The following is a 57671-nucleotide window of genomic DNA, read 5'->3' on the forward strand; positions in this document are numbered from 1 at the left end:
CGTGCCTCCGGCTACCGGTACGGCCAGCGCACCTACCTGGTGCAGCTGCGCCGTGAGGGCGCGGGGACCGCACTCATCGACCCCGTGGCCCTGCCCGACCTCTCGGGCCTCTCCCGGGCGCTCGTCGGCGTCGAGTGGGTGCTGCACGCCGCCTCGCAGGACCTGCCGGGGCTCGCCGAGCAGGGCATGCACCCCTCTCGCGTGTTCGACACCGAGCTCGCCGCCCGGCTCCTCGGCATGGAGCGGGTGGGGCTCGCGGCGGTCGTCGCCGACACGCTCGGGCTCGGGCTCGCCAAGGAGCACTCGGCCGTCGACTGGTCCACCCGGCCGCTGCCGCGCGACTGGCTGCGGTACGCCGCGCTCGACGTCGAGCTGCTGGTGCCGGTGCGGGAGGTGCTGGCCGACCGGCTCGCCGAGGCCGGCAAGGCCGTCTGGGCCGCCGAGGAGTTCGAGGCCGAGCGCACCGCTCCGCCGGCCCCGGTCCGCGCCGAGCCCTGGCGGCGGGTGTCGGGGCTGCACGCGATCCACGACGCCCGGCGGCTTGCGGTGGTCAGGTCCCTCTGGGAGACCCGGGACCACAACGCGCGCCAGCGCGACATCGCGCCGGGCCGCGTGCTGCCGGACCGCGCGATCGTCGCGGCCGCCGAGGCGCTCCCCCGGTCCGTCCCGCAGCTCGTGGGCCTGCCCGCGTTCTCCGGCAAGGGCACGCGCCGCCGCGCCGCGCTGTGGCAGGCCGCGATCGACCGGGCCCTCGCGCTGCCGGACGCCGAGCTGCCGTCGGTGCGCGGACCTCGCACGGACGCCCCGCCCCCGATCCGTGCCTGGTCGGACCGCGACCCCCGTGCCGCCGCGCGGTTGACGGCGGCGCGCGCCGTCATGGTCGCGACCTCCGAGGCCTGGCAGACACCCGTCGAGAACCTCCTCCAGCCCGACCTGCTGCGCCGGCTGTGCTGGAGCCCGCCGCCCACGCTGGACGTCGACTCGGTCGCCGCCGCGCTGACTGCCGGCGGCGCCCGTCACTGGCAGGTCGGGCTGCTCGGCGAGCCGCTCACCCAGGCGCTGCGGGCCGCGACCGCGTGACGTAGCCTGCGGGAACGGCCGGCCGGGGGCCCCCGGCCGCACCGGACGACGACGTCTGGAGAGCCATGTCGCAGACCGCCTCCCACCGTCCCGAGCGCGTTGCCCGCGCGTCCCTGCGCGACGTCGCGCTGCCCGGCGGCGGCACCCTCGTGCTGGTCACCGTGGACAACGGCCTGGACGCGCCGACCACCCTCGGCCCGCAGGGGCTCGCCGAGGTCGCGTCCGCGTTCGCGACGGTCCGGCAACGGGCGCACGGCGGGCACGTGGCGGCGGTCGCGGTCACCGGCCGGCCGGGCATGTTCGTCGCGGGCGCCGACCTGGGCTACGTCGCGTCCGTGCACGCGCGCGCGGACGCCCTCGAGCTGGCCCGCGCCGGCCACGCCGCCTACGGGATGCTGGCGGACCTCGGCGTGCCGACGTTCGCCTTCCTCGGCGGCGCCGCGCTCGGTGGCGGGCTCGAGCTCGCGCTGGCCTGCCGGTACCGCACCGTCGCGGCCGACGTCACGGCCCTCGGGCTGCCGGAGACGTCGCTCGGCCTGGTGCCAGGCTGGGGCGGGGTCTACCGGCTGCCCCGGCTCGTCGGCATCGAGGCGGCGATCGACGTCGTCCTCGCCCGGCCGGCCGCGCACCGGAACCTCGCCGCGGCGGAGGCGGCGCGGATCGGGCTCGTCGACGCGGTGCTGCCGCCCGAGGGCTTCGTCGAGGCGTCGATCGCGTGGGCCGGCAGCGTGCTGGCGGGCGAGGTCTCCGTGGCGCGGCGACCGCTGGACGACGACGCCACCTGGTCGGGCGCCGTGGCCCGGGCCCGGCGGCGGCTGGAGGCGACCATCCATGCCTCCCGGCCGGCGCCCTACCGCGCGCTGGACCTGCTGGACGCGCTCCGGCCCGCCGCCACCGGCCCGGCCGTCGCCGTGGCCGGCGCGCCGACGGTGGAGGACCTCGTCGAGCCGGTGACGGCGGCCGCCGCCGAGGACGAGGCCCTCGCGGACCTGGCGACGACCGACGAGATGCGCAGCGCCGCCTACGCGTTCGGCCTCGTGACGGGCGCCAAGCGACCCGCCGGCGCGCCCGATGCCGCCCTGGCGAGGCCGGTCGGCAGGGTCGGTGTCGTCGGCGCCGGCCTCATGGCCACCCAGATCGCGCAGCTCGTCGCGCGCCGGCTCCGTGTCCCGGTGGTGCTCCGCGACGTGGACGACGAGCGGGTGACCGCCGGGCTCGCGGCGCTGCGGGCGTCGGTGCAGCGGCAGGTCGAGGGCGGGCGGCTCGCCGCCGCGGAAGGCGACCGCATCGTCGCCTCCGTGTCGGGATCGACGGACGTCGGGGTCTTCTCGGGGTGCGACCTGGTGATCGAGGCCGTCACCGAGGTCCTCGACGTCAAGCGGCAGGTGTTCGCCGAGCTGGAGGGTGTCGTCGGCCCCGGCACCGTGCTCGCGACGAACACCTCGGCGCTGTCGGTGACCGAGATGGCGGACGGCCTCGCCCACCCCGAACGCGTCGTCGGCCTGCACTTCTTCAACCCGGTCGCCGCGATGCCCCTCGTGGAGGTCGTGCGGGCGGAGCGGACGGACGACGCCGCGCTCGCGACGGCCTTCGACGTCGTGGCCCGGCTCGGCAAGAACGCGGTCGGCGTGCGCGACCGCCCGGGATTCGTCGTCAACCGCCTCCTGGTGCTGCTGCTCGGCGTCGTCCTGGGCGCGGTCGAGGAGGGCACGCCGGTGGAGGTCGCCGACCGCGCGCTCGACCCGCTGGGCCTGCCGATGCCACCGTTCGAGCTCCTCGACCTGGTGGGACCGGCGGTCGGCCTCCATGTGCTCACCTCGCTGCGCGCCGACCTGGGCGACCGGTTCCCGGCCTCGCCCGGGCTCGCCCGGCTGGTCGCCGACCGCACGCCGTTGGTGCTGCCCGCCGCCGAACCGGGGCTGCCACGGCGCGCCGACCCGGCGATCCAGGCGGCGTTCGGCGCCGCCGGCCGGGCGCACGACGAGGCGGGCGTCCGGGACGCGGTCCTGGCCGCCCTGGCCACCGAGATCGGCCTCATGCTCGACGAGGGCGTCGTCCCCGAGCCGCAGCAGATCGACCGCTGCATGATCCTGGGCGCGGGCTGGCCGTGGCACCTCGGCGGGATCAGCCCGTACCTCGACCGCTCCAGGTGGAGCGAGCGCGTCCTCGGCCACCGCCTCCTGCCGGACGGCACCGCGAACGTTCCGAAGCCCTGACGCGGTGGGGGCCGACGAGACGGCACCGATCTGCCCGCCGCGCCCGCGAGCTCAGGCCGCGGCCGTGACCGGAGTGCCGCGACGGGTGAGGAAGAGCCAGCCGCCTCCGGGTGAGGGGCGGATCTCGACGTGCAGCCGGTGGATCAGGTCGTGGTGGTACCAGCACAGCAAGATGCCGGCGTTGATGTCGGTCTCGCCGTGGTCGCGGACCCACTGGTCGATGTGGTGGATCTCCCCGAGCGCCGGTGGTGCGGTGCAGCCGGGGTAGCGGCAGTGCCCGTCGCGGGCGATCACCGCCTTGCGGCGCGGACCGGCGTAGGTGCGCTCGGCGCGGCCGACGTTGATGACCTGCGAGTCCGGCCCGAACACGATCCGTGACACCTCGCTGTCGCAGGCCAGCCGGGCCAGCACGCCGGCCGGGATCGGCCCGGCCCCGAGAACCTCGGCGACCGCGAAGCGTTCGACGTCGGCGACCGGCGCCAGGCGGAACAGGCAGCCACGCTCGGCCGCTGCTCGGAAGGCGGTGTCGAACGGGACCTCGACCAACGCGTCACCATCGGGGTTGCGGCTACCTGCTTGGTCACCGCTCGCGTCGTGGCCGTCATCCTCGCTGAGCCCCCGGCCGGCCCCGTCACCGCTGGCGTCGTGGCCCTGATCCGCCAGCCGCCCACGGTGCGCCCGCACCACAGCGGCGTCGGACGTGTGTGGGCCCTCGAGGACGCGGCGGAGAGTGTCGAAGTCGACGACGACAGACAGGTGGGGGCGCACGGCGGCGCCGGTGCCGACCAAGCCGTGGTCCAGCACCAGCCGTGAGAGGTCGACCAGCGCTTGGGCGCGCCGCTGCTGGGTGGTGCGCGCGTCACCGGCCGCCGGAGCGGTCATCACAGCGTCGAGCGCGCAACCGAGAGTTGCGCCGTGCTCGGTGGTCAGAAACCCGGCCAGGTGGAAGCCGCCGAGGGTCGGGGACAACGCGACGAACTCCCGGTCGCACGCGTCCTGGTAGCCGCGCTCGTCGCAGGCCGGATCCGCGGCCGCCGCCCAGCGGCGGGCCAACCGGCGGAAGCCGTCCGCACCGCTCTCCCGCGCGTGGCCGACGAGGAACTCCTCGCCGCAGTCCTCGGCCGGCGCAGCCAACGCCGCACACCGGGCCTCGCTGGTCGCGGCGACGATCGCCATGGTCTGCACCTGCTCGACGCTGACGTCACCGGCCAGGCCCGCCGCCAACGTGGCGGGCAGGTGGTCGCGCAACGCGCGCCCGGTGGCCACCACGGAGCGAGCCTTCACGTACGGCATCCCGGTCGCTGCCGCCAGCCAGTGCCCGAACGAGCGCGCACCGTCCAGCGCCCACAAGCCCTCGTCGTCCACCGCGGTGGACAGCCGGGCACCGGCCACCTGAAGACGGCCGGACTGGGCGAACACCGCCAGCAGCAGCTCGCGAGCCTCCTCCTGCGACAGCCCGACGGACTCCGCCGGTGACCCCTGCACCGCCCCGACCACGGCATCGACAACGCTCGCCAACGCGGCCACGAGCGGATGCACGCAACGCTCCACGACCGCCCCCCGACGTCGCCACAGACCCACAGTTATGGGGTCTGACCTGCATCGATGGTATCGGAGGCCACTGACAACCGATAGGCATTGTCGAACATCTGTGCGGATGTTCACCGTTGGCGAAGCCGTCCTGACTCCTCGCCAGGACGATCCTGTCCAGCTCCGAGTATCCCGTTGCCGCCCCAGGGCTCTGGATACTCCGTGAGGACCGACCGTGTCGGCCTCTGATCACGACGACCCCCCAGGAGGCGTTCATGACGATGCACGGAGGCGACCACGTGGCGGCGCTCGACGCCGCCGCCGAGCACGCCAGGGACTGGCTCGCGAGCGTCGGCGAGCGTGCGGTGCCGCCGCGCTCCGACATCGACGCCGTCCTCGCCGCGCTGGCCGGGCCGCTGCCGGAGCACGGGACGGCCCCGCGGGACGTGGTCGACGAGCTCGCGGCCGCCGTGGAGCCCGGCCTCATGGCGATCGGCTCGGGGCGCTTCTTCGGCTGGGTGATGGGCGGCACGCTCCCGGCCTCGCTCGGCGCCGACGTGCTCGTCAGCGCCTGGGACCAGAACGCCGGCATGCGGACCCCGACCCCCGGCGTGGTCGCGGTCGAGGAGACCGCCGCGCGGTGGCTGCTCGAGGCCCTCGGCCTTCCGGCGACGGCCGAGGTCGGCTTCCCCACCGGCGGGACCACCGCCAACCTCGTCGGGCTCGCCGCGGGCCGTCACGCCGTGCTCGCCCGCGCCGGATGGGACGTCAACGAGCGCGGCCTGATCGGCGCTCCCCCGCTGCACGTGCTCGCCGGCGAGGAGCGCCACGACTCCGTCGACCTGGCCCTGCGCTACCTCGGCCTCGGGCTGCCGCGCACGGTCGCTGTCGACGACCAGGGCAGGCTGCGCGCCGACGCGCTCGCCGCCGCGCTCGACGCGGTGCCGGACGGCGAGCCGGTCCTCGTCGTGCTGCAGGCGGGCAACCTGCACTCGGGCGCGTTCGACCCGTTCGGCCCGGCCATCGCCGCCGCCCACGCGCACCGGGCGTGGGTGCACGTCGACGGTGCGTTCGGGCTGTGGGCGGCGGCCAGCCCGGAGCTCGCGCACCTGGCGGACGGCATGTCCGGAGCCGACTCGTGGGCGACCGACGCCCACAAGACCCTCAACGTGCCGTACGACTGCGGCATCGCGATCGTCCGGGACCCGCTGGCGGTCCGGGCGGCGTTCGGCGCCCACGCGGCGGCGTACCTCTTCGACGCCCCCGGCGCCGCCAACCCCTACGAGAAGGTCCCCGAGATGTCCCGGCGGGCGCGAGGCGTGCCCGTGTGGGCCGCCTTGCGGCAGCTGGGCCGTGCCGGTGTGGCCGGCCTCGTCGACGGCCTGGCGGCGAACGCCCGCGCGATCGCCGCCGGCCTGGCGACGATCGACGGGGTCGAGGTGCTCAACGACGTCGTCTACACGCAGGTCGTGCTCGCCCTGGGCGACGACGACCGCACCCGCGCCGTCGGCGCCGCGATCCTCGCCGACGGCGACACCTGGATCTCCGGCTCCGTCTGGCACGGACGCGCGGTGCTGCGCGTCTCGGTGAGCAACTGGTCCACGGACGCCGACGACGTCGCCCGCACGCTGGCCGCCGTGCGCCGAGCCGTCGAGGCCACGCCGTGACGCGCGGTAGCACCCGGTCAGGCGTCGGCCCCCGGATGGAGTGCCATCCGGGGGCCGACTGGGTGCTGCCGCCGCGGGAACGCTCACCAACCGCGGTGACGTACGGCCGGGCGCCGGGCGCGCCCGACCGTCCGTGCTGATCAGGCCGACTCGTGGAACGTGCGGCTCAGGACGTCGAGCTGCTGCTCCTTGCTCAGCTTGACGAAGTTCACGGCGTAGCCGGAGACGCGGACCGTGAGGTTCGGGTACTTCTCCGGGTGGTCGATCGCGTCCTGCAGCGTCTCGCGGCTGAGCACGTTGATGTTCGCGTGGTACAGGCCCTCGCTCATGCCGGCGTCGAGGATGCCGACGAGGTTGGCGACCTGCTCGTCCTTCGTCCGGCCGAGGCCGGACGGCGTGATCGTGTTCGTCAGCGAGATGCCGTCGAGCGCGTCGTCGTAGTCGAGCTTCCCGACCGAGAGCATCGAGGCGACCATGCCGTGCGTGTCCATGCCGTTCTCCGGGTTGGCGCCCGGCGCGAACGGCGTGCCGGCCTTGTGCCCCGACGGGAACGCCCCGGTCGCCTTGCCGTAGACCACGTTGGACGTGATGGTGAGCACCGACTGCGTGGGCACCGCGTCGCGGTACATCGGCAGGTGGCGGATCTTGTCCATCACGGTCCTCACGACGAGGGCCGCGAGCTCGTCGGCCCGGTCGTCGTCGTTCCCGTACACCGGGAAGTCGCCCTCGGTGATGTAGTCCACCACCAGGCCGGTCTCGTCGCGCACCGGGTAGACCTTGGCGTACTTGATGGCCGCGAGGCTGTCCGCGACGATCGACAGGCCGGCGATGCCGCAGCCCATGGTCCGCACGATCTCGTCGTCGTGCAGCGCCATCTCGACGGCCTCGTAGGCGTACTTGTCGTGGCTGTAGTGGATGATGTTCAGCGCCTCGACGTAGGTCGCGGTGACCCACGAGAGCATCTCGTCGTACTTCGCCCAGACCTCGTCGAAGTCCAGCGCCTCGGAGCCCTTGACGCCCTCGTGGCCGCGCACGATGAGCTTGCCGGACACCTCGTCGCGGCCACCGTTGATCGCGTACAGCAGCGACTTGGCGGCGTTGACGCGCGCCCCGAAGAACTGCATCTGCTTGCCGATGGTCATCGGCGACACGCAGCAGGCGATCGCGGCGTCGTCGCCCCAGTGGCAACGGATCTGCTGGTCGGACTCGTACTGGATCGCCGACGTCTCGATGGAGATCGCGGCGCAGAACTCCTTGTAGCCCGCCGGGAGGTTCTCGTCCCAGAAGATCGTGATGTTCGGCTCGGGCGCCGGGCCGAGGTTGCGCAGCGTCTGCAGCAGCCGGAACGAGGTCTTCGTGACGAGTGGCCGGCCGTCCTCGCCGAAGCCCGCGTCGCTCCACGTGGCCCAGTAGGGGTCGCCGGAGAAGATCTGGTCGTAGTCGATGGTCCGCAGGAACCGCACGATCCGGAGCTTGAGGACCAGCGCGTCGATGATCTCCTGCGCCAGCTCCTCGGTGAGGGTCCCGGCGGCGAGGTCACGCTCGGCGTAGACGTCGAAGAAGGCCGAGAGGCGGCCGATGCTCATGGCCGCGCCGTCCTGGCTCTTCACCGACGCCAGGTAGCCGAAGTAGGTCCACTGGACGGCCTCCTGGAAGGTCCGCGCCGGTCGGCCCAGGTCGAAGCCGTAGCTCTCGCCGAGCCGCTTGAGCTTCTTGAGCGCCTTGACCTGCTCCGAGTGCTCCTCGCGGTAGCGGGCCCAGTGCTCGCTGAACGGCTGGTCGGCGACCGAGTCCTTGTCCGCGTTCTTCGCGGCGATGAGGGCGTCGACGCCGTAGAGCGCCACGCGCCGGTAGTCGCCGATGATGCGGCCGCGGCCGTAGGCGTCCGGCAGGCCGGTGATGATGTGCGAGCTGCGCGCGGCGCGGATGCGCGGCGTGTACATGTCGAAGACGGCCTCGTTGTGGGTCTTGCGGTACTGCGTGAAGATCCGCTTGACCTCGGGGTCGACCTCCTTGCCGGCCTCGTGGAGCGCGGTCTCGACCATGCGCCAGCCGCCGTTGGGCATCATCGCCCGCTTGAGCGGCGTGTCGGTCTGGATGCCGACGACGACGTCGTCGTCCGCGCTGATGTAGCCGGCGGGGAACGCGTCGATGTCGGCCGGGGTGTGCGTGTCGACGTCGTAGACGCGTCGCTCCCGCTCGACCGACAGGTACTCACGCTCGAGGGTGTCCCACGTGCGCAGCGTCTTCGCGGTGGGCCCCGCGAGGAACGCCGCGTCCCCGAGGTACGGCGTGTAGTTGCGCTGGATGAAGTCCCGGACGTCGATCGTCGCGGTCCAAGGGCCTTCGGTGAACCCGTCCCAGGCCGTCTCGTCTGTCGCGGCGGCGGGGATCTCGGTGATCGTCATGACGCTCCTCCTTGGGGACGTCATTCAGCCTAGGATTCAGACATGGGATGACTTGAGACAAAGGTCCCATGTGTAGCGAACCACCAGGTCACGTGCATGTGATCCGTGTCACAAGGGTGCGCGCACGGCGCCACAGGGCGCGACGACGACCCGGCTGTGGGCCGGTACGGGCGACCCCCGAGGGTCAGTGGACCTCGACGCCCCGGGCGCGGAACTGCCCGCGGACGCGCTCGACCAGCTCGGGCGTCGGCGGCCGGGTGTCCGCCAGCTCGTACCGCATGCCGAGGGCGTCCCACTTGTCGCGGCCCATCTGGTGGAAGGGCAGCACCTCGACGCGCGCCACGGTCGCCAGCGTGGCGACGTAGTCCGCCACCACCTCGACGTTGTCCCACGCGTCCGTGAGGTCGGGGACGAGGACGTACCGGATCCACATCGCCACGCCGTGGTCGGACAGCCGGCGCCCGAAGTCGAGCGTCGGCTGCAGCTCGCGCCCGGTGACCCGCGTGTACGTGTCCGGGATCCCGGACTTGACGTCGAGCAGCACCAGGTCGAGGTCGTCGAGCATCGCGTCCGTCGCGGCCGCCCCGAGGAAGCCCGACGTGTCGATGGTCGTGTGGACGCCCATCTCCTTCGCGCCGCGCAGGATGCGCCCGATGAAGGCCGGCTGCATCAGCGGCTCGCCGCCCGACAGCGTGAGGCCACCGCCGGTGGCCCGGAACACGCCGCGGTACCGCGACACCTTCTTCAGCAGCTCCTCGGCCGTGATGTCCGTGCCGCGCCGCATCTCGAGCGTGTCGGGGTTGTGGCAGTACAGGCAGCGCAGCGGGCAGCCGGCGAGGAACACCGTCAGGCGCGTGCCCGGCCCGTCGACGGCCGTGACCAGCTCCCACGAGTGGAGCGAGCCGAGCTGGCCGGTGCGCACCTGCGCCAGCCGCTCGGGCCGGTCGAAGTCGGCGTTCAGCAGGCCCTGGGTGCCCTGACCGGCGGTGCGGTGGGTCGAGCCGCCGACGAGGGGCGTCGAGAGGTCGACGACGGGCGCCCCGTCGTGGCTGCTGCTCATGATCGCTACACCGTCACATGGAACGTGCGGCTCAGCACGTCGAGCTGCTGCTCGCGCGAGAGCCGGACGAAGTTCACCGCGTAGCCCGACACCCGGATGGTGAGGTTGGGGTACCTGTCGGGGTTGTCCATCGCGTCGAGCAGGGTGCCCTTGTCGAGGACGTTGAGGTTGAGGTGGTAGCCGCTGGACAGCATGTAGGCGTCCAGCAGGCCGACGAGGTTGGCCACGCGCTCCTCGCGGGTGCGGCCGAGGCCGTCCGGCGTCACCGACGTCGTCAACGAGACGCCGTCCTGCGCGTCCGAGTACGGCAGCTTGGCCACCGAGAGCGCCGAGGCCAGCATGCCGTGGGTGTCGCGGCCGTTCATCGGGTTGGCGCCCGGGGCGAAGGGCTCCCCGGCCCGGCGGCCGTCGGGCGTCGAGCCGGTGACCCGCCCGTAGGAGACGTTCGACGTCACGGTGAGCACGTTCTGCGTGTGCAGGGCGTTGCGGTAGGTGGGCAGCCGGCGGATCTTCGTCATGAACGCGTGCAGCAGGCTCGCCGCGATCTCGTCGACCCGGTCGTCGTCGTTCCCGAAGCTCGGGAAGGCGCCCTCGACCGCGAACTCCGTCACCAGGCCGTCCGTGGTGCGCAGCGCGTGCACGGTGGCGTACTTGATCGCCGACAGCGAGTCGGCCACCACCGAGAGCCCGGCGACGCCGCACGAGAGCGTGCGCAGCACGGTGCGGTCGTGCAGCGCCATCGCCAGCCGCTCGTACGAGTACTTGTCGTGCATGAAGTGCACGCAGTTGAGCGCGTCGACGTAGGTCTCGGCGAGCCAGTCGAGCGTGCGGTCGAGCTTGGCCAGCACGTCGTCGTAGTCGAGCACCTCGCCCTCGACCGGGGCCGACAGCGGCGCCACCTGGCGACCGGTCACCTCGTCGCGCCCGCCGTTGATGGCGTAGAGCAGCGCCTTGGCCAGGTTCACCCGGCCGCCGACGAACTGCACCTGCTTGCCGATCCGCAGCGGCGAGACGGCGCACGCGATCGCGGCGTCGTCGCCCCACGCGGAACGGATGAGCTCGTCCGACTCGTACTGCACCGCCGAGGTGTCGAGCGAGACCTCCGCGCAGTAGTCCTTGAACCCCTGCGGCAGCCGGTCGCTCCACAGCACCGTGAGGTTCGGCTCGGGCGCCGGCCCCAGGTCGTTCAGGGTCGCGAGGAACCGGAACGAGCTCTTGGTGACGAGCGGGCGGCCGTCCTCCCCCGTCCCGCCGAGCGTCTCGGTGACCCACGTGGGCTCGCCGGCGCACAGCTCGTCGTACTCGGCGGTGCGCAGGAACCGGACGAGGCGCAGCTTGATGACGAGGTCGTCGACGAGCTCCTGCGCCTCCTCCTCCGTGATCCGACCGGTCACGAGGTCGCGCTGCAGGTAGACGTCGAGGAACGTCGAGGTGCGCCCCAGCGACATCGCGGCGCCGTTCTGCTCCTTGATGGCCGCGAGGTACGCGAAGTACAGCCACTGGACCGCCTCGCGAGCCGTCGTGGCCGGCCGCGAGATGTCGTAGCCGTACGAGAAGGCCATGGCCGCGAGGTCGGCCAGCGCCCGGATCTGCTCCGCCAGCTCCTCCCGGTCGCGGATGACGTCTTCGGTCGACCGCTCCATGTCGAGCGCCGCCTTCTCCAGCCGCTTCGCGGCGAGCAGCGCGTCGACCCCGTACAGCGGCACGCGCCGGTAGTCACCGACGATCTGGCCCCGGCCGAAGTCGTCCGGCAGGCCGGTGACGATCTGGGCGCTGCGCGCCGCCCGCACGTTCGGCGGGTACACGTCGAGCACGCCGTCGGCGAAGGTCTTGCGGTAGGTGGTGAACACCTCGTCGAGCAGGGCCGGCGCCTCGTACCCGTGCTCCTCGAGCGCCTGGCGCACGGCCGCCCAGCCGCCGTTCGGCATGATGGCGCGCTTCAGCGGCTCGTCGGTCTGCAGCCCGACGACGAGCTCGCGGTCCTTCTCGACGTAGCCGGGGGCATGCGACGTGATCCGGGACGGGGTCCGCACGTCGACGCGGTAGTCGCCCACGCGCTCGGCCGCCATGAGGCCCTCGACGGTCGCCCACAGCGCGCGCGTGCGCGCGGTCGGGCCGGCAAGGAAGCTCGCGTCGCCCGCGTAGGGCGTGTAGTTGCGCTGCAGGAAGTCACGCACGTCGATGTCGTCGACCCACGGCCCGCCGACGAAGCTCAGCCAGGCACCGGGGAGCGAGTCGACCGCATCGCGCGAGCGGGTGTCGCTGGGCATCGGGTCCCCCTCGGGTAGACGTCGCCGGGCGTCGACGCTGGTCACGACGGTATCCCGAAAATACATGGGATGTCTCGGGACCATCGTCCCCGGGCGGCGGCGCCCGAGCCCGCTGACCTCGGTGGTTGCCGGGCCGCCGTGGCCGCTAGCGCAGCTCGTCGAGCGCGGCCAACGTGTCGGCCGCGATGTCGTGCGGCCGCAGCCGCAGCACGTCGACGATCTCCTCGCGCGTGGCGTGCGGGAGGAACTGCCGTGGCACCCCGAACGCGCGGACCGGCGTGCCGATGCCCTGCTCACGGGCGCGCTGGCCGAGCATCGCGCCCGCTCCCCCGTCGACCAGCCCGTCCTCGATGCACACCGTGTGGTCGTGCTCGCCGACGAGCTTGACGAGTGACGTCGGCACCGGCAGCACCCAGCGCGGGTCGACGACCGTGACCGCCAGCCCGTGGGCCGCGAGCAACCGCCCGGTCTCGAGCGCGGTCGTGGCCATCGGGCCGACGCCGACGACGAGCACGCGCCGGGCGTCCGGCGTGGCGCCCTCGTGCCGGGCGAGCACGTCGACCCCGTCCCGGTCCTCGAGCGCCGCCAGCGGCTCGGGCACCGGTCCCTTCGGGTAGCGGATGACCGTCGGGGCGTCGTCGACGTCGACCGCGGCGCGCAGCGCCGCGCGCAGGGTGTCCTCGTCGCGCGGCGCCGCCAGGCGCAGCCCCGGCACGGCGGCGAGCATCGCCATGTCCCACATGCCGTTGTGGCTGGGCCCGTCGTCACCCGTGATGCCGGCGCGGTCGAGCACGAACGTCACGCCCGCGCGGTGGAGGGCGACGTCCATGAGCATCTGGTCGAACGCCCGGTTGAGGAACGTCGCGTAGACCGCGACCACGGGGTGCAGCCCCCCGAAGGCCATCCCGGCGGCGGAAGCGGCGGCGTGCTGCTCCGCGATGCCCACGTCGAACACGCGGCCCGGGAACTCGGCCGCGAACGGCGCGAGGCCCACCGGCTGGAGCATCGCGGCGGTGATGGCCACGACGTCCGGGCGGCGCCGCGCGATGCGCACGATCTCGTCGGCGAACACGCCCGTCCAGCCGAACCGCGACGGCGCCACCGGCAGCCCGGTCTCGGGGTGGATCTGGCCCACCGCGTGGAACCGGTCGGTGACGTCCTGCTCGGCGGGCGTGTAGCCGCGCCCCTTCTCGGTGATGACGTGCACGATCACCGGGCCGCCGTAGGCCTTGGCGTGCCGCAGCGCCTGCTCGACCGCCCGTTCGTCGTGCCCGTCGACCGGGCCGACGTACTTCAGCCCGAGGTCCTCGAAGAGGCCCTGCGGCGCGACGATGTCCTTGACGCCCTTCTTGAGCCCGTGCAGCGCCTCGTACGCGAGCCGGCCCGGCGCGCCCGAGCGCCGGAGGGTCGACTTGCCCCACGAGAGCACCGACTCGTACGAGCGCGCGGTGCGGAGCGCGTCGAGGTGGCGCGCCAGCCCGCCGATCGTCGGCGCGTAGGACCGGCCGTTGTCGTTGACGACGACCACCAGCCGGCGGTCCTGGCCGGCAGCGATGTTGTTGAGCGCCTCCCACGCCATGCCGCCGGTGAGGGCGCCGTCGCCGACCACCGCGACCACGTGCCGCTGCGGCTGGCCGCGCACCTCGTTGGCCTTGGCGATGCCGTCGGCCCAGCTCAGGGCCGCGGACGCGTGGGAGTTCTCGACGACGTCGTGCTCCGACTCGGCGCGGCTCGGGTAGCCGGACAGCCCTCCGGAGCGACGCAGCCGCGAGAAGTCGGAGCGCCCGGTGAGGAGCTTGTGCACGTACGCCTGGTGGCCGGTGTCGAAGACGATGGTGTCCCGCGGCGAGTCGAACACGCGGTGCAGGGCGATGGTCAGCTCGACGACCCCGAGGTTCGGACCGAGGTGGCCGCCCGTGCGGGAGACCTGCTCGACGAGGAAGCGCCGGATCTCGGCGGCCAGCGCCTCGACCTGCCGCGGCGTGAGGCGGCGCACGTCGGCCGGCGAACGGATGCCCTCCAGCAGGCCCACACCCACCTCCGTGCCTCCGGCGACGCTGCCCGCCGGTCCCGCGGGCGCTGGGCGCGGCACGCCCGGCCGTCCACTGTAAGACGTCAGCGCCGCTCCGGCGTACCGGAGAGCTCCACGCGGACCGGCGCGTCGGTGCCGACGTGGGCCGACCCGTCGCGGTCCAGCCGGACGTCGAGCCGCCGCCCGGCCAGGCGCAGGCCGCGCACGACGAGCGGGCGCGGCGTCGTCGCGGCGGGCGAGACGCGCAGCACGCCGCCGGGCACGTCGGGCGCCAGCCCGAGCGCCGACGTCAGCACCGTCACCACCGCCGCGGCCGACCACGCCTGCGGGCGGCACGCGGCCGGGTAGGGCACCGTGCGCGGCACGTCCTCGACCGAGTCGCCGCTCCACAGCTCCGGCAGGCGCCAGCCGAGGTCGACGGACGCCGCCAGCAGGCCGTCGGCGAGGGTCGCCGCCGCCTCGTCGTGCCCGGTGCGCGCCAGGCCGGCCACCGCGATCGCGGTGTCGTGCGGCCACACCGACCCGCCGTGGTAGCGCAGCGGCCAGTAGCCCGCCGACGACGAGCTCATGGTGCGCAGCCCGCGGCCCGACGAGAGGTCGGGGCTCACCAGCCGGGCCGCGACGACGTCCTCCTCCTCCCGGCTGAGCAGGCCGGTGCCGAGCAGGTGGCCCATGTTGCTCGTCACCGAGTCGACGAGCCGCTTGTCGCCGTCCAGCGCGATGCCCGGGTAGTCGCCGTCGGGCTCGTGCACCCAGAACTGTCGGCGGAAGCGCTCGGCGAGGCGCGCCGCCCACTCGCGCCAGCGGTCGGCGCCGGGCCGGCCGAAGGCCTCCAGCAGCGCAGCGCCGCCGATCGCCGCCTCGTGCGCGTACCCCTGCACCTCGGACAGCGCGATGGTGCCCTGCGCGAGCCGACCGTCCCGCCACTGCACCGAGTCGCCCGAGTCCTTCCAGCCCTGGTTGGCCAGGCCGTGCCCGGACTCGTCGACGTACTCCAGGAAGCCGTCGCCGTCGGCGTCCCCCGAGTCGGCCATCCAGGCGAGGGCCGCCTCGGCGGCGGGCAGCAGGGCCTCGACGTCGGCGGCGTCCATGCCCCACCGCCACGCGTCGTGCAGCAGGCACACCCACAGCGGGGTGGCGTCGATGGTGCCGTAGTACAGGGGCGGCAGCGTCACGCCGCCGCCGATCGCGAACGTCTGTCGTCGCAGCTCGTGGAGGATCTTGCCCGGCTGCTCGGCGGTCGCGGTGTCCCGCACCCGGCCCTGACGGGCGGCGAGGGTGCGCAGCGTGCCGCGGGCGAGGTCGGTGCCCAGCGGCAGCAGCATCCGGGCGGCCCACAGCGAGTCGCGGCCGAACAGCGTGAAGAACCACGGCGCCCCCGCCGCCAGGAACACCTCGTCGGGGGCGAACGTCGCGGACATCCGCAGCGCGGCGAGGTCGCCGAGCCCGCGCAGCAGCATCTGCGGCAGGCGCTTGTCGACCGCGGCCACCTCGGGCACGGACCACTCCACGTCGGGGCTGGCCGGCGCCGTGACGACCGGCGCGTGCTGCACGGCGCGCAGGTACCAGGCGGCCTCGGCCGGTTCGCCGGTGCGCGCCTCCAGGTCCCACTCGAGCAGCGCGTGGCTGGAGTCCTCCCCGGCGATCACCCGTGCGCCCGGCGCCCTGACGACGACGTCGACGGAGCCCGCGGTCCACCGCACGCCGTCCGGCTCGATCGCCACCGGGGGCGCCGATGTCGGCAGGCCGCGCTTGATCTGCTCGAGCGCCCCTTCGTCGGACCGGATCCGCACCGCCAGGCGCCCGACGACGGGCTCCGCGGTCGAGCACGAGAGCCGCAGCACCTCGTCGATCCCCTCGGGGTGTGCGGTGCGGATGCGGTCGAGCCGCGCCGTCGGGTCGGCCCCGGGCCCGTCGATCCCCCGGACCGCGGCGACGACGTGGACCTCCTGCCGGCCGGACGGCGCGGCCTGGATCGCCTCCGGCTCGGCGCCGCTCACCGTGAGCACGGCCTGCGACAGGACGCGCACGTCGCCGTGGTAGAAGCCCTCGGCACCGGCCCCGCGCACCTGTCCGTCGCGTGCCGACCACGCCTGCGACGGGGCCTGCACGGCCGCGAGGAGCACGTGGAGGAAGGGCTGCAGGTCCATCGTCGCTCCCTTGCGGGCGCCGGCGGACGGCGCCACCGACGTCCAACGTAGGCCGCGCCTCCCCATCCCGCCCGTCGGTCACGATCCGGTCACGGTCGCCGAGCGGACCCGCGGGAGGCGACTTAGCGTCATGAAAGCGGACGTCGCGCAGGGGCGGTGTCCGGACGTCGAAGGAGCGGCACATGCGCGCACATCTCATGGCGCGTCGCCTCGGTGGCCTCACCGCTGGCATCGCCGGCCTGATGGCTCTGGCAGCTTGCGGATCCGGGTTCTCCGGTGGTGGCACGTCCCCGACCGGCACGGCCGGCGGCACGGGTGGGGGGTCCGGCTCGTTGACCGTCCTCATCGGGTCCAGCGGCGACGCGGAGACCCAGGCCGTCACCCAGGCGGTCTCGTCCTGGTCCGCGACCTCGGGCACACCGGCGACGGTGCGTCCTGCCTCGAACCTCAACCAGGAGCTGGCACAAGGCTTCGCCTCCGGGCAGCCGCCGGACGTGTTCTACGTCAGCGCGGACTCGTTCCAGGGCTACGCCGCCAACGGCTCCCTGCTCGCGTACGGGGACAAGCTCGGCGCGGTGTCGGACTTCTACCCCTCGCTCGTGCAGCAGTTCACGTACAAGGGCAAGCTCTACTGCGCGCCGAAGGACTTCTCGACGCTCGCCCTCGTCATCAACACCGACGACTGGACCGCGGCGGGCCTGACCGACGCGGACATCCCCACCACGTGGGACCAGCTGGCGGCCGACGCCAAGAAGCTCACCGGCAACGGCCGGGTGGGGCTGGCCTTCAACGGTGAGTACGCCCGCATCGGGGTGTTCCTCGCGCAGGCCGGCGGCACCATGGTCAGCGCCGACGGCAAGACCGCCACCGTCGACAGCAGCGCCAACGTCGCGGCGCTGACCTACGTCCAGACGCACCTCAAGGACGGCACGTTCGCGTACGCGTCCACCGTCGGGGCGGGCTGGGGCGGCGAGGCGTTCGGGACCGGGAAGGCCGCGATGACCATCGAGGGCAACTGGATCACCGGCGCCATGACGTCGAACTACCCGAACGTCAAGTACAAAGTGGTCCCGCTGCCCGCGGGCCCGGGCGGCAAGGGCACGCTCCAGTTCACCAACTGCTGGGGCATCGCGGCCGACTCGAAGAACCAGGACAAGGCCATCGACCTCGTCAAGTACCTCACCGCGACCGACCGCCAGGTCGGCTTCGCCAAGGCGTTCGGCGTCATGCCGTCCGTGCAGTCCGCCGCAGCGGCCTACAAGTCGCAGTTCCCGGAGCTGACGGCGTTCATCGACTCGGCGTCGTTCGCGCAGAACACGGTCACGGCGAACGGTGCCGCGGCCGTCATCACCGACTTCAACTCCAAGCTCGAGGGCTTGGCCACGGGCGACCCGAAGGCGATCCTCTCGTCCGTCCAGACGAACCTGCAGGCCGTCCTCAACCAGAACCAGTAGGCGACGCGGGGTGACCGGGCACGTTCCGCCCGGCCACCCCGCGGCCGTCGCCTCGGGACGTGGGAGGCAAGGATGACTGCCGTCGCGGCCGGCCCGGTCCGGCGGAGGAAGTACCGCTCGGTCACGCGGCGCAACGGCGCCGGCTGGGTCTTCATCGCCCCGGCGGTCGTGCTGCTGGTCGTCTTCCTCGTGGTGCCCGTGCTCATGGCGCTGTGGGTGAGCTTCTCCGACTGGAGGGGCCGAGGCAGCCCCCTGGCCGCGGGCGTCAGCTTCGTCGGCTTCAAGAACTACTCGACGCTGCTCCTCGGCGGCGGCCTGACGACCGCGGACCTGGGGACGTCGCTGCGCAACAACTTCTACTACGTGCTCTTCGTCGTGCCCGTCCAGACGGTGCTCTCCCTGGTGCTCGCGTTCCTGGTCAACCGCAGGATGCTGCGCGGCAAGGGCTTCTTCCGCACGGCGTACTACTTCCCCTCGGTCACCAGCTCGGTCGCGATCACCGTGCTGTGGCTGTTCCTGTTCACGTCGACGGGCGCGATCAACGGCGTCCTCGGGTGGGTCGGCTGGCACGGACCGAACTGGTTCAGCGAGCCGAGCGGCCTCATCCACCTGCTGCTCGGCAAGCTCGGCGTGCAGCAGCCGCCCGGCCCGCTGGCGAACCACGGGTTCGTCGGCATCTCGTGGTGGGAGTGGCTGGCCGGCCCGTCGGTCGCCATGACGGCCTTCATCCTCATGGCGGTCTTCACCACGTCCGGCACCTTCATGCTGCTGTTCCTCGCCGCGCTGCAGTCCATCCCGGCGGACGTCGACGAGGCGGCGATGATGGACGGCGCGACCGCGTTCCAGCGCTTCCGCCGCATCACGGTGCCGATGCTGCGCCCGACGATCTTCACGGTCGTGACGCTCGGGCTCATCGGGTGCTGGCAGGTGTTCGACCAGATCTACACCGGGACCCAGGGCGGCCCCGGGAAGACGACCCTCACCCCGGCCTTCCTCTCCTACCAGAGCGCCTTCAACGAGCAGAAGTGGGGCTCGGGCGCCGCGGTGGCGTTCATCCTCTTCGTCATCATCGTGGTGTTCACCGTGCTGCAGCGCCTGGTGCTGCGGGAGCGGGACACCGTCCCGCGCCGCAAGCGGTTCGTGCGCGGGGAGGGGGGCACGCGATGAGCGCCACCACGACCGCGTCGCCGACGACGACCACGCCGCGGCGGACCGTCACGGAGCGGCGCCGGCCGCACCGGGCCGGCACCATCGCCGTCTACGTGGTGCTCGTCGTCATCGCCGTCGCGTACATCTACCCGTTCCTCATCCAGGTCGTGACGAGCTTCAAGACCGACGCCGAGGCGCAGCAGAACGCGCTGTCCCTGTTCCCCAGGACCTGGACCACCGCCGCCTACCAGAAGCTCTTCGGCAGCTCCGACTTCCCGCTCTGGTTCCGCAACTCGCTCATCGTCACCGTCTGCGTCACGGCCGGCCGCGTCTTCGTCGACTCGCTCGCGGGGTACGCCCTGTCGCGGCTGCGGTTCTTCGGCCGCAGCGTCGCCTTCGCCGCGCTGGTCGCGGTGATGGCCGTGCCCGGCGTCGTGCTGCTCATCCCGAAGTTCCTGGTCATCAACCAGCTCGGGATCTACAACTCGTTCGTCGGGCTCATCGTGCCGCTCATCGCGGACGCCGCCGGCATCTTCATCATGAAGAACTTCTTCGAGTCGATCCCCGCCTCGGTCGAGGAGGCGGCACGCATCGACGGCGCCGGGACGTTCCGGTTGTGGTGGTCGATCGTCCTGCCCATGGCGACGCCGGCGCTCATCACCATCACGATCCTGGCGTTCCAGGGCTCGTGGAACGAGCTGTCCCACTTCATCGTCGCGTCGAGCGACGCGCGCCTGTTCACCCTGACCAAGGGCGTCGCGCAGCTGGCCTCGGGCGGCCTGGGCTCGGGCACGCAGTACCCGCTGAAGCTCGCCGCGGCCGCGATCATGACGATCCCCGTCGCCGTGCTCTTCTTCGTCTTCCAGCGCCGCATCATGGGCACCGGCGCGGGCGCGGTGAAGGAGTAGGGCTCAGCCCGGGGCGGCGGTCCGGGCGAGCCGGCGCCACCGCCGGCGCAGCCCGACGAAGGCCCAGACGAGCCCGACGAGCAGCAGCACGACGAGGACCGGCACGAACACCGCGACGAGGCTGAGGCCGACCGAGGCGCCGTCCTCCGCCGTCGACACCAGCGGCGCCCCGGCGCCGGCGGTCGCCACGTTGACCACGGGCCGCGCGGTGGCCTTGCCGGCGTGGACGAGCCCGGCGACGGCGACGCCGGCCAGCACGGTCACCCACGGGTGCGCCTGGATCCAGCTCGACGACTCGACGTCCTTCGCCACGCTCGTCGCCGCGAAGACCACGCCGCCGCTCGCCGGCCGGATGAAGGTCTGCACGGCGTCGTTGACGGAGTCGACCGCCGGGATCTTGTCGAGCACCATCTCGGCGAGCAGCAGCGCCACGCCGATGCCGATCGCCCACCAGCTCGACATCCACTCGTAGCCGGACGGCAGGGTGACCACGGTGGTGAACCGGTCGAGGAGCGCGACGACCAGGAACGGGATGTACGCGTTGAGCCCGGCCGCGGCGGACAGCCCGATCCCGGTGAGGGCGGCCAACATGGCTCGACGGTAGCGCGAAGGTGCCGGTTACGATGGCGCGAAAGGGGGTTGCCATGCGCTTCCTGCCCGGCCACCAGGCCACCCACGACCTCACCTACGGGGACGTCTTCCTCGTCCCCTCCCGTTCCGAGGTCTCCAGCCGGTTCGACGTCGACCTCGCGACCACCGACGGGACGGGCACCACCATCCCCGTGGTGGTCGCCAACATGACCGCCGTCGCCGGCCGCCGGATGGCGGAGACGGTGGCGCGCCGCGGCGGCATGGCCGTGCTGCCGCAGGACACCCCGTCCGACGTCGTCGCGGACGTCGTCGCCAAGGTCAAGCGGTGCCACAGCGTCGTCGAGACCGCCGTGACGGTGACACCGCACGACACGGTCGGCGAGACGCTGGCGCTCATCGGCAAGCGGTCGCACGGCGCGGCCGTCGCGGTCGCGGACGGGCGCCCGGTCGGCGTGGTCACCGAGGCGGACTGCCAGGGCGTCGACCGGTACACCCAGGTCGCCGAGGTGATGGCGTCCGACCCGACGACGATCGACCTCGCGGTGCTGGAGCAGGGCGGCGCGTCCGGCCTGCGGACGGCCTTCGATCGCCTGCACGCCGCCCGTCGCCGCTTCGCGCCGGTGGTGGACGCGTCCGGGCGGCTCGTCGGCGTCCTCACGCAGGTGGGCGCGCTGCGCTCGTCGATCTACGCCCCGGCGCTCGACGACCGGGGACGGTTGCGCGTCGCCGCGGCGATCGGCATCAACGGCGACCCGAAGCGCAAGGCGGCCGAGCTGCTCGAGGCCGAGGTCGACGTGCTCGTCGTCGACACGGCGCACGGCCACCAGCGGAAGATGCTCGAGGCCCTGGCCGCGGTGCGCTCGCTCGCGCCGGGCGTGCCCGTCGTCGCCGGGAACGTCGTCACCGCCGAGGGCGTGCGTGACCTGGTCGACGCCGGGGCCGACGTCATCAAGGTGGGCGTCGGCCCGGGCGCGATGTGCACCACGCGCATGATGACCTCCGTCGGACGTCCCCAGTTCTCCGCGGTGCTCGAGTGCGCCACCGAGGCCCGTCGGCTCGGCCGCCACGTCTGGGCCGACGGCGGGGTGCGGTACCCCCGGGACGTCGCGCTCGCGCTGGCGGCCGGCGCCTCCCAGGTGATGATCGGCTCCTGGTTCGCCGGGACCCACGAGTCGCCCGGCGACCTGCACGCGGACCCCGACGGCCGGCTCTACAAGGAGAGCTTCGGCATGGCCTCGGCGCGGGCGGTGGCGGCCCGCACCCGGGGCGGTTCCGCGTTCGACCGCGCGCGCAAGGGTCTCTACGAGGAGGGCATCAGCTCCTCGCGGATGTACCTCGACCCGCAGCGGCCGGGCGTCGAGGACCTGCTCGACCAGATCACGTCGGGCGTGCGCTCGGCGGCGACGTACGTCGGCGCCGCGACCCTCGGCGAGTTCTACGAGCGGGCCGTCGTCGGGCTCCAGTCCGCCGCCGGGTTCGACGAGGGCCGGCCGCTGCCGGACGGCTGGTGACCGGCGCGGCGGAGGCGACGGGCGAGCCGAAGCCCGTCCTCGTCCTCACGCACGCGCCGCACGAGGGACCCGGTCTCATCGGGGGGCTCCTCGGCACGCCCTACCGCGTCCGGACGGTGCTCGACGACCCGGAGGCCCGGCTGCCCGCGGCCGACGACCTCGCCGGGCTCGTCGTCATGGGCGGCCCGATGGATGCCGACGACGTCGCCGGCCACCCCGGCCTGGCCGCCGAGACCCGGCTGATCGCCGACGCCGCGGCCGCCGGCGTGCCGGTGCTCGGGGTCTGCCTCGGGATGCAGCTGCTCGGGCTGGCCCTGGGCGCGCCCCTGTTCCGCCGCGCCGGCCAGGAGGTCGGGTTCGGACCGGTGCACCTGGTGGCGGACGACCCGGTGCTGAGCGCCCTCGGCCCGGCGGGCTCGTCGCCGACGGTGCTGCACTGGCACTCCGACGCCGCCGAGCTGCCGGACGGCGCCACGCTGCTTGCGTCGACCGCGGCGACGCCGGTGCAGGCGTTCCGGTGGGGGTCCGCGCTCGGCCTCCAGTTCCACGTCGAGCTGACCGAGAGCCACCTCCAGCTGTGGCTCTCGACGCCCGACATGGTGTCGGGGCTGTCCGACGACGAGGTGGGGCGGATCCGCAGCGACGGCGCGGCGCTGCTGCCCGGCGTGGCCGCGGCCGGTGCGGCGCTGGCCGGCCGGTTCGCCGCGCAGGTCGCGCAGCGCGCGCACGACGAGGCCACCACGGCGGCGCGGTGACGGCCGCCCCGTCCGACGCGGACGCCCGCGCCGAGCTCGTCGCGCTCGTGCGGCGCGGCATCGAGTGGCGGGTCGACGCCGGCCGGGTGCTCGACGCTCCCGCCACCGCTCGTCACGCGGCCGTCCTGGTGCTGTTCGGCCGCCTCGACGGCGTCCCCGCCCGCGCGGGCGGCCCGGTGCCGGCGGACCTCGACGTGCTGCTCCAGCGGCGCGCGGCCACCCTCGGCCACCACCCCGGGCAGGTGTCCTTCCCCGGCGGCGGGCTGGAGCCCGGTGAGACGGCGGAGCAGGCCGCGGTGCGCGAGGCGGTCGAGGAGACGGGGCTGGACCCGGCCGGCGTCGAGGTCCTCGGCACGCTCGCGGATCTCGCGCTGCCGGTCAGCAACCACCGCGTGACGCCGGTGCCGGCCTGGTGGGCGCGCCCCTCGGCGGTGGCCGCGGTCGACCACGCCGAGACCGTCGACGTCTTCCGCGTCCCGGTCGCCGACCTCCTGGACCCGGCCAACCGGGCGGTCGTCGTCCACCGGCGGGCCGGCGCCACCGTGCGCACGCCCGCCTTCGAGGTGGCCGGCATCCTCGTCTGGGGCTTCACGGCGATGGTGCTCGACGGCCTCTTCGACGCGGTCGGCTGGACCCGCCCCTGGTCGCACGAGCGCGTCGTCGTGCCGTGACCCACCCGCTGCACGAGATCGCCGTCGACGAGGCCCTGGTCCGCGCGCTGCTGGCCGGGCAGCACCCGGACCTCGCCGGCCTGCCCCTGGTGCGCGCCGCGCAGGGCTGGGACAACGTCACGTTCCGGCTCGGCGACGACCTCGCGGTCCGGCTGCCCGCCCGCGCGGTCGCCGCTCCCCTGGTGGAGCACGAGCAGCGCTGGCTGCCCGTGCTGGCACCCCTGCTGCCCGTGGCGGTGCCGGTCCCGGTGCGGCTCGGTCGCCCCGGTCGTGGCTTCCCGTGGCCGTGGAGCGTCGTCGCCTGGATCGAGGGCACACCGGCCGACGAGCTGACGGCCGCCGAGCGTGACGTCTGGGCCGCGGAGCTGGCCGGCGCCCTGGCGGCGCTGCACCGGCCGGCACCCGCCGAGGCACCCGCCAACCCCTTCCGGGGCGTCCCGCTCGCCACGCGCGACGACGTCGTCTCCGCGCGGCTGGCGGCCCACCCGGCCCACGACGTGCTTCTCGACACCTGGCGGCAGGGGCTGGCGGCGCCGGCGTGGGACGGCCCGGCGGTGTGGCTGCACGGCGACCCACACCCGGCGAACCTCCTGGCAGCCGACGACGGCCTCGCGGGGATCCTCGACTTCGGCGACGTCGCCGCGGGCGACCCGGCGTCGGACCTCGGTGCCGCGTGGGCGACGTTCACCGCCACCGGCCGCGCCCGGTTCTGGGCGGCGTACGCCGCGGCGTCCTCGCTCTCGCCTGACCGGCTGGCCGCGCTCCATGTCCGGGCGCGCGCCTGGGCCGCCGCGCTGGTGCCGCCCTACACGGCGCACCCGGACGAGCACCCGGGCCTCGCGGCGGCGGGCGCCCACGCGCTCCGCGAGCTCGCGTCCGACCTCCGCTGAGGCGGCGCCGGCCGGCCGCCCGCGGTCACTGCCGGGCGCGGCCCCGGCGCGTGGCCCACATCGCCAGGACGGCGAAGACGGCGACCCACGCCACCCAGTTGAGGACCAGCGTCCACATCGGGTCGACGTGCGTGCTGGTCACCGAGTGCCCCTGCATCTGCGGCCAGCGCGCCAGCCCCGCGTACCCGTACATCGGCGTCCACCGGGCGATCTGCTGCACGGTGCCGGAGAGCGGGACGAAGAGGTTGCCGAAGAACGCCCACACCACGAGCGAGGCCGAGGCGACGCCGATGGCGCTCTCGGAGTGGAACAGCTGCGCGATGACCAGGCCGTACAGCGCGAAGATCGACGACCCCAGCCACGTGACGAGGAAGGTCGCCAGCCACACCCAGGGCTCCGTGACCCGCGCACCGGTGGCGGCGCCGACCACGGTGACCGCCAGCGCCCCGACCGCCGACACCACCAGCGCCACGACCACCTTGGTCGCGACGAACCCCGGCGGCCGCAGGGGCGTCAGGGCGAGCTGTCGCCCCCACCCCTGGAGCAGCTCCATCGCGGCGGAGGCGGCGATGGACGTCGCAGCGATCGACGCCCCGTACGCCGCCATCGCGGTCATGACGTAGAACCGGGTGTCGCCCCTCCCGACGGCGTCGGCGCTCGCGCCGAACGCGGTGCCGAAGAGGACGTACATCACCACCGGGAGGGCGATGACGAACGAGATGTACATCCCGTCGCGCAGCTGCCGTACCAGGTCGATCCGCAGGTAGGTCGCGTTCACTCCCCGTCCCCCTCCCCCGTCAGTGCGAGGAACGCCGACTCGAGCGTCGGGGCGGCGATCTCCAGGTCGTGCCCGCCGAGCTCGGTGAGCAGGATGCGGGCGACGTCGTCGGACGAGGTCCCGTTGACCGTGACGCGCTCACCCTCGCGGTGCACCTCGCGCACTCCCGGCACCGCCCGCAGCCGGTCGAGCACACCGTCGGCCGCACCGGGCACCGTGGCGAGGACCGTGCGGTCGCCGACGAGGCCCCGCAGCTGGGCCGTCGGCCCGTCCGCCAGGATCCGGCCGTGGTCGATGAGCACCGTCCGCGGCGCGAACGCCTGGGCTTCCTCGAGGTAGTGCGTCGCGAACAGCACGGTCCGGCCGTCGCGCGTCTCCTCGTGCATGGTCTCCCAGAAGGAGCGCCGCGCGCCGACGTCCATCCCCGCCGTCGGCTCGTCGAGCACGAGCACCTGCGGGTCGGGCAGCAGCGCCAGCGCGAACCGCAGCCGCTGCTGCTCGCCGCCGGAGCAGGCGCGCACCTTGCGCCGCGCCAGGTCCGTGACGCCGGCCCGTTCCATGACGACGGCCATCCGGCCCTGCGCGCCGTGCAGCGCCGCGATCGCCAGCACGGTCTCGCCGACGGTGAGGTCGCGCAGCAGCCCGCCCGACTGGAGCACCGCGGAGACGCGCCCGCCGCGGGCCGCGGTCTCCGGGGTGCCCCCGAGGACCTCGACGGTCCCCTCGGTCGGGGCGATGAGCCCGAGCACCATGTCGAGCGTCGTCGTCTTGCCGGCGCCGTTCGGGCCGAGGACCGCGACGATCTCCCCCGCCTCGACGGTGAGGTCGATCCCGTCGACGGCGACCACGGGCGCGGCCGCGGACGAGTACACCTTGCGGACGCCGCGCAGCGACAACGCGGGAGGGGACGGGGTCACGGTGCCAACCCTGGTCCCCCTGGCCCACGCCGTCCAGATCAGAGGCCCGCTGACCAGCGCGTGCCGGCTGCGCTCAGGCCCGGGGGTCCAGCACGGAGGCGAGGAACAGCGGCCAGCCGGTCTCACCGTCGCCGACGACGAACAGGTAGGGCCGGTCGACGAGGAGCTCGACCGGCGGTGGCGCGGGAGCGCCGGCGGCCGCCACCCCGAGCTCGGTGACCGCGGCCGCCCGCGTGCCCTCTTCGTCGACCGTGAGCACCGCCTGCTGCCATGCCTGGCCGAGGTACAGCGCCGGGTGGGGCTGCTCGAGCATACCGTCGAGGCCCGCGGTGCTCGGATCGAGCAGCCGGCCCAGACCCATCGCGGTGATCGAGCGGAGGAGGTCGACCTTCGTCGTCATGTCGAGCTTCGGCAGCGCGACGAACGCGTCCTGCGCCGCCGCGGTGCCGAGCGCCGCGACGAGGGCGGCCACCGTGGCCGGGTCGGCCCTGGCAGGATCGGCCGCCGCCGACGAGCCGGGGGGCGGCAGGATCACGTCGGCGTGAAGGTCCGCGGTGTACGGCAGCCGGAGCGCGCGCCAGCCGTCGCGCTGGATGTAGGCGAAGCTGCCGGTCTGGTGCATGGTGGCGACCGTGACCTGCGCGCCCGACGGCAGGGTGAACGGCCCGTCGTCGGTGCCTGCGGCGTCGAACGGCTGCTGCCAGCGGGCGGCGAGCGCGACCGCGTTCTGGAGCACCAGCGCCAGCATCGGGTCCGGGACGACGGCCGACCTCTTCACCAGCCCGCCCGTGTTCTCGTTCACCCAGGCGTCGAGGTCCTTTTCTTCCCGGCCGCCGAGCTCAGGTCCGTCACCAGCACGCCCGCGCCGTACCCGCGGACGAGCCGAGCGAGGTAGGACTCGGTGATCCGCCATCCGTCGTCCACCACCACCTGGTTGGCGACGTGCACCACCGGCTTGGCGGGCAGCTCCTTCGCCTGCACCGCCGCCGGGTCGCCCTCGTACCGCGCGAGGGCCGCCGTCAGGGCGTTCACCGCGTCGGTGCGTTCCTGGCCCGGGGCGCCGAGGACCTCGTCGAGCCTCGCGGCGCTCGCACCGTCGGCCCCTTCGGCGAGCATCGCCAACGCCACGAGGAGGCTCGCGGGAGACACGACCGCACCGCCCGGCGAGTCGGCCGGGTCGCTGGCGGCCAGCGCCGCGAAGCCGGCGCGCCACGTCGCGGCGACGACGGGATCGACCGCCGTCGCCGTGCCCGGCGCCACCGCGTCGCGCACCCCGGACCCCGTCTGCAGCCCGTGCGCCGTGCGATCGCCGCCGGGCGGGATCGTCGTCACCGCTGCCCCCCGACCGGCGCACGCCCCGAGCGCGAGCACGCACGCGACCAGACCCGCCACCGCTCGACCTCGTCCCATGCCGGGATCATGTCGGCGGCGGGCACGGCCTTGCGCTCGCCCACGTTGCGGTTCGGCCTCAGACGCCGGCGACCTGCCGCAGCACGTACTGCAGGATGCCGCCGTTGCGGTAGTAGTCCGCCTCGCCGGGGGTGTCGATGCGCACCACGGCGTCGAACGCGACCACGGAGCCGTCGTCCTTCGTCGCTCGCACCGCGACCGTCCGAGGGGTCGTCCCGCCGTTCAGCTCCGCGACGCCGGTGATCTCGAAGGTCTCGGTGCCGTCGAGGCCCAGCGCGTCGGCGGTGCGCCCCTCCGGGAACTGCAGCGGCAGCACGCCCATCCCGATGAGGTTCGACCGGTGGATGCGCTCGAAGCTCTCCGCGATGACGGCCTTGACGCCCAGCAGGCTGGTGCCCTTCGCCGCCCAGTCGCGCGACGAGCCCGAGCCGTACTCCTTGCCGCCGAGCACGACGAGCGGCACGCCGGCCGCCTGGTACGCGACCGAGGCGTCGTAGATCGTCGCCTGCTCGCCGGTGAGGAAGTTCACGGTCATGCCGCCCTCGACGCCCGGCACCAGCTGGTTGCGCAGCCGGATGTTGGCGAACGTCCCGCGGATCATCACCTCGTGGTTGCCGCGCCGCGAGCCGTACGAGTTGAAGTCCTTGCGCTCCACGCCGTGCGCCTGCAGGTACTGCGCCGCCGGGCTGCCGGGCTTGATGGACCCCGCCGGGCTGATGTGGTCGGTGGTGACGGAGTCGCCGAGCTTGGCCAGCACGCGCGCCCCGACGATGTCGGTCACCGGCTCCGGGGCGGCGCCCATGCCCTCGAAGTACGGGGGCTTGCGCACGTAGGTGGACTCGGCGTCCCAGCCGAAGGTGTCGCCCTCCGGCGTCGATCGACGAGTCGATCGTCGCCTGCACCTCCTCCGGGCTCGGCCAGATGTCGCGCAGGAACACCGGCGAGCCGTCCTCGGTGCGGCCGAGCGGCTGCGTCTCGAAGTCGAAGTCCATCGTCCCGGCGAGCGCGTACGCGATGACCAGCGGCGGGCTGGCCAGGTAGTTCATCTTGACGTCGGGGTTGATGCGGCCCTCGAAGTTGCGGTTGCCGGACAGCACCGAGACCACCGCGAGGTCGTGCTCGTTGACGACGGCCGAGACCTTCTCGTCGAGCGGGCCGGAGTTGCCGATGCACGTGCCGCAGCCGTAGCCGACGAGGTGGAAGCCGAGCTTCTCCAGGTACGGCCACAGGCCGGCCTTCTCGTAGTAGTTCGTCACCACCTGCGAGCCGGGGGCCATGGAGGTCTTCACCCACGGCTTGGCGGTCAGGCCCTTCTCCACCGCCTTGCGCGCCAGCAGGCCGGCGGCGAGCATCACCGACGGGTTCGACGTGTTGGTGCAGCTCGTCACCGACGCGATCGCCACCGCGCCGTGGAAGAGCTCGAACTCCTTGCCGTTCGAATCGACGACGTGGTGCCGCGCGTGGCCGTCGGCGCTGTACGCCGGGGCGTCCGACGCGGGGAACGACTCCTCGTCGGCCTCGTCGACCCCCGCCAGCTCGGGGACGTACGCGGGCAGGTCCCGCTCGAACTGCTGCTTGGCGCGGGACAGCTCGATCCGGTCCTGCGGGCGCTTCGGCCCGGCGATCGACGGCACCACCGTGGACAGGTCGAGCTCGAGGTACTCGGAGAACACCGGCTCGCGCGACGGGTCGTGCCACAGTCCCTGCTCCTTGGCGTACGCCTCGACGAGCGCCACCTGCGCGTCGGAGCGCCCGGTGAGGCGCAGGTAGTCCAGCGTCACCTCGTCGATCGGGAAGATCGCCGCGGTCGAGCCGAACTCGGGGCTCATGTTGCCGATCGTCGCCCGGTTGGCCAGCGGCACCGCGGCCACGCCCTCGCCGTAGAACTCGACGAACTTGCCGACGACGCCGTGCGACCGCAGCGTCTGGGTGATCGTCAGCACGACGTCGGTCGCCGTGACGCCGGCGGGGATCTCCCCGGTCAGCCTGAAGCCCACCACGCGCGGGATGAGCATCGACACGGGCTGGCCCAGCATGGCCGCCTCGGCCTCGATGCCGCCCACGCCCCAGCCGAGCACGCCCAGCCCGTTGACCATCGTCGTGTGGGAGTCGGTGCCCACGCACGTGTCGGGGTAGGCCTGCACCACGCCGTCGACGTCGCGGGTCATCACCACGCGCGCGAGGTACTCGATGTTGACCTGGTGCACGATGCCCGTCCCCGGCGGCACCACCTTGAAGTCGTCGAACGCGGTCTGGCCCCAGCGGAGGAACTGGTAGCGCTCGTGGTTCCGCTGGTACTCCAGCTCGACGTTGCGCTCGAAGGCGTCCGGCCGGCCGGCGACGTCGATCTGGACCGAGTGGTCGATGACGAGCTCGGCGGGCGCCAGCGGGTTGATCCGCGTCGGGTCGCCGCCCAGGTCGGCGATCGCCTCGCGCATGGTCGCGAGGTCGACGACGCACGGCACGCCGGTGAAGTCCTGCATGATGACGCGCCCGGGCGTGAACTGGATCTCGGTGTCCGGCTCGGCGTCCGGGTCCCAGCCGGCCAGCGCGCGCACGTGGTCGGCGGTGATGTTGGCACCGTCCTCGGTGCGCAGCAGGTTCTCCGCCAGCACCTTGAGGCTGAACGGCAACCGCTCCAGGCCCGGCACCGTGGCCAGCCGGAACACCTCGTACGACGTCCCGCCGACCTGGAGTGTTCCCTTGGCACCGAACGTGTCCACGCTGTTCACTGCGGCTCCTTCTCCGGGTCGTTCCGGGGGGATTATCTCGACATCAAGATATCACCGGGCCTCCCCCTGCGCGGCCGCTCGCGCGTGCGACGGGCCGGCGTCTCGTCAGGCGGTCGTGCCGCTCGCCTTCTCGAGCTCGTCGGACGCCTTGCGCTCGGCCTCGACCGCCCGCTCGTAGGCGCGGTGGTCGTACTCGGGCGTGCCCTGCTTGGCCAGCTCCTCGGTCACCTGCCGCTTCGCTCGCACCAGCCGCTCGGCCAGCTCGTCGTGGGTCGATCCCATCGCCGGTCCTCCCCTCCCGTGGATCCGTGGTCCTGCACGTCCCACGGTAGGCGCCCAGGCCTGCGGCGGCCCGACGAACACGGTCACCGGGTGAGGACCGCCACCGCCTCCACGTGGTGCGTCATCGGGAAGAGGTCGTAGCCCGTCACCGCATCGAGCGTGTAGCCCGCCGCCACGAAGAGCGCGGCGTCGCGCGCGAGCGCGGCCGGGTCGCACGCGACGTAGACCACGCGCCGCGGCGCGAGCGCGGCCACCGCATCGACCACACGCCGGCCGGCGCCCGTGCGCGGCGGGTCGAGGACCACGACGTCGGTTGCCCCGACGCCCGACGCGAGCACACCGCCCACCTCCCCCGCGCGGAGCGTGACCTGCGGGCGGTCGTGCAGCAGCCGGCGGGCGTCCCGGACCGCCCGGTCGTCGCCCTCCACCGCCACGACCCCGCCGCCCTCGCCGACGGCGTCCGCCAGCGGCAGCGTGAAGAGACCGGCACCCGAGTACAGGTCCAGGACGCGGGCTCCGGCCAGGTCGCCGGCTGCGTCCAGGACCGCGCCCACGAGGACCGCCGGTGCCTCGCGGTGCACCTGCCAGAAGCCCGCCGCCGAGACCCGGTACGTCCACCGGCCCGCGGCCGTCGTCACCTGCTCCTGCACGGTGGTGCGCGCGTTGGGCCGCGGGTCCGGCCGCCCGCGCGACAGGTCGAACGGGGCGCCGTCGACGAGCACGACGCCGGCCTGCGCGCCCGCCGGCACGACGGCCTCGATCCGCGCGCCCGCCGGCCAGCGCCGGTCGAACAGCCCGAGCCCCGCGACGGCCTCCGACGCCAGCGGCATGTCGGCCAGCGGCAGCACGTCGTGCGAGCGGTGGCGGTACATGCCCGCGCGACCCGCGCCGTCCACGACCAGGTCGATCCGCGTGCGCCAGGCCAGACCGCCGCGCTCGTCGTCGCCCGGGGCCGCCAGCACCGGCACCGCGCGCTCGTCGTGCGCCAGCCGGCGCAGCTGCTCCTCGAGGACCGCCCGCTTCCAGGCGCGCTGCGCCGGCAGGGCCACGTGGGCCAGCTCGCCGCCGCCGACGCCGCCCGGGCCCGCAGCCGGCCACACCGACGGCACCCGGTCGGGCGAGGCGTCGAGGACGTCGACCGCGTCGGCCCGCCAGAACGACCTGCCCTCCCCGGACTCCGTCAGGCGCGCGCGCACCCGTTCGCCCGGCAGCGCGTGCCGGACGAACACCACCCGCCCGTCCAGCCGCGCGACGCAGTGCCCGCCGTGCGCGACCGGCCCGACGACGAGGTCGACGAGGTCCACGTCCTGGTCAGTAGGCACGCGGGATCGTCCCCGGGGCGTACTCCTCGAGGCCGGTCTGGCCCGCGGTGGACGACAGCTGCCACGGCACCGAGGCCACCACGACCCCCGGGGTGAACAGGAGGCGGGCCTTGAGGCGCAGCGCGCTCTGGTTGTGCAGCAGCTGTTCCCACCAGTGCCCGACGACGTACTCGGGGATGTAGACGACCACCAGGTCCCGCGGGCTGTCGCGATGGATGGAGCGGACGTACGAGATGACCGGCCGGGTGATCTCGCGGAACGGCGAGTCGAGCACCTTGAGCGGCACCGGGATGTCGAGGGAGTCCCACTGCTCCCGCAGCGCGGTGACCTCGTCGGCGTCGACGCCGACGGTGATCGCCTCGATCTCCTGGGGGCGGAAGGCTCGCGCATAGGCCAGCGCGCGCATCGTCGGCCGGTGCAGGTGGGACACGAGGACGATGGCGTGCACCCGGCTGGGCAGCGCCCTCGCCTCGGCGAGGTCGTCGCCCAGCGCCAGCTCCTTGCGCACCCGCGTGTAGTGCCGGTTGATCGCCTTCATGATGACGAACACGCACGCCATGGCGAGGATCGCGATGTAGGCGCCGCGGACGAACTTCGTGATGAGCACGACGACGAGCACGACGCCCGTCAGGAAGAACCCGAAGCCGTTGATGACGCGCGACCGGCGCATCTGGGCACGGCGGGCCTCGTCCTGCTCGGTGGCCAGGACGCGCGTCCAGTGCCTGGTCATGCCGAGCTGGCTGAGCGTGAAGCTCACGAACACCCCGACGATGTACAGCTGGATCAGGTGCGTCACCTGCGCGTGGAAGGCCCAGATGAGGACGATCGCACCCGCGGCCAGCGTGATGATCCCGTTGGAGAAGGCCAGCCGGTCGCCGCGCGTGTGCAGCTGGCGCGGCAGGAACCCGTCGCGGGCGAGCACCGAGCCGAGGACGGGGAACCCGTTGAACGCGGTGTTCGCGGCCAGGACGAGGATCAGGCCGGTGACGACCGCGATCACGACGTACATGACGCCGCGCCCACCGAAGACCGCCGCGGACAGCTGGCTGATCACCGGGTGCTGGACGTAGGAGCTGCCGACCGGCGTGCCACCCGAGAGCAGCTGGTCGGCGGGGTCGTCGGCCAGCTGCAGGTGGGTCGCCCTGGAGAGCAGGAGGATCGACAGCATCATCGTGATCGCGATGCCGCCGAGCAGCGCGAGGGTGGTGGCGGCATTCTTCGACTTCGGCTTCTGGAACGAGGGCACGCCGTTGCTGATGGCTTCGACCCCGGTGAGCGCCGCGGAGCCCGACGCGAAGGCCCGCAGGACGAGGAAGCCGCCGGCCACGCCGGTGAGCCCGGCGTCGTACCCCGCCTCGGGGATCAGGTGGAACCCCGCGCTCTCGGCGAGCGGGAGGGTCCCGGCGACGTAGCGGATGGCGCCGACGACGGCCAGGGCGCCGATCGACGCCATGAAGAGATAGGTAGGGATCGCGAAGGCGGTCCCGGACTCCCTGACACCGCGAAGGTTGATCAGTGTGAGGAGCACGACGACGACGATCGCGAACTCGGTCTCGTGGCCTCGCAGGATCGGCAGCGCGGTCGCCGCGTACTGGGCACCGGAGGACACGGACACGGCCACCGTCAGGACGTAGTCGACCAGCAGCGCCGAGGCCACGGTGACGCCGGCGGTCGGACCGAGGTTCTCGGTCGCGACCTCGTAGTCGCCACCGCCCGAGGGGTAGGCGTGGACGTTCTGCCGGTACGACGCGACGACGGTGATCATGACGACCGCCACCGCGACCCCCACCCACGGCGACACCACCAACGCGGAGGCGCCCACGAGCGAGAGCGTCAGCAGCACCTCGTCCGGCGCGTAGGCGACGGACGAGAGCGCGTCGGAGGCGAACACCGGCAAGGCGATGCGCTTGGGCAGGAGCGTGTGCCCGAGCCGCTCGCTGCGGACCGGGCGGCCGAGGAGCAGCCGCTTCGTGGCATCGGAGATGTCGGGCACGGTGCCCGATGCTATGCCGAAGCCCGTCCCGGGACACGAGGGACGGCCCCGTGCCCCGCGTCGGTATAGCGTTCCGCCTCGTGCACTTCGTCATCATGGGCTGCGGCCGGGTGGGCGCGACGCTGGCCATGTCGCTGCAGAGCCGCGGGCACTCCGTCGCGGTGATCGACCAGAACGCCGACGCGTTCCGGCGGCTCGACGCCTCGTTCGAGGGCAAGAAGGTCACCGGCCTCGGCTTCGACCGGGACACGCTGGCGCAGGCCGGCATCGAGGACGCGTTCGCGTTCGCGGCCGTCGCCGACGGCGACAACTCGAACATCGTGGCCGCCCGCGTGGTGCGCGAGACCTACGGCGTGCAGAACGTCGTCGCTCGCATCTACGACCCGCACCGCGCCGAGATCTACCAGCGCATGGGCATCCCCACCGTCGCCACGGTGAGGTGGACCACCGACCAGGTGCTGCGCCGCCTGCTGCCGATGGGCGCGACCGACGAGTTCCGCGACGCGTCCGGGCAGATCAGCCTGGCCGAGGTCGACGTCCACGCCGACTGGGTGGGCCACCCGCTGCGGCACCTGGAGCGTGCCTCCGGCGCCCGCGTCGCTTTCCTCACGCGCTACGGCGACGGCGTCCTGCCCGACGACCAGACGGTGCTGCAGGAGAGCGACGTCGTGCACGTCCTCGTCCGCGCCGCCGCCCTCCCCGAGGTCGAACGGATCCTCACCCACGCCCCGGAGGTGACCGAATGAGGGTCATCATCGCCGGAGCCGGCTCCGTCGGCCGCTCCATCGCCCGCGAGCTGCTCGCCCACGAGCACGAGGTGACGCTCATCGACCGTCAGCCGACGGCCATGCGCGTCGCCCAGGTCCCCGAGGCCGAGTGGTTGCTGGCCGACGCCTGCGAGCTGCCGACCCTGCGCGAGGTGCGGGCCGAGCAGTGCGACGTCATGGTCGCCGCGACCGGCGACGACAAGGCGAACCTCGTCATCGCGTTCCTGGCCAAGACCGAGTTCGGCGTCCCCCGCACGGTCGCGCGCGTCAACAACCCGAAGAACGAGTGGATGTTCGACGAGGCCTGGGGCGTGGACGTCTCGGTCTCCACGCCGCGCATCATGACGGCGATGGTCGAGGAGGCCGTCGCCGTCGGCGACATCGTCAAGATCTTCACGTTCCACCAGTCGCGGGCCGACATCCTCGAGCTCACCCTGCCCCCGGCGTCTCCGCTGGCCGGCGTGCTCGTCGGGCAGGTGGTCTGGCCTCAGGACACCGTGCTGGCGTGCATCGTGCGCGACACGCGACCCATCGCACCGAGCCCCGACGACACGCTCGAGGCCGGCGACGAGCTGCTCTTCGTCACGGGGCGGGACGTGTCGGAGGAGACGCTGGAGAAGCTGCTGACCGACGGACCAGGCGCCAGCTGAGCCACAGCACGAGCGCCGTCAGCGGCAGCCCCATGACGAGCTTGGCCGTGCCGAGCCACGCCACCTGCGCGCTGCGGTAGAGCGGCACCTGGACGACGAGCCGCAGCGCGAACATCGCCACCCACGGCCAGGTCGCCAGCGCGTACCGGCGTGCCAGCGCGCGGTCGGAGCGCCAGGCCACCACGCGGCCCCACGACCCGCCCGTGAGCGGCCCGCGGTTGTCGAACAGCCCGACGACGAGCCCGACGAGCGGGAACCCGGCGACGATCGTGGCCAGCGTCCCGAGGCCGTAGGCGACGTTCACCCACAGGCCGTAGAGGAAGTAGTCCTCGGCCCGCCCGGTGCGCCACGCCCAGACGACGCCAACCACCACACCGAGCACGCCGGAGAACGCCTGGGTCACGGGCGTGCGCTGCACCACGCGGACGACGACGGCCAGCAGCGCCGCGCCGAGCGACGCGACGAGCGCGGGCACCATGCGCTGGCCGGCCACCAGGTACACGACGACGAAGAGCACACCCGGCGCAACGGACTCGGCGGCGCCCCGCCAGCCGCCGATCGCGTCCGTCGCGGAGAACTCGTCCCCGGTCAGCGCGCGCAGCCCGCGGCCGCCGGCCGCGCCCTCGGACGTCCGCTCGTCGGGCGCCGGCCTCGGCTCACTCACCGGGACGGGGGGCCAGCTCGTAGCGCGGGTTGAACACGGTGCGGCGTCCGTCGACCTCGCACACGAGCCCTTCGGCGCGCAGGCGCCGACCGGGCTCGACGCCGTGGATCTCCCGCCGGCCCAGCCAGACCAGGTCGAGCGACCCGCTGCCGTCGTACAGCTCGGCCTCGAGGGCCGGCACGCCCTCGCGGGGGCGGAGCGTCACCGAGCGGAGCACGCCCGAGACCGTCGCGCGAGCGCGGGAGCTCAGGTCCGCGACGGGCGTGCAGCCGACCGATCGGGCGGATTGCTCACGCTCCTCGACGGCCTCGATCTCCGCGCGGGAGGCCAGCGCCTGGTGCAACCGTTGCTTGAAGCCCATGTCAGCGGATCTCCGTGATCTCGGGACCGCGCGTCAGCGGGTCGAAGTCGGGTTCCGGGCGGGGCTCGTCGGAGACCGGGGCGAGCCCCGTCGCCGCGCCCGGCAGCTGCAGCGCCAGCAGGTCGCGGGGCGGGCGCGCCTCGGTGCCACGCACGACCACCGTCTGCGCGAACACCTGCTCGAGCCGCTCGGCGGCGGCCGGGTCGACCGCGGCCTTGCCCGTGATGACGCCCCGCAGGAACCAGCGCGGGCCGTCGGCGCCGACGAACCGCGCCGGGCGGTGCCCGGTGCGACCCTCGGGCGTGCGGACGGGCATGCGTGCGAGCAGCTCGCGCCCGAACGGGCCCGGCAGGTCGTCGACGGTGCCGCCCTGCTGGGTGATCGACTGGGCGATCTCGGCACGGATCTCGTCCCAGATCCCCTCGGTGCGCGGGGCGGCGAACGCCTGGACCTGGAGCACGGACTCGTCGAGGGACACGGAGACGCCCGTGACCACGCCGGTGCTCTGGTCGACCTCCATCCGGAACTCCATGCCCTGGAGGCCCGGGACGCGCACGGCACCGAGGTCGACGCGTGCCAGGTCGGGCACGTCGTCGTCGACGTCCCACGGCCCGCCGGTGCGCGCGGCCGCCGGCTCGTCGTCCGACGTGAGCTCGGAGCCGTCGGTGACCGGTGCGGTCTCGTCGGGCGCCACGTCGTCGGTGGTGGCGTTCTTGGCGCCACGCCGGAACAAGGCCACGGTGCTTCTCTCCTCCTGGCGTGCTGGGCACGCGTCGTGATGCGTCAGTTCCCAGTGTCGCTCGTCGGCGCGGCTGGTGCGGACCAGCCGCCGCTGGACCCGAACCCGCCGTCGCCCCGGTGCGAGCCCGGAAGGCGCTGCGCCTCGACGAACCGCGCGCGCTCGACGCGCTGCACGACGAGCTGGGCGATGCGGTCGCCCCGCCGCAGCACGACCGGCTCGGCGGGATCGGTGTTGAGCAGGGTCACGGCGATCTCGCCGCGGTAGCCGGCGTCCACGGTGCCGGGGGCGTTGACGATGGTCAGGCCGTGCCGGGCCGCCAGGCCGGAGCGGGGGTGCACGAACGCCGCGTACCCGTCCGGCAGGGCGATCGCGATGCCGGTCGGGACCGTCACGCGCGCCCGCGGCGCGAGGGTGACGTCGATGCGGGTGACGAGGTCGGCACCCGCGTCGCCCGGGTGCGCGTAGGCCGGGAGCGGGAGCTCCGGGTCGAGGCGTTGGATGAGAACCTCGATGCTCGGCTCGGTCACGGTGGCCGACCCTACCTGCTGGCGCGCCGAATCACGCCGATCGGCGACGATGCGATGCTTGCGCCCGTGACCGCCCCCTTCCACGAACGGCTGTGGCCCGGCCCGGCCGGGTGGCTCGTCGCCGCCGGGCTCGGCGCGCTGGTCGGGCTCGTCCTCTTCCCCGTGAGCATCGCCCTGGCGTGGGGGGTGGGTGCCGTGGCCGTCGTGCTGGGGCTCGTCGCCGCCGCTGCCCTGACGCCGCAGGTCGCGATCGCGGGCGGCGAGCTGCGCGCCGGCTCCGCGCACATCCCGGTGGACCTGCTCGGCGAGGCCACGCCGCTGTCCGGGGACGCGCTGCGCTCGGCCCTCGGCCCCGAGCTCGACGCGCGCGCCTTCGTCTGCCTGCGCGGCTGGGTGCACTCGGCCGTCCGCGTCGAGCTCTGCGACCCGCAGGACCCGACGCCGTACTGGATCGTCTCGACGCGCCGTCCCGGCGAGCTGGTCGCGGCGCTCGCCGAGGTCCGTCAGGCCTGAGAGCCGCGCATGACAACGGCCGGCTCCCGGAAGGGAACCGGCCGCGCTGGGGGTGCGTGGCGTCAGGCCGCGCACTCCGTGCAGACGGGCTGCCCGTCGCGCTCGTACGCCAGCTGGCTGCGGTGGTGCACCAGGAAGCAGCGCGAGCACGTGAACTCGTCGGCCTGCCGCGGCAGGACCCGCACCGACAGCTCCTCGCCGGACAGGTCGGCGCCCGGCAGCTCGAAGCCTTCGGCAGCCTCGGTCTCGTCCTCGTCAACAACACCCGAGTTCTTGTCCGAGCGGCGTGCCTGGAGCTCCTGGAGGGAGTCCTCGGTGAGGTCCTCCTCGAGCTTGCGCGGTGCGTCGTAATCGGTCGCCATGTGGGCTCGCATTCGTTGCTCGACGTCTGTTACGTGTCTCTCGTACGGGTGCTCAAGCGCCACGGGGGGTGTTTTGTTCCCACCTCCGGCGCACTGCGCGGAGGGATTGTGCACCATGTCGGCGAGCGGCGCGAACGGCGACCCGCGGGGCGCGCCGTCAGGCGTCCGAGTCGGCGCCCAGCTCCTCCAGCAACGGCGTCAGGCGGGCGACGACGGCGGGCGGCCCGGCGACGGTCATCTCGTCGCTCGCGGGCTCGCCGCGCAGCCCGACGACGACCCCGCCGGACTCCGTGACCACCAGCGAGGCGCCCGCCAGGTCCCACGGCTGCAGCCCCCGCTCGTAGTGCGCGTCGAGCGATCCCGCGGCCACCGAGCACAGGTCGACGGCCGCCGACCCCAGCCGCCGGATGTCGCGCACCCGCGGCAGCAGCGCCGCGACGACGCGACCCTGGACCGCCCGCCGCTGCGCGAGGTAGCCGAAGCCGGTGCCGAGCAGGCAGCCCGCCAGGTCGTCGGGCCCGGCGCCCATGGTCAGGCGCACGCCGTCGAGCCACGCGCCCGCGCCGCGCGCGGCGGTGTAGGTCAGCCCGAGGGTCGGGGCGTGCACGCACGAGGCGAGCACGGTCCACGTGCGGGGGTCCGGCGCCACGCCGGCCGGGCCGGTCACCGCCGCGACGGACACCGCGTACGACGGCTGCCCGTAGAGGTAGTTGACCGTGCCGTCGATCGGGTCGACCACCCAGGTGACGCCGCTGCCGCCCGGCTGCCAGCCGCGCTCCTCCCCCAGCACGCCGTCGTCCGGACGCAGCTCGGCCAGCCGCCGGCGCAGCAGCTCCTCGGACGCGTAGTCCATCGCCGTCACGACGTCCTGCGGGCTCGACTTCGTCGCGGCGACCGTCACGCGGTCGGGCCGCCCGTCCGACACCAGCGCTCCCGCCTCGCGGGCCACCCGCTCGGCGACACCCATCAGCTCCGTCACGTCCACGTCCACCGCCGTCACGTGGCCCATCCTCCCCCAGGGTCCGCCACACCGGGGCGAGGTGCACCGCCCGTGCCCGATCGGGTGAGAACCTGGACACCGCGAAGGGAGGCAGCATGGGCGAGGTCGAGCTTGTGGGCCTGCACGACGACGGCGAGCACCTGATCCTGGCCACCTCCGACGGCCAACAGTTCCGGCTGCGGATCGACGAGCCGTTGCGCGCCGCCGTGCGCCGCGACCGTCCCCAGCTCGAGCAGCTGCGCGCCGAGCGGGCCAGCGTCATGGCGCCGCGCGAGATCCAGGCCCGGATCCGCGCCGGCGCCACCGCCCAGGAGGTCGCCGACTCGGCCGGCCTGCCGATCGCGGCCGTGCGGCGCTACGAGGGCCCGGTCATCGCCGAGCGCGAGTACATCGCCGAGCTCGCCCGCGACACGCCGGTGCGCCACGAGACGGGCGCCCCGACGCTCGGCGACCTGGTGACCGACCGGCTCGCGGCGCGTGGCGTCGACGTCGCCAGCCTCTCGTGGGACGCGGCACGCGAGGGATCGCTGCCCTGGACGGTCCTGGCGCGCTTCGAGGTGGCCGACGAGGCCCGCGAGGCGCAGTGGGCGTTCGACGTCTCCGCCCGCGTGCTGACGGCGTCCGACGACGAGGCGCGCTGGCTCTCCGAGACCGAGCTCGACGAGCCCGTGGCGCGCCGCCATCTCGCCGCGGTGCGGGACGTCGTGTTCGACGTCACCGTCGGCGCCCACGCCGACCCGGACCCGGAGCCGGCGCCCGCCGACCGCACCGCGGTGATGCTCGACGCCCTCTCGGCGCGTCGCGGCCACCGGCAGCCGGTCGAGGTCGAGGACGACGGGGAGGCCTTCGAGGGGTTCGGCCCCCAGCACGCGTTCGACTTCGGCTTCGACGCCGCACCGCCGGGAGCCCACCCGGTGGACGTCGAGCCCGAGGCCGAGGCGAGGGTCTACCCGCGCCCGGTGGCGGTGGTGCCCCGCGAGGAGGCCCTGCCGGCGCCCGAGCCGCTTCCGATGCCCCCCGCCGACGCCGAGCCGGTCGCGGCCCACGCCGACGAGCGTCCCCGTTCGCGCCGCGGGCGCGCCAAGGTGCCGAGCTGGGACGAGATCGTCTTCGGCGCCAGGCCGGAGTAGCGGCTCAGGCCGTCCCGGCCAGCTCGTCCCGCCAGTCGTTCACCTCGCCGATCAGGCGCGCGAGGACCTGGTCCAGCTCCCCTCCGAACGCCGTCGCGCTCGCGGCGGCCTGCCGCTCGCCGGAACGGGCCTGCGTCAGGATGCGACCCGCCAGCCGGTGGAACTGCGCGTGCAGGTCGAGCACGGGCGCGTAGTGGACCGAGCCGCGGGCGTCCGCGCGGATCTCGCCGTGCAGCCAGGTGCCGAAGGCGCAGCGGTCGTCGGCGGACACCACCGCCGGCTCGTGCGGGGACCGCCCGGTGGCCACCGCCTCCATGAGGCGCACCTTCCACGCGCCGTGGGCCCCGATCGCCGCCGTCAGGCGGTCCGCGGTGCCCGTGCCGGGGACCGTCCGGACACCGCTGCCGAAGTACGCCTGCAGGCCGCCGTCGAGCCCCGCGGCCTCCTCCTGGAGGTGGCCGTTGAGCCGCCGCACGCGGGCGGCCTCGCCGCGGGCGGCGCCGACGGCGCCGGACAGCGAGGACAGCCGGCGCGACACGTCGCTCACCGCGCCGGCGCCCTCGGCGACGTCGCGGGCGATCTGGGCGGTGACCGTGGTCTGCTCCTCGACGGAGGCGGCGACGGTGCTGGTCATCTGGCCGATCTCCTCGACGAGCAGCGCCGTCTCGGAGATCCCCGTGGTCACCGCCGCCGTGCCGTCGAGCAGCGCCCGGACCCGCTCGTCGATCTTGGTGGTCGCCTCCGCCGTCTCGTTGGACAGCTCCTTGACCTCGCGGGCGACGACGGCGAACCCCTTGCCCGCCTCCCCCGCACGCGCCGCCTCGATCGTCGCGTTGAGCGCCAGCAGGTTCGTCTGGCGGGCGACCTGGGCGATGAGGTTGGAGACGTCGGCGATGTCGTGCGCCAGCACCTCGAGGGCCGCCATGCTGCGGCTCGCCTGCTCGGCGTTCGTCACCGCGCCCTGCACCGCGTGCGCGGCCTGCGCCGTCCGGGCCGAGACCTCGCGCAGCGACGTGGAGAGTTCCTCGGCCGCGCTGGCCAGGGAGCCGATCGTCGTGCTCACCTGCTCGGAGGCCGCGGCGACGGCCTGCGCCTCGGCGTCGGCGGTGGTGCACCGCGCATCGAGCGCGGCGGCGGCGCCGACCAGCCCGACCACGGTCGCCGAGACGCTGACCGCGGTGGCGCCGACCTCGTCCAGCAGCCTGGTCGCGGACGCGGCCTCGGCGTTCCGGCCGTCCTGCTGGGCAGACCTGCTCCGGTGAGTGAGCACCCCTGCGTCACAACCTCTCGTCGTCTCGGAAGCGCACGACGAGCGCGCGGTGCCAGGCCCGGGCCCAGGACCGCGCTGCGTCCCGTCACAGCGGTCCCCATCGACCGATGACGAGCCGTCTGATGGGACCTTCAGCCCTGATCGGCCACGGCGGCGTCGAGGGTCTGCGGCTCCAGCGCCTGGGCGCGCGCGACCGCCTGCGTCATGTGCCGCATGTGGTGGCGCCGGCACAGCACCTCGTACGCGATCTTCGCGCCGGCCACCGTGTCGCCCACGACCACCTGCTCGCCCTCGACCACCATGACGCCGTCGACGGTGCGCGCCTGGTGGGTCGCCGCCGCGCCGCACCAGCACAGCGACTTCACCTGGAGCACCTCGACGCGGTCGGCGAGCTCGACGAGCCGGGCCGAGCCGGGGAACAGCCGCGCACGGAAGTCCGTGGTGATGCCGAACGCGTAGACGTCGACGCCGAGCTCGTCCGCCACGCGGGCCAGCTGCTCCACCTGCAGGGCCGTGTAGAACTGCGCCTCGTCGGCCACGACGTAGTCGACGGGCTCACCGTGCAGGCGGCGGTCGATCACCTCGGCCCAGAAGTCGGTCTCGTCGTCCACCTCGAGGGCGGGCTGCTCGAGCCCGAGGCGCGACGAGATCACCGCGCGGCCCGCGCGGTCCTGCCGCGTGAACAGCAGGCCGTCGCGGCCCCGTGCCGCGTGGTTGTGCGCCGTCTGCAGGGCCAGGGTCGACTTCCCGCTGTCCATGGTCCCGGAGAAGAACACCAGCTCGGACACCGTCAGATCCTCACGTCAGCGTGACCAGCCACGGCACCATCATCTCGGTCGGGGTGAGCGACCCGTGGACCCCCACGAGCGCGATCGCCTCAGGCGTCTGGGTGCGCGAGTCGACGATCGTCGCGCGGCCCCGCATCGCGACGACGAGGTCGCCCACCACCGGGGACATCTCCTCGCGCACCGGCCCGAACCAGCCGTCGACCACCGCCTGCTCACGCGTGACGACGAGGGCCGCGTCGCCCAGGTGCGCGCGCCACCGGTCCCGCACCGCGTCGGCGTCGGCGCCCGGCGTCAGGTGGACGTGGAGCGCGCGCGGCTCCCCCGCCACCAGCTCGACGTCCCGTGACAGCACCGGGTCGGTCGAGGCGTCCCAGCGCTGGGACGCGTCGTGGTCGACCATGCCGTGGTCGGCGGTGACGGCGAGCACCGTGCCCCGCGGCAGCCGCCGCGCGAGCGCGCCCAGGCTGCCGTCGACCGCCGCCAGCACGTCGCCCCACTGCCAGGACTCCCAGCCGAACCGGTGGCCCGTCTTGTCGGCCTCGCCCCAGTAGAGGTAGGCGACGCCGGGGCGGCGGAGCGCGTCGACCACGGCGTTGACGCGGTCGTCGGCCGAGTCGGCGCCCCGGTACGCCGGCCCGCGCAGGGCGGCACGCGTCAGGCCCGAGCCGGCGAACCGGGTGGGGCCGACGCTCGTCACCGGGACCCCGGCGGCGATCATCTGCTCGGGGACGCTCGGCGCGGGCTGCCAGGCCACCGGGTCGGGCAGGTCGCTCCAGGACACCATCGTGCCCAGGCGGCCCGTGCCGGGGTTGCGCACGGTGTAGCCCAGCATGCCGGTCTGCCCGGGACGCAGGCCCGTGCCGAAGCTGCCCATCGCGGTGGCGGTCGTCGAGGGGAAGGTGGTCGTCAGGGGCGTCGAGGCGCCCAGCAAGCCGCGCAGGAAGGGCGCGTGCCCCGCACGCTCCGCGAGGTTGGCGTGCCCGAGGCCGTCGACGAGGACCACGCAGGCGCGCGAGGCGGTCGGCAACCCCAGGCTGCGGCGGGCCTCGGCGGCCCCCGTCACGTCACCGCCCACGACGCCGGCGATCCCGGGCAGCACGTCGCCGACCCACGGCCCGGGGGCGCCGGGGCGCACCAGCCCGTCGACGAACCCGCTCATCGAGCGGCGGTCGCGGCCGACAGCTGACGCGCGAACGCCACCGCGGCGCGCACGGCCTGCGCACCCTCGGCCGCCGCGCTGACCCGCACGACGACGTCGTCGGGCGACAGCGTCCCGGTCATGCCGTGGTCCGCCTCGCACTGCGGGTCGTCGCAGCCGGCCGGCTCGAGGTCGATGCGGCTCACCGAGCCCCAGCCGAGCGCGAGCGTCACCTCGACCCGGGCGTCGCCGGCGTGGTGGCGCTGCGGGTCGGAGACGACGTGGGTGAGGGCGACCGAGCGCACCTCGCGCAGCGGCACCGCCTCCGTGGTCGCGGCCGCCGAGGCCGAGGGGTGCTCCCGGTCCGCGGGGTGGTCGTCGACGTGCGCGACGACCAGGCGCGTCGGCGTCAGCACCAGCACGGTGACGTGACGGCGCACCTCGGAGGCGTCGAACGTCGTCTCCGGCTGCACGAGGTGGGCAACCACCGGCTCGTCGGCCAGCGCGACGTCCAGGACGTCCGCGACGAGCTCCGGGTAGTAGCCGGCACGGTCGAGGTCGCGGTGCAGTTCGGCGATCAGCGGCACCCGCCCATCCTCCCATCCCGGGCGCGCCCGGGGCTGCGGCACGTCACGTCCGCGAGAGGCGGCGGGTGGCGTCCGTGCGGTCGGCCGGCGCCAGCGTCGCGTGCGCCCCGAGCACCGCCACGCCGCCGGGCGCCGCCACGACGGGGTTCAGCTCGAGCGACCGCAGCTCCGGCAGGCCGTCCGCGAGCAGGGCGACCCGGCCGACGAGGTCCTCCAGCGCCGCCACGTCCGCGGCCGGCAGGCCCCGGTACCCGAGCAGCCGGACCGCCGCCCTCGGCTCGCGGACGAGCGCCGCCACGTCGGCATCGGTCAGCGGGGGGACGCCGTACGCGACGTCGTCGAGCAGGTCGGTCGCGTCGCCGCCGACGCCGAACGAGACGACGGGGCCGAACAGCGGGTCCTCGCTCGAGCGCAGGACGCAGGCGACGCCCTTCGCCGCCATCGCCTGGACCTCGAGCGGGGCCGGCGCCGGCCCGGGGTCGTAGCCGGCCGCCGCGGCCAGCACCTGCTCGGCGGCGACCCGCAGGCCGGCTTCGTCGGCCACGTCGAGCCGCACGCCGCCGAGGTCCGCCCGGTGGCGCAGCGCGGGTGCGGTGGTCTTGAGCGCGACCGGGTACCCGAGCGTGGCGGCGGCGGCCGCGGCCTCGTCGGCGTCGCGCGCGGCCAGTGACGGCAGCACCCGGATCCCGACAGTGGCCAGGAGCGCGGCGGTCGCGCCTGCGTCGAGCACGGTCGGCTCCCCGGGCGTCAGGTGCTCCTCCGCCAGGTGCGTCGCGGCGCGCAGGTCGACGCCGGCCAGGTGCAAGGGGCGGCCCCGGTCGGCGGCGCGCCACGAGGCGTAGCCGACAGTCAGCCCGAGCGCGAGGACCGCGTCCGCCGGGGTCGAGTAGGCCGGGACCGTGCGGTCGACGCCGGCCTCGTCCGGCGCGGTGAGGTGCGGCGTCAGCCCGTGCAGGCCGGTCATCACCGCCACGGTGGGGCGGTGCGAGCTCGCCGCGGCGGCGGCCAGTGCGTGCGCCATCTCGCGGTTCGTGCCGCCCAGCACCGGCATGCCGATCGCGATGACCGCGTCGACGTCGGGGTCCTCGTAGACGGCGGCGACGGCCTGGTGCAGCCGCTCGGCCGACGCGTCCTCGGCGACGACCTCGGCGCCGTCGGCCTCCAGGCCCTGGGCGCGCAGCAGGGCCGCGACGAGCGCGCCGACCGACTGCGAGGAGGAGAGGATCCCCACCCGGCGGCCCGTCGGGAGCGGCTGGCTCGTCACCAGCTGGAGCACGTCGACGAGCTGGTGCGCGTTCTCCACGCGCACCACGCCGGACTGCCGCAGCATCTCGGCGAACGCCCTGCCGGGGGCGCGGGTCGCGCGCACCGCGTGCCCCGGGGGCACCACGGCACCCGTGCCGCCGCCCGCGGTCATCACCACGACCGGCTTGCGGGCCGCCAGCCGACGGGCCACGCGGGAGAACTTGCGGGGGTTGCCGATCGACTCCAGGTGCAGGCCCACGGCGGCCGTCCGCTCGTCGTCCGCCCAGAACTGCATGAGGTCGTTGCCCGAGACGTCCGCTCGGTGCCCGGCGGACAGGAACTGGGACAGCCCGAGCCCGCGGCGCTCCAGCGCCGACAGCAGGGGGACCGAGAACGGCGCCGACTGGCAGAAGAGCCCGACCGGCCCCGGGCCGGGCAGGTGCCCCGCGAGCGAGAGGTCCAGCACGCGGTCCGGTCCGGTCGCCACCACGCCGTACGACGAGGGTCCGACCAGGCGCATGCCCGCGCCGTGCGCCGCCCGCAGCAGCCGGCGCTGCCGCTCCAGGCCCTCCGGACCCTCCTCCGCGAACCCGCCCGACAGGACGACGACCGTGCGGACGTCGAGCGCGGCGAGCGCGCCCACCCACGCGACGACGTCGTCGGCCTCGCCGGCCAGCGCGGCGACCTCCACCGGGCCGGGCACGTCGCCCAGCGCCGGCCACGCCACGGCGCCGGGCACCGGCTCCCCCACCCCGATGACGTGCAGCTCGACGCGCCCCGCCTCGGCCTCGGTCGCCAGCGACCGGCACACCCGGTCCGCGATGGCGGCGTTCAGCGGACGGCCGCCCGCGCCGGGGCCGACGACGAGCACGCTGCGCGCCTCGAACAGCGCCCGCATCGACCGTGCCTCCGCCGTGTGCTCGCGGTCGGCCATCACCGCGACCGAGCGATCGGTCGGGTCGATGTCGAACGACACCGTCACCACGCCCTCCTCGGTGCGCTGCCGCACCTCGTAGCCGGCGTCGCGGAACACCGCCAGCATCCGGCCGTTGGAGGGCAGGACCTCGGCGACGAACCGCCGCAGGCCGCGCTCCCGCGCGGCGGCCGCGAGGTGCTCGAGCAGCACGGACCCGAGGCCCCGGCCCTGGTGGGCGTCCGCGATGTTGAAGGCCACCTCGGCCGTCTCCGGGTCGATCCGGTCGTACCGCGCGACGCCGATGATCTTCTCGTCCGCCCCTTCGACGGCCACGAGCGCGACCCGGTCGCGGTGGTCGACGGCGACGAGGCGCTCCAGGTCGCGCGGCGGCAGGCGCAGCAGCGGGTGGAAGAACCGGAAGTAGGTCGAGCGTTCCGACTGCCCCATGTGGAACGCCTGGAGGGCGTCCGCGTCGGACGGTCGCAGGGGGCGCACGCGCGTGGTGGTGCCGTCGTGCAGCACGACGTCGGCCTCCCACGACGCCGGGTAGTCGGGGACGGTGGCGGCGCTGCCCCCGGTGGGCTCGACCATGCCGACAGGCTAGAGCGACTTGCGTCCGGCCACGCGGTCGCGGGAGCGGCAACATGTGCGGACGCGAGCGCGCCGGAGCGGGAGGCGCGCCGCCGGAGGCGAGAATGGGCCGGTCACGTCGCCCCACCTTTGGAGTCCCGCCCGCATGGCGCGCCGCCCCACCCCGTCCCTGCCGCCCGACGACCTCGTCGAGAAGATCGTCGACATCGACGTCACGTCGGAGATGGAAGGGTCGTACCTCGAGTACGCCTACTCGGTCATCTACGCGCGCGCCCTCCCGGACGCCCGCGACGGGCTGAAGCCGGTGCAGCGCCGGATCCTGTTCCAGATGGGCGAGATGGGGCTGCGCCCGGACCGCTCCTACGTCAAGAGCGCCCGCGTGGTGGGCGACGTCATGGGCAAGCTGCACCCGCACGGCGACTCGGCGATCTACGACGCCATGGTTCGGCTGGCGCAGCCCTTCAGCCTGCGGCTGCCGCTCGTCGACGGGCACGGCAACTTCGGCTCGCTCGACGCCGGGCCGGCCGCCTCCCGCTACACCGAGGCGCGCCTGGCGCCCGCCGCGATGGCGATGACGCAGGGCGTCGACGAGGACGTCGTCGACCTGGTGCCGAACTACGACAACAAGCTCATGCAGCCCTCGGTGCTGCCCGCGGCGATCCCGAACCTCCTGGTCAACGGCGCGGCCGGCATCGCCGTCGGCATGGCGACCAACATGGCGCCGCACAACCTCGTCGAGGTCGTGTCGGCCGCGCGCCACCTCGTCATGCACCCGGACGCGACGCTCGACGACCTGCAGCGCTTCGTCCCGGGGCCGGACCTGCCCGGCGGCGGCAAGATCGTCGGGCTCGAGGGCGTGCGCGAGGCGTACCGCACCGGTCGCGGGCAGTTCCGCACGCGGGCGACCGCGCGGATCGAGAACGTCACGGCCAAGCGCAAGGGCATCGTCATCACCGAGCTGCCGTTCGGCGTCGGGCCCGAGAAGGTCATCGAGAAGATCTCCGAGGGCGTCAAGGCCAAGAAGATCTCCGGGATCTCCGACGCCGTGGACCTCACCGACGGCACGCACGGGCTGCGGATCATCGTCGAGGTGAAGTCGGGCTTCGACCCCGAGGCCGTGCTGGAACAGCTGTACCGGACGACGCCGCTCGAGGACTCGTTCGCCATCAACAACGTCGCGCTCGTCGACGGCCAGCCGCGCACCCTCGGGCTGCGCGAGCTGCTGCAGGTGTGGGTGGAGCACCGGCTCACCGTGGTGCGGCGCCGGTCGGCGTTCCGCCTCGCGCGGCGCCGGGAGCGGCTGCACCTGGTCGAGGGCCTGCTCGTCGCGATCCTCGACATCGACGAGGTGATCCAGGTCATCCGCTCGTCGGACGACGCCGAGGGCGCCCGCGCCCGCCTGATGCAGGTGTTCGACCTGTCGCAGCTGCAGGCCGAGTACATCCTCGAGCTGCGGCTGCGGCGCCTGACGAGGTTCTCGAAGCTCGAGCTCGAGCGGGAGCAGGCCGAGCTGCTCGCCGAGATCGCCGCCCTCGAGGCGCTGCTGGCCGACGACCACCTGCTGCGGACCACGGTGTCCGAGGAGATGGCCCAGGTGGCGGCCGCCTACGGCACGCCGCGCCGCACGATCCTGCTGGAGTCCGCCGGCGGGGTGGCCACGGCCGCCGCCGCCCCCTCGACCCGCTCCGCGGCGGTGGCGCCGCTGGAGATCGCGGACACGCCGTGCCACGTGCTGCTGTCCGCCACCGGGCTGCTGGCCCGGACGGCGTCCGACGAGCCCGTGGTGCGGCAGGGCGCGCGGCACCGTCATGACGCGCTCACGTCCGTCGTGACGACCAGTGCCCGGGCCGACGTGGGCGTGGTGACCTCCCGCGGGCGCGTGCTGCGCCTGTCGGTGCTCGACCTGCCGGGGCTGCCGCCCACCGAGGGCGCGCCGTCGCTGTCGGGCGGCGTGCCGGTGGGCGAGGTGGTCCAGCTCGACCGTGGCGAGAAGGTCGTGGCGCTCGCCTCGCTGGACCCGGCGGCTCCCCCGCTGGCGCTGGGCACGGCGCAGGGCACCGTCAAGCGCGTGATCCCGGGCGACGTGCCCGGCAACCGGGACGCCTGGGAGGTCGTCGCGCTCAAGGAGGGCGACGAGGTGGTCGGCGCCGCGGCGGCGGCCGACGACGACGAGCTGGTCCTCGTCGCCTCGGACGCCTCGCTGCTGCACTTCCCAGCCTCGGCCGTGCGGCCGCAGGGCCGGCCCGCCGGCGGGATGGCCGGCATCAAGCTCGACGCCGGCGTGTCGGTGGTCGCCTTCGCCGTCGTCGCCGCCGGGTCGGTGGACGCGCTCGTCGTGACCGTCGCGGGCTCGTCGTCCGCGCTGCCGGGCACCCAGGCCGGGACTGCGAAGGTGACGCCGCTGGCGGCCTACCCCGGCAAGGGGCGTGCCACGGGCGGCGTGCGTGCGCACCGGTTCCTCAAGGGCGAGGACGCGTTGATCCTCGCCTGGGTGGGGCCGGCGCCGGCGCGCGCGATCGGCTCCGGCGGGCAGGCGGTCGCCCTGCCGGAGGTCGACCAGCGCCGCGACATGTCCGGTGCTGCGCTCCCCGCTCCGGTGCACGCCGTCGGCTGACGGCGCGCCCGGGCGTGCCGCCCGGGCCACGTACCGTGGTGCCCATGGCCACGTTGGAGCTGCCGCGCTCGGTGATCCTCGCCCTGTGGCTGCAGGCCGGCGGCAGCCGGCGGGCCGCGTCGGTCGTCGTCGGGGACGACGAGCCGCACGAGGTCGCCGGCGGCCGGTACGCGGATCTCGACGACCTGATCGACGACATCGGCGAGCGGACCTGGGACGTCGCCGCGGTGCTGCCCGCCCCGGGCGACCCGCTCGTCGGGCCGCCGGACGCGCCCGCCGCCGGCGAGTGCGTGCTGGTGCACAGCAACGACGACGGCTGGGACCTCGCGATCGTCCCGGAGGTCCACCGGTTCGGCTCACGGCTGGAGCCCGGCGCCAGCGTGGTCTGGCGCACGCACGAGGTCGACGACTGGCGGACGACGTTCCAGGCGGCGGTCGGGTCGCTCGACGACACCGAGCGCGGGCTGCGTGAGGGCCTGATGCTCGCGACGCAGGCGCTGGTCCAGCTCGACGTCGCGCAGTGGCGTCCCGACGCCGCGGACCGGATCACGGCGGTGCGCGACGGATCGCTGCCGGGCGACCGCCTGACCGACGAGTTCAAGGCGTGGCCACAGCGGGTCCGCGTGATGCAGCAGGCGGCGCGGCTGCGGGCCATCGTCGAGCTGGCCACGGAGGACGAGGGCGGCGCCGTGAACCTGTGGCAGTCAGACCAGCGGTCGACGGCCCTGCGAGAGGTCGACCGGCTGGCCCGCCGGGCGATGAGCGCCGCGTCGGCATGGCTCGGGGGCGACGCCGTCCGCGCGCACGGAACCGTGGTGCGCCGGCAGCGCGAGGAGGACCGCCACCGCGACGAGCGGCCGTAGGCTCCCCCGACGGTGCCGCGAAGATCACTCGATCGGGTCGCGTTGCGGTAGCCCATTCGGGTGACACATCTGGCCTCTGACCAGGCGCTTTGTCAGTGGCGCCTGGTGAAGTTGTGGCATGCGGGAGGTGCTGGTCGGGTCGGGGTGGGACGCCACGGGCGTCCCGCTTCCCACCGGTGCGCCGGTGCCGGTGCCGCCGGCGGTCGCCGCCGCCGACGGGACCGTCGTCACCGCGTTCATGACGCATCTCGGCGAGCTGGTCGTCGACGAGTGGTGCGACCCGCTGCTGGCCGAGGTGGCCCAGGTGGCGTTCGACACGCGGACCGCGACCGCCGCTCAGGCGCAGGCCGACGCCCGGCTCGTCGCCTGCTACCTCTGGGGGGCCGGAGAGCTGGCGCGCCGCTCGGCGGGCACCGAGCGCGAGAAGCGCGAGTGGGGCGCGCGGGGCATGCTGGCCGAGCTGGCGGCCGCGCTGCACCTGCCCGAGACCACCCTGGCCCGCCGCCTCGCCCGCCTGACTCGTCTGGCGGCACTCCCGCGGCTGCTGGCCGCGCACGAGCGTGGCGCTGTGTCCGCCTGGCACGTGGACGTCGTCCTGGACGTGTTCCGCGGCGTGGACGACCGGGGTGTGCTGGAGCGGGCCGACGAGTTCCTGGCCGTGCGGGCGGAGCGAATGACGGCACCTCAGCTGCGGGCCACCGCGCGCGGCTGGCGTGCGCGCAACGTGCCGCGCACGGACGAGCAGCGACGCCTGAACCTGGAGGCGCGTCGCGTCGACATCAGCCCTGCCGATGACGACATGTGCTGGCTGACCGCCCTCGTCCCGGCGCCACAGGCCCTGGCGATCGACGCCCGGCTCGACGCGATCGCCGCGGCGGTCGAGGGCACCGACGAGCGCTCCCGCGAGGAGATCCGCGCCGACGCCCTCGTCGACCTGCTGCTCGTCCCCGGCGGCATGCCCTTCCCGACCGGCGCATGCAGCGCGGACGCGGACGCGCCGATCGACGCGGAGCCCTACGACCCGGACGGCGCCATGGTCGAGTCGACAGACGAGCGCAGCGTGGCCGCGGCTCGTGCCGCCGCCGCGGCGCCGGCCGATCATCGGTCCGGCGACGCGTTCGGGTCGGCCAACCAGGTCCCCGGCGAACCCGTGGACGATGACGAACCCATCGATCGTGCCATCCCCGTGGACGCCGGAACCTGCGGGCTTCCCGCCTGGCTGGCCGGGGTGCGTGCCGACGTCGTCCTCACGGTGCCCGTGCTGTCGCTGCTGGACCGGTCCGACGAGCCGGCCGAGCTCGAAGGGTTCGGCCCGATCGACATCGAGACTGCCCGCATGCTCGCGGCGAACGCACCGTCGTTCCTGCGCGTGCTGACCCATCCGGAGACCGGCGCCGTGCTGTCGGTGGGCCGGGACAGGTACCGCCTCCCGGAGGACCTGCGTCGCGCGGTGCAGCTCCGCGACGTCACCTGCCGCTTCCCCGGTTGCCGGCGCCCCGCGCGCCGCTGCGACGTCGACCACGTCACCGCATGGGCCGACGGCGGAGCCACTGCCGCCTGCAACCTCGAGTGCCTCTGCGAGAAGCACCATCGGCTGAAACATGCGATGGGCTGGACCCCGACCCTCGAGCCGGACGGGGCGGTGCGCTGGCGCTCACCGCTGGGCCTGACGTACTGGACCGCCCCCGGCGACGCCTGGCCACCGCGACCGGCTCCGCCTCCCCGGCCGCCAGCGGACGCGGTTGCCGTCGGGGTCGACGGCGGACGTCCCGATGACCCCCCGTTCTAGCGAAACCGATACGTCATCGACAGGAGCGCGACTCTGGCCGTGGGCTGCTCTGGCCGAAGCGTGCGCTCCTCGCCTCAGCGGAAGCCCGTTGGCCCGCCCAGAGAGGCTCGGCCTAGCGACCGCGGGCGACCTGTCGCTGGAGCTGGGCGATCTGCTTCCAGCGCGCCCGCTCGGCCGCGGCCGCGCCCCGATCGGCGCGGATCGCCTGGTATCGCGCCTCGCGCTCGAGCTTGCGCCAGCTCGCGTACCGCCGCTCCGGCAGCTCGCCGGAGTCCAGCGCCGCACGGACCGCGCAGCCCGGTTCTGCGGTGTGGCTGCAGTCCGCGAAGCGGCACGACAGGGCGAGCTCGGCGATGTCGGCGAACGCCTGGCCGAGGGCGTCGTCGTCGGCGACGAGGCCGACGGACCGCACCCCGGGCGTGTCGATGAGCAGCGCGCCACCGGGGAGGCGGATCAGCTCCCGGTGGGTCGTGGTGTGGCGGCCGCGGCCGTCGTGGCGCCGCTCGCCGGTGGCCGCGACCTCCGACCCCGCCAGCGCGTTGGCGAGCGTGGACTTGCCGGCGCCGGACGGGCCGACCATGACGAACGTCACGCCGGCCGCCAGGAGCGCACGGACCGCGTCGAGGCCCAGGTCGTCCGGCACGCTCACCGTGTGCACGTCGACGCCGAGGGCGACGGCCGCGACGTCGACGGCGAGCACGGCCGGATCGGGCACGAGGTCGGCCTTCGTCAGCACCACGACGGGCGTCGCTCCCGAGGACCACGCCAGCGTCAGGAGCCGCTCGATCCGGCCCAGGTCCGGCTCGGGATCGAGGTGCTCGACGACGAGCACCACGTCGACGTTCGCGGCCAGCACCTGCGTCTGGGACGTCCGGCCGGCGCTGTCGCGCACCAGGACGCTGCGGCGGGTCAGGACCCGCCCGATCGCGTCGCCCGCGAGCTCGACGAGGTCGCCGACGGTCGGGACCACGCGCCCCTCGTCGCTCGGCGCCAGGCCGTCGCGGCCGAGCGGCACGCGAGTCGGTTCGTCGTCCAGGCCGGCGACGAGGCCGGCCTCGGGCACGACGAGGACCGCGCCCTTGTCGGCGCGGACCACCCGCCACGTCTGGATGCCCTGCACGGCGCCGACGGTAGGCCGTGCGCGCGGCCACGACGAGTGATTTCGGGCCGCGGCCGGCAGGCGGCCAGGTGAACCGCTAAAGCAGCGAGCGGTAGACCTCGATGGTCCGGTCGCCGACGGCGGCCCACGAGAAGTGGTCCTCGACGCGCCGGCGTGCCGCGACGCCCCACGACGCGGCGAGCCCGGGGTCGGACACGACCTCGGTCAGGGCGGCCGCCAGGTCGTGCACGAACTCCTCCGGGTGCACCGGTGTGCCGGTGCCGTCGGTGAGCTGCTCGATCGGGACGAGCCGGCCGGTGACGCCGTCGTCGACGACCTCGGGGATGCCACCGGTGGCGGTCCCGACGACCGGCAGCCCGACCGCCATCGCCTCGAGGTTGACGATCCCCAGCGGCTCGTAGATCGAGGGGCAGACGAACAGCGTGGACGACGCCAGCACGGCGACGAGCTCGTCGCGCGGCAGCATCTTGTCTATCCACACGACGCCACTGCGCTTCGCCCGCAGCCCGTCGACCAGCCCCGTCACCTCGGCCAGCAGCTCCGGCGTGTCGGGTGCGCCCGCGCACAGCACGAGCTGCACCTCGTCGGGCAGCAGCTCGGCGGCGCGCAGCAGGTAGGGCAGGCCCTTCTGCCGGGTGATGCGCCCGACGAAGACCACGGCGGGCCGGGACGGGTCGACGCCGAGGGCGCGGGCCTTGGCCTCGGTCTCCGCCGCGTCCGCGGGGCGCTGCCAGCCGTCGAGGTCGATCCCGTTGTGCACCACGTGCACCTTGGCGGGGTCCACCTGCGGGTACACCCGCAGGATGTCGTCGCGCATCCCGCCCGACACGGCGATGACCCCGGCGGCGCCCTCGTAGGCGGTGCGCTCCGCCCACGACGACACGCGATAGCCGCCGCCCAGCTGCTCGGCCTTCCACGGCCGCAGCGGCTCGAGGCTGTGCGCGGTCAGGACGTGCGGGACGTCGTTGAGGAGGCCGGCGAGGTGACCCGCCAGGTTCGCGTACCAGGTGTGCGAGTGCACGAGGTCGGTCCCGTCGACGCCGGCCACGATCGACAGGTCGACGCCCAACGTGCGCAGGGCGGCGTTGGCGCCGGCGAGCTCGTCGGGCTCGTCGTACCCGTGGACGCCGGGCTCGCCGGCCCGTGGCCCGTCGAAGCAGTGGACCTGGACGTCGACCGAGCGGCGCAGCACGCTCGCCAGCTCCGCGACGTGCACCCCGGCACCGCCGTAGACGTACGGCGGGTACTCGCGGGTGATGAGGTCGACGCGCACCCTTGCTCCTCGGCTCGCAGGATCGGCCGCCGCGGCGACCTGGCGACACGGTAGCGCGCGCCCGCTCGTCGTCGCCCTTCCGTACGCCTAAGGTCCAGGTATGGCTGCGCCGCGGGTCCTCGCCATCGTCCTCGCCGGCGGCGAGGGCAAGCGCCTCATGCCGTTGACGGCACACCGCGCCAAACCAGCGGTGCCGTTCGGCGGCATCTACCGCCTCATCGACTTCGCGCTGTCGAACGTCATCAACTCGCACTACCTGCACGTCATCGTGCTGACCCAGTACAAGTCGCACAGCCTCGACCGGCACGTGTCCCGGACGTGGCGCATGTCGCCGCTGCTCGGCAACTATGTCGCCGCCGTCCCCGCGCAGCAGCGTGTCGGCAAGCACTGGTACCTCGGCAGCGCGGACGCGATCTACCAGTGCCTCAACATCATCGACGACGAGCGGCCGGACATCGTCGTCGTCGTCGGCGCGGACCACGTGTACCGGATGGACTTCTCGCAGATGGTCGACGCGCACGTCTCGTCGGGCGCCGAGATGACCGTCGCGGGCATCCGCCAGCCGATCTCCCTGGCCGACCAGTTCGGCGTCATCGAGACCGACGCGGCCGACCCGAGCCGCATCGCGGCGTTCCGCGAGAAGCCGAGCGACCCGGTCGGCCTCGCGGACTCCCCCGGCGAGGTCCTCGCCTCGATGGGCAACTACGTGTTCGACGCGGAAGCCCTGGTCAAGGCCGTCACCCGGGACGCCGAGGACGTCAACAGCCGCCACGACATGGGCGGCGACATCGTGCCGGCGTTCGTCGACGCGGGCACCGCCGGTGTCTACGACTTCATCCGCAACGACGTGCCGGGCTCGACGCCACGTGACCGCGACTACTGGCGGGACGTCGGCACGCTCGACGCCTACTACGAGGCGAACATCGACCTCATCGCCATCGAGCCGGTGTTCAACCTCTACAACGAGGAGTGGCCGCTGTTCGCCGGCACCATGAGCCTGCCGCCGGCGAAGTTCGTCCACGCCGGGCCCGGGCGCCTGGGGCACGCGGCCGACTCGATCGTCTCCCCGGGCGTCGTCATCTCCGGCGCGACGGTCTCCCGCTCGGTGCTGTCGCCGGGCGTGCGGATGCACTCGTGGTCGCAGGTGACCGATTCCGTGCTCATGGACGGCGTCATCGTCAACCGGCACGCGCAGGTGCACCGCGCGATCCTCGACAAGAACGTCATCGTCCCCGAGCGGGGCCGGGTCGGGATCGACCGCGAGCACGACCTGGCGCGCGGCTTCACCGTGACGGAGAGCGGGATCACGGTCGTGCCGAAGGGCACCGTGCTCGCGGACTAGCTACTCGATCGGGTGGACGAAGAGGCCGGAGAGGAGCTTCGGCTCGAACCAGGTCGACTTCGGCGGCATCACCTGGCCGCCGTCGGCGACGTCCATCACCTCGACGGGCGAGGTCGGGTGCATCGCGAAGGCGACGGCGAACTCGCCGGAGTCGACGAGCCGCTCGAGCTCCGCCGTGCCACGGATGCCGCCGACGAAGGCGATCCGCGTGTCGGTCCGCGGGTCGACGATGCCCAGCAGCGGCGCGAGCACCCGGTCCTGGAGCACGGAGACGTCGAGCCGCGCGATCGGGTCGGCCTCGTCGACCACGCCCGGCCGGGCGGTCGCGGTCCACCACGCGCCGCCGAGGTAGACGCCGACCTGGTGCCGCTCGAGCGCCGGGGCGGCCGCGGCAGGCGTCACGACGAAGTCCGCGCCCAGTGCCTCGACGAACGCGGCAGCGGTGAGCCCGCACAGGTCCCGCACCACGCGGTTGTAGGCGAGGATCGTCAGCTCGTCGGAGGGGAAGACGACGGCCGGGAACTCGGCCGCCCCGGGTCGCGGGTCCTTCGCGGCCAGGCGCGCCGCCGCGGCGCTGCGGTGGTGGCCGTCGGCGACGTACAGGACCGGCGTCTCGGCGAACGCCGCCTCCAGCGCCTCCACGTCGGCGGCCTCGGCGACCGTCCACATCGTGTGGCGCACGCCGTCGCGCTCCAGGACGTAGTCCGGCTCGCCGGCGGTGACGCCGGCCAGCACCTCCGCCACCCGCGACGCGCCGGGCGCGGCCGGCCGGTACATGAGGAACACCGGCTCGTCGTGCGCGCCGAGCGCCTCGATGTGCTCGGTGCGGTCGTTCTCCTTGTCGGGACGGGTGTGCTCGTGGACGGCGATGACGCTCGCGCGGTAGTCGGCGGCCGTGACGGCGGCGACCACGCCGGTCTGGGACGCGCTCCCCATCTCCTGCCGGTAGACGAGCAGCCCCGGCGCGGCGTCGCGGACGAGCGTGCCGCGCCGCTCGAACGCCTCCAGCACCTCCCGCCCGAACCGGTGCACCTCGGCGGCGCCCGCGCCGGCCGGCAGCCCGATCTCCGGGCGCGAGACCCGCAGGAAGCTGTCAGGGTTCCCCTCGGCGATCGCGGTGGCCTCCGCGGTGTCGACCACGTCGTACGGCGGTGCGGCGACCGCCGCCACCAGGTCACGGGGTGGGCGGAGGGCGACGAACGCGCGAACGGTGGCCACGGGGCCACGATCCCACAGCGGTGCGCAAGCAGCCGGGTTGCCCGAACTCCGGGCGCCCGGCGCTCCGGACGGCCGCCGCCCGCCCAGGCTCAGGCGGGGACGTGCAGCCGCACCAGCCGGGCGGAGCCCCGCACCAGGTCCGCCCACGCGCCGGTGATCGTCGACACCGACCACGCGGCCGTCGGCACGCCGAGCTGGACGCGGGCGTAGGTGGCCTCGTCGGACCCCAGGCCTGCCAACGCCGTGGCGGTCTGTGACATCGCGGGCTCGTGACCCACGACGAGCACGACACGCGCAGCCTCGTCGGCCGTCCGCAGCGCGGCCAGGACCTGGTCGACGCCGGCGTCGTACAGGTCGTCGGCGAACCGCACCTCGGGCTCCGCGTGCAGCGTCGCGTGGGCGAGCTGCCAGGTCTGACGCGTCCG

General features: G+C 74.2%; 47 protein-coding genes and 1 pseudogene (2 of these 48 cut by a window edge). 18 read left to right on the forward strand and 30 right to left on the reverse strand.

Annotated features, from left to right (window positions below; all coding sequences use genetic code 11):
- Positions 1–1080 carry the 3' portion of an HRDC domain-containing protein gene (locus BGO37_RS11645; RefSeq protein WP_291755209.1) on the forward strand. Its footprint begins 111 nt before the window's first position, so only the last 1080 of its 1191 coding nucleotides appear in the window; its start codon lies off the left edge, out of view; the stop codon is at positions 1078–1080.
- 65 nt (positions 1081–1145) lie between these two features.
- The gene (locus BGO37_RS11650) at positions 1146–3296 is read left to right on the forward strand and encodes a 3-hydroxyacyl-CoA dehydrogenase NAD-binding domain-containing protein (protein ID WP_291755038.1); all 2151 of its coding nucleotides are present in this window, start codon (positions 1146–1148) and stop codon (positions 3294–3296) included.
- 51 nt (positions 3297–3347) lie between these two features.
- Here BGO37_RS11650 and BGO37_RS11655 read toward each other — a convergent pair whose 3' ends face one another.
- Positions 3348–4835, reverse strand: coding sequence for an HNH endonuclease signature motif containing protein (locus BGO37_RS11655; RefSeq protein ID WP_291755040.1), 1488 nt, complete (start codon positions 4833–4835; stop codon positions 3348–3350).
- 266 nt (positions 4836–5101) lie between these two features.
- Between BGO37_RS11655 and BGO37_RS11660 the strand changes: the two genes are divergently transcribed.
- A complete protein-coding gene (locus BGO37_RS11660) occupies positions 5102–6493 on the forward strand; it encodes a pyridoxal-dependent decarboxylase (RefSeq protein WP_291755043.1) in 1392 nt (463 codons plus the stop codon).
- 140 nt (positions 6494–6633) lie between these two features.
- Here BGO37_RS11660 and pflB (BGO37_RS11665) read toward each other — a convergent pair whose 3' ends face one another.
- The 5 genes from pflB (BGO37_RS11665) to BGO37_RS11685 all read right to left on the reverse strand — a co-directional run bounded on the left by pflB (BGO37_RS11665) (position 6634) and on the right by BGO37_RS11685 (position 16413).
- Positions 6634–8901: a formate C-acetyltransferase gene (gene pflB / locus BGO37_RS11665; protein ID WP_291755045.1), complete on the reverse strand. Its 2268-nt coding sequence runs from the start codon at positions 8899–8901 to the stop codon at positions 6634–6636.
- Between the two features lie 184 nt (positions 8902–9085).
- Positions 9086–9961, reverse strand: coding sequence for a pyruvate formate-lyase-activating protein (gene pflA / locus BGO37_RS11670; protein ID WP_291755047.1), 876 nt, complete (start codon positions 9959–9961; stop codon positions 9086–9088).
- 5 nt (positions 9962–9966) lie between these two features.
- On the reverse strand, positions 9967–12231 hold the full coding sequence (gene pflB, locus BGO37_RS11675; RefSeq protein WP_291755049.1) for a formate C-acetyltransferase: 2265 nt from the start codon (positions 12229–12231) through the stop codon (positions 9967–9969).
- A 145-nt stretch (positions 12232–12376) separates the two neighbouring features.
- Complete coding sequence (gene dxs, locus BGO37_RS11680; RefSeq protein ID WP_291755051.1) at positions 12377–14263, reverse strand: 1-deoxy-D-xylulose-5-phosphate synthase; 1887 nt, start codon at positions 14261–14263, stop codon at positions 12377–12379.
- Between the two features lie 83 nt (positions 14264–14346).
- Positions 14347–16413: a glycogen debranching N-terminal domain-containing protein gene (locus BGO37_RS11685; protein ID WP_291755053.1), complete on the reverse strand. Its 2067-nt coding sequence runs from the start codon at positions 16411–16413 to the stop codon at positions 14347–14349.
- A 182-nt stretch (positions 16414–16595) separates the two neighbouring features.
- Here BGO37_RS11685 and BGO37_RS11690 point away from each other — a divergent pair, with 182 nt between their 5' ends.
- From BGO37_RS11690 to BGO37_RS11700, 3 genes are all read left to right on the forward strand, one after another.
- Complete coding sequence (locus BGO37_RS11690) at positions 16596–17867, forward strand: extracellular solute-binding protein (RefSeq protein WP_291755056.1); 1272 nt, start codon at positions 16596–16598, stop codon at positions 17865–17867.
- A gap of 72 nt (positions 17868–17939) precedes the next feature.
- A complete protein-coding gene (locus BGO37_RS11695) occupies positions 17940–19034 on the forward strand; it encodes a carbohydrate ABC transporter permease (RefSeq protein WP_291755057.1) in 1095 nt (364 codons plus the stop codon).
- Positions 19031–19924, forward strand: a complete 894-nt coding sequence (locus BGO37_RS11700) for a carbohydrate ABC transporter permease (RefSeq protein WP_291755058.1) — start codon at positions 19031–19033, stop codon at positions 19922–19924. Before BGO37_RS11695 ends, BGO37_RS11700 begins: the two co-directional genes overlap by 4 nt.
- Positions 19925–19927: 3 nt before the next feature.
- Here the strand turns inward: BGO37_RS11700 and BGO37_RS11705 are convergent, their stop codons facing one another.
- The gene (locus BGO37_RS11705) at positions 19928–20515 is read right to left on the reverse strand and encodes a DUF4126 domain-containing protein (RefSeq protein ID WP_291755060.1); all 588 of its coding nucleotides are present in this window, start codon (positions 20513–20515) and stop codon (positions 19928–19930) included.
- A gap of 53 nt (positions 20516–20568) precedes the next feature.
- Here BGO37_RS11705 and BGO37_RS11710 point away from each other — a divergent pair, with 53 nt between their 5' ends.
- Genes BGO37_RS11710 through BGO37_RS11725 form a run of 4 tightly spaced genes read left to right on the forward strand, consistent with a single transcriptional unit; the run spans position 20569 to position 24342 of the window.
- A complete protein-coding gene (locus BGO37_RS11710; protein WP_291755061.1) occupies positions 20569–22026 on the forward strand; it encodes a GuaB1 family IMP dehydrogenase-related protein in 1458 nt (485 codons plus the stop codon).
- Entirely contained in the window at positions 22023–22781 is a 759-nt protein-coding gene (locus BGO37_RS11715) for a type 1 glutamine amidotransferase (protein ID WP_291755063.1), read from the forward strand. The genes BGO37_RS11710 and BGO37_RS11715 overlap by 4 nt, the downstream gene beginning before the upstream one ends.
- Positions 22778–23452 carry a CoA pyrophosphatase gene (locus BGO37_RS11720; RefSeq protein WP_291755064.1) on the forward strand — a complete coding sequence of 225 codons (675 nt, stop codon included), beginning with the start codon at positions 22778–22780 and terminating at the stop codon, positions 23450–23452. Before BGO37_RS11715 ends, BGO37_RS11720 begins: the two co-directional genes overlap by 4 nt.
- Complete coding sequence (locus BGO37_RS11725) at positions 23449–24342, forward strand: aminoglycoside phosphotransferase family protein (protein ID WP_291755067.1); 894 nt, start codon at positions 23449–23451, stop codon at positions 24340–24342. Before BGO37_RS11720 ends, BGO37_RS11725 begins: the two co-directional genes overlap by 4 nt.
- Positions 24343–24367: 25 nt before the next feature.
- Here the strand turns inward: BGO37_RS11725 and BGO37_RS11730 are convergent, their stop codons facing one another.
- The 8 genes and pseudogenes from BGO37_RS11730 to BGO37_RS11765 form a co-directional block, all read right to left on the reverse strand.
- Positions 24368–25120 (reverse strand): ABC transporter permease, encoded by a 753-nt coding sequence (locus BGO37_RS11730; RefSeq protein WP_291755070.1) that lies wholly within the window; start codon positions 25118–25120, stop codon positions 24368–24370.
- A complete protein-coding gene (locus BGO37_RS11735) occupies positions 25117–26037 on the reverse strand; it encodes an ABC transporter ATP-binding protein (protein WP_291755072.1) in 921 nt (306 codons plus the stop codon). Before BGO37_RS11735 ends, BGO37_RS11730 begins: the two co-directional genes overlap by 4 nt.
- Before the next feature lie 73 nt (positions 26038–26110).
- Positions 26111–26839, reverse strand: a complete 729-nt coding sequence (locus tag BGO37_RS11740; RefSeq protein ID WP_291755075.1) for a serpin family protein — start codon at positions 26837–26839, stop codon at positions 26111–26113.
- The gene (locus BGO37_RS11745) at positions 26836–27369 is read right to left on the reverse strand and encodes a serpin family protein (protein ID WP_291755211.1); all 534 of its coding nucleotides are present in this window, start codon (positions 27367–27369) and stop codon (positions 26836–26838) included. Before BGO37_RS11745 ends, BGO37_RS11740 begins: the two co-directional genes overlap by 4 nt.
- 136 nt (positions 27370–27505) lie before the next feature.
- Positions 27506–30179, reverse strand: a pseudogene (locus BGO37_RS11750) (aconitate hydratase).
- A 105-nt stretch (positions 30180–30284) separates the two neighbouring features.
- Positions 30285–30461, reverse strand: coding sequence for a translation initiation factor 2 (locus BGO37_RS11755; RefSeq protein ID WP_291755077.1), 177 nt, complete (start codon positions 30459–30461; stop codon positions 30285–30287).
- Between the two features lie 83 nt (positions 30462–30544).
- On the reverse strand, positions 30545–31783 hold the full coding sequence (locus tag BGO37_RS11760) for a class I SAM-dependent RNA methyltransferase (protein ID WP_291755079.1): 1239 nt from the start codon (positions 31781–31783) through the stop codon (positions 30545–30547).
- Complete coding sequence (locus BGO37_RS11765) at positions 31773–33776, reverse strand: APC family permease (protein ID WP_291755081.1); 2004 nt, start codon at positions 33774–33776, stop codon at positions 31773–31775. Before BGO37_RS11765 ends, BGO37_RS11760 begins: the two co-directional genes overlap by 11 nt.
- 95 nt (positions 33777–33871) lie before the next feature.
- On the opposite strand from BGO37_RS11765, the gene BGO37_RS11770 reads away from it, so the two are divergent.
- Both BGO37_RS11770 and BGO37_RS11775 read left to right on the forward strand, forming a co-directional pair.
- Positions 33872–34522, forward strand: coding sequence for a TrkA family potassium uptake protein (locus BGO37_RS11770; RefSeq protein WP_291755212.1), 651 nt, complete (start codon positions 33872–33874; stop codon positions 34520–34522).
- Entirely contained in the window at positions 34519–35193 is a 675-nt protein-coding gene (locus BGO37_RS11775; RefSeq protein WP_291755082.1) for a TrkA family potassium uptake protein, read from the forward strand. Before BGO37_RS11770 ends, BGO37_RS11775 begins: the two co-directional genes overlap by 4 nt.
- On the opposite strand, the gene BGO37_RS11780 is transcribed toward BGO37_RS11775, so the two are convergent.
- Genes BGO37_RS11780 through dut form a run of 4 tightly spaced genes read right to left on the reverse strand, consistent with a single transcriptional unit; the run spans position 35126 to position 37487 of the window.
- Positions 35126–35857 (reverse strand): DUF3159 domain-containing protein, encoded by a 732-nt coding sequence (locus BGO37_RS11780; RefSeq protein ID WP_291755083.1) that lies wholly within the window; start codon positions 35855–35857, stop codon positions 35126–35128. The two genes, BGO37_RS11775 and BGO37_RS11780, sit on opposite strands and share 68 nt — an antisense overlap.
- Complete coding sequence (locus BGO37_RS11785) at positions 35850–36218, reverse strand: OB-fold nucleic acid binding domain-containing protein (RefSeq protein WP_291755084.1); 369 nt, start codon at positions 36216–36218, stop codon at positions 35850–35852. Before BGO37_RS11785 ends, BGO37_RS11780 begins: the two co-directional genes overlap by 8 nt.
- 1 nt (position 36219) lies before the next feature.
- Entirely contained in the window at positions 36220–36957 is a 738-nt protein-coding gene (locus BGO37_RS11790) for a DUF3710 domain-containing protein (protein ID WP_291755086.1), read from the reverse strand.
- A gap of 44 nt (positions 36958–37001) precedes the next feature.
- A complete protein-coding gene (dut, locus tag BGO37_RS11795) occupies positions 37002–37487 on the reverse strand; it encodes a dUTP diphosphatase (RefSeq protein ID WP_291755088.1) in 486 nt (161 codons plus the stop codon).
- Positions 37488–37553: 66 nt separating this feature from the next.
- Here dut and BGO37_RS11800 point away from each other — a divergent pair, with 66 nt between their 5' ends.
- Positions 37554–38000: a DUF3093 domain-containing protein gene (locus BGO37_RS11800; RefSeq protein WP_291755091.1), complete on the forward strand. Its 447-nt coding sequence runs from the start codon at positions 37554–37556 to the stop codon at positions 37998–38000.
- A 62-nt stretch (positions 38001–38062) separates the two neighbouring features.
- Here BGO37_RS11800 and BGO37_RS11805 read toward each other — a convergent pair whose 3' ends face one another.
- The gene (locus BGO37_RS11805) at positions 38063–38362 is read right to left on the reverse strand and encodes a DUF4193 domain-containing protein (RefSeq protein WP_291755093.1); all 300 of its coding nucleotides are present in this window, start codon (positions 38360–38362) and stop codon (positions 38063–38065) included.
- A 157-nt stretch (positions 38363–38519) separates the two neighbouring features.
- Positions 38520–39329, reverse strand: coding sequence for an inositol monophosphatase family protein (locus BGO37_RS11810; RefSeq protein ID WP_291755214.1), 810 nt, complete (start codon positions 39327–39329; stop codon positions 38520–38522).
- Between the two features lie 128 nt (positions 39330–39457).
- Between BGO37_RS11810 and sepH the strand changes: the two genes are divergently transcribed.
- Entirely contained in the window at positions 39458–40492 is a 1035-nt protein-coding gene (gene sepH / locus BGO37_RS11815) for a septation protein SepH (protein WP_291755094.1), read from the forward strand.
- Between the two features lie 4 nt (positions 40493–40496).
- Here sepH and BGO37_RS11820 read toward each other — a convergent pair whose 3' ends face one another.
- The 5 genes from BGO37_RS11820 to BGO37_RS11840 form a co-directional block, all read right to left on the reverse strand.
- Positions 40497–41762 (reverse strand): methyl-accepting chemotaxis protein, encoded by a 1266-nt coding sequence (locus BGO37_RS11820; protein ID WP_291755095.1) that lies wholly within the window; start codon positions 41760–41762, stop codon positions 40497–40499.
- A 131-nt stretch (positions 41763–41893) separates the two neighbouring features.
- On the reverse strand, positions 41894–42550 hold the full coding sequence (locus tag BGO37_RS11825) for a thymidine kinase (RefSeq protein WP_291755099.1): 657 nt from the start codon (positions 42548–42550) through the stop codon (positions 41894–41896).
- Between the two features lie 10 nt (positions 42551–42560).
- A complete protein-coding gene (locus tag BGO37_RS11830; RefSeq protein WP_291755101.1) occupies positions 42561–43709 on the reverse strand; it encodes an alkaline phosphatase family protein in 1149 nt (382 codons plus the stop codon).
- Positions 43706–44275: a DUF5998 family protein gene (locus BGO37_RS11835; RefSeq protein WP_291755103.1), complete on the reverse strand. Its 570-nt coding sequence runs from the start codon at positions 44273–44275 to the stop codon at positions 43706–43708. The genes BGO37_RS11830 and BGO37_RS11835 overlap by 4 nt, the downstream gene beginning before the upstream one ends.
- 43 nt (positions 44276–44318) lie before the next feature.
- The gene (locus BGO37_RS11840) at positions 44319–47027 is read right to left on the reverse strand and encodes a GNAT family N-acetyltransferase (protein ID WP_291755105.1); all 2709 of its coding nucleotides are present in this window, start codon (positions 47025–47027) and stop codon (positions 44319–44321) included.
- Positions 47028–47172: 145 nt separating this feature from the next.
- Here BGO37_RS11840 and BGO37_RS11845 point away from each other — a divergent pair, with 145 nt between their 5' ends.
- The 3 genes from BGO37_RS11845 to BGO37_RS11855 all read left to right on the forward strand — a co-directional run bounded on the left by BGO37_RS11845 (position 47173) and on the right by BGO37_RS11855 (position 52293).
- A complete protein-coding gene (locus tag BGO37_RS11845) occupies positions 47173–49641 on the forward strand; it encodes a DNA topoisomerase IV subunit A (protein WP_291755107.1) in 2469 nt (822 codons plus the stop codon).
- A gap of 44 nt (positions 49642–49685) precedes the next feature.
- On the forward strand, positions 49686–50504 hold the full coding sequence (locus BGO37_RS11850; protein WP_291755109.1) for a hypothetical protein: 819 nt from the start codon (positions 49686–49688) through the stop codon (positions 50502–50504).
- 118 nt (positions 50505–50622) lie between these two features.
- Entirely contained in the window at positions 50623–52293 is a 1671-nt protein-coding gene (locus BGO37_RS11855) for an HNH endonuclease signature motif containing protein (RefSeq protein ID WP_291755110.1), read from the forward strand.
- A 112-nt stretch (positions 52294–52405) separates the two neighbouring features.
- Here the strand turns inward: BGO37_RS11855 and rsgA are convergent, their stop codons facing one another.
- Together rsgA and glgA are read right to left on the reverse strand one after the other, a co-directional pair.
- Positions 52406–53413 (reverse strand): ribosome small subunit-dependent GTPase A, encoded by a 1008-nt coding sequence (gene rsgA / locus BGO37_RS11860; protein WP_291755112.1) that lies wholly within the window; start codon positions 53411–53413, stop codon positions 52406–52408.
- A 76-nt stretch (positions 53414–53489) separates the two neighbouring features.
- Positions 53490–54686: a glycogen synthase gene (gene glgA / locus BGO37_RS11865; RefSeq protein ID WP_291755114.1), complete on the reverse strand. Its 1197-nt coding sequence runs from the start codon at positions 54684–54686 to the stop codon at positions 53490–53492.
- 100 nt (positions 54687–54786) lie between these two features.
- On the opposite strand from glgA, the gene glgC reads away from it, so the two are divergent.
- Positions 54787–56028, forward strand: a complete 1242-nt coding sequence (gene glgC / locus BGO37_RS11870) for a glucose-1-phosphate adenylyltransferase (RefSeq protein WP_291755115.1) — start codon at positions 54787–54789, stop codon at positions 56026–56028.
- Here the strand turns inward: glgC and BGO37_RS11875 are convergent, their stop codons facing one another.
- A complete protein-coding gene (locus tag BGO37_RS11875) occupies positions 56029–57246 on the reverse strand; it encodes a DUF1015 family protein (protein ID WP_291755117.1) in 1218 nt (405 codons plus the stop codon).
- 89 nt (positions 57247–57335) lie between these two features.
- Positions 57336–57671, reverse strand: partial view of a histidine phosphatase family protein gene (locus BGO37_RS11880; protein WP_291755119.1) — the 3' portion only. It continues 171 nt past the right edge of the window; only the last 336 of its 507 coding nucleotides appear in the window; its start codon lies beyond the right edge, outside the window; the stop codon is at positions 57336–57338.

Source organism: Cellulomonas sp. 73-92, assembly GCF_001898175.1.
GTDB lineage: Bacteria > Actinomycetota > Actinomycetes > Actinomycetales > Cellulomonadaceae > Cellulomonas.

Excerpts from the sequence above, each read along its gene's own strand:
- BGO37_RS11650 (WP_291755038.1), top strand. The coding sequence starts at position 1,146 with ATGTCGCAGACCGCCTCCCACCGTCCCGAGCGCGTTGCCCGCGCGTCC.
- BGO37_RS11660 (WP_291755043.1), top strand. The coding sequence starts at position 5,102 with ATGACGATGCACGGAGGCGACCACGTGGCGGCGCTCGACGCCGCCGCC.
- pflB (WP_291755045.1), bottom strand. The coding sequence starts at position 8,901 with ATGACGATCACCGAGATCCCCGCCGCCGCGACAGACGAGACGGCCTGG.
- pflA (WP_291755047.1), bottom strand. The coding sequence starts at position 9,961 with ATGAGCAGCAGCCACGACGGGGCGCCCGTCGTCGACCTCTCGACGCCC.
- pflB (WP_291755049.1), bottom strand. The coding sequence starts at position 12,231 with ATGCCCAGCGACACCCGCTCGCGCGATGCGGTCGACTCGCTCCCCGGT.
- BGO37_RS11685 (WP_291755053.1), bottom strand. The coding sequence starts at position 16,413 with ATGGACCTGCAGCCCTTCCTCCACGTGCTCCTCGCGGCCGTGCAGGCC.
- BGO37_RS11690 (WP_291755056.1), top strand. The coding sequence starts at position 16,596 with ATGCGCGCACATCTCATGGCGCGTCGCCTCGGTGGCCTCACCGCTGGC.
- BGO37_RS11695 (WP_291755057.1), top strand. The coding sequence starts at position 17,940 with ATGACTGCCGTCGCGGCCGGCCCGGTCCGGCGGAGGAAGTACCGCTCG.
- BGO37_RS11700 (WP_291755058.1), top strand. The coding sequence starts at position 19,031 with ATGAGCGCCACCACGACCGCGTCGCCGACGACGACCACGCCGCGGCGG.
- BGO37_RS11705 (WP_291755060.1), bottom strand. The coding sequence starts at position 20,515 with ATGTTGGCCGCCCTCACCGGGATCGGGCTGTCCGCCGCGGCCGGGCTC.
- BGO37_RS11710 (WP_291755061.1), top strand. The coding sequence starts at position 20,569 with ATGCGCTTCCTGCCCGGCCACCAGGCCACCCACGACCTCACCTACGGG.
- BGO37_RS11755 (WP_291755077.1), bottom strand. The coding sequence starts at position 30,461 with ATGGGATCGACCCACGACGAGCTGGCCGAGCGGCTGGTGCGAGCGAAG.
- BGO37_RS11770 (WP_291755212.1), top strand. The coding sequence starts at position 33,872 with ATGGGCTGCGGCCGGGTGGGCGCGACGCTGGCCATGTCGCTGCAGAGC.
- BGO37_RS11775 (WP_291755082.1), top strand. The coding sequence starts at position 34,519 with ATGAGGGTCATCATCGCCGGAGCCGGCTCCGTCGGCCGCTCCATCGCC.
- BGO37_RS11785 (WP_291755084.1), bottom strand. The coding sequence starts at position 36,218 with ATGGGCTTCAAGCAACGGTTGCACCAGGCGCTGGCCTCCCGCGCGGAG.
- BGO37_RS11805 (WP_291755093.1), bottom strand. The coding sequence starts at position 38,362 with ATGGCGACCGATTACGACGCACCGCGCAAGCTCGAGGAGGACCTCACC.
- BGO37_RS11810 (WP_291755214.1), bottom strand. The coding sequence starts at position 39,329 with ATGGGTGTCGCCGAGCGGGTGGCCCGCGAGGCGGGAGCGCTGGTGTCG.
- sepH (WP_291755094.1), top strand. The coding sequence starts at position 39,458 with ATGGGCGAGGTCGAGCTTGTGGGCCTGCACGACGACGGCGAGCACCTG.
- BGO37_RS11830 (WP_291755101.1), bottom strand. The coding sequence starts at position 43,709 with ATGAGCGGGTTCGTCGACGGGCTGGTGCGCCCCGGCGCCCCCGGGCCG.
- BGO37_RS11840 (WP_291755105.1), bottom strand. The coding sequence starts at position 47,027 with ATGGTCGAGCCCACCGGGGGCAGCGCCGCCACCGTCCCCGACTACCCG.
- BGO37_RS11845 (WP_291755107.1), top strand. The coding sequence starts at position 47,173 with ATGGCGCGCCGCCCCACCCCGTCCCTGCCGCCCGACGACCTCGTCGAG.
- BGO37_RS11850 (WP_291755109.1), top strand. The coding sequence starts at position 49,686 with ATGGCCACGTTGGAGCTGCCGCGCTCGGTGATCCTCGCCCTGTGGCTG.
- BGO37_RS11855 (WP_291755110.1), top strand. The coding sequence starts at position 50,623 with ATGCGGGAGGTGCTGGTCGGGTCGGGGTGGGACGCCACGGGCGTCCCG.
- glgC (WP_291755115.1), top strand. The coding sequence starts at position 54,787 with ATGGCTGCGCCGCGGGTCCTCGCCATCGTCCTCGCCGGCGGCGAGGGC.